This is a genomic window from Streptomyces sp. NPDC049585 (assembly GCF_040675615.1).
Classification (GTDB): domain Bacteria; phylum Actinomycetota; class Actinomycetes; order Streptomycetales; family Streptomycetaceae; genus Streptomyces; species Streptomyces luteosporeus.
Genome location: NZ_JBFAPE010000044.1, coordinates 1 through 42,190, shown reverse-complemented (window position 1 = coordinate 42,190; position 42,190 = coordinate 1). Strand labels below are relative to the sequence as shown.

General features: G+C 73.5%; 35 protein-coding genes and 1 riboswitch. Of the genes, 21 read left to right on the top strand and 14 right to left on the bottom strand.

The window, feature by feature from the left end; all coding sequences use genetic code 11:
- Positions 1 to 161 precede the first annotated feature (161 nt).
- Complete coding sequence (locus AB0K17_RS28285; RefSeq protein WP_365984712.1) at positions 162 to 1,406, bottom strand: cytochrome P450; 1,245 nt, start codon at positions 1,404 to 1,406, stop codon at positions 162 to 164.
- Positions 1,407 to 1,544: 138 nt separating this feature from the next.
- On the opposite strand from AB0K17_RS28285, the gene AB0K17_RS28280 reads away from it, so the two are divergent.
- The 5 genes from AB0K17_RS28280 (at position 1,545) to AB0K17_RS28260 (ending at position 13,645) form a co-directional block, all read left to right on the top strand.
- Positions 1,545 to 3,725, top strand: a complete 2,181-nt coding sequence (locus AB0K17_RS28280; RefSeq protein ID WP_365984711.1) for a hypothetical protein — start codon at positions 1,545 to 1,547, stop codon at positions 3,723 to 3,725.
- Between the two features lie 110 nt (positions 3,726 to 3,835).
- Positions 3,836 to 7,621 (top strand): helix-turn-helix domain-containing protein, encoded by a 3,786-nt coding sequence (locus AB0K17_RS28275; RefSeq protein WP_365984710.1) that lies wholly within the window; start codon positions 3,836 to 3,838, stop codon positions 7,619 to 7,621.
- A gap of 421 nt (positions 7,622 to 8,042) precedes the next feature.
- A complete protein-coding gene (locus AB0K17_RS28270; protein WP_365966332.1) occupies positions 8,043 to 8,528 on the top strand; it encodes a hypothetical protein in 486 nt (161 codons plus the stop codon).
- 56 nt (positions 8,529 to 8,584) lie between these two features.
- The gene (locus AB0K17_RS28265; protein ID WP_365984709.1) at positions 8,585 to 10,189 is read left to right on the top strand and encodes a trypsin-like serine protease; all 1,605 of its coding nucleotides are present in this window, start codon (positions 8,585 to 8,587) and stop codon (positions 10,187 to 10,189) included.
- Between the two features lie 216 nt (positions 10,190 to 10,405).
- A complete protein-coding gene (locus AB0K17_RS28260) occupies positions 10,406 to 13,645 on the top strand; it encodes a hypothetical protein (protein ID WP_365984708.1) in 3,240 nt (1,079 codons plus the stop codon).
- On the opposite strand, the gene AB0K17_RS28255 is transcribed toward AB0K17_RS28260, so the two are convergent.
- Both AB0K17_RS28255 and AB0K17_RS28250 read right to left on the bottom strand, forming a co-directional pair.
- Complete coding sequence (locus AB0K17_RS28255; RefSeq protein ID WP_365966335.1) at positions 13,623 to 14,648, bottom strand: hypothetical protein; 1,026 nt, start codon at positions 14,646 to 14,648, stop codon at positions 13,623 to 13,625. The genes AB0K17_RS28260 and AB0K17_RS28255 overlap by 23 nt on opposite strands.
- Before the next feature lie 51 nt (positions 14,649 to 14,699).
- On the bottom strand, positions 14,700 to 15,179 hold the full coding sequence (locus tag AB0K17_RS28250; protein WP_365984707.1) for a hypothetical protein: 480 nt from the start codon (positions 15,177 to 15,179) through the stop codon (positions 14,700 to 14,702).
- A gap of 189 nt (positions 15,180 to 15,368) precedes the next feature.
- Between AB0K17_RS28250 and AB0K17_RS28245 the strand changes: the two genes are divergently transcribed.
- Positions 15,369 to 15,791, top strand: a complete 423-nt coding sequence (locus AB0K17_RS28245) for a YchJ family metal-binding protein (RefSeq protein ID WP_365984706.1) — start codon at positions 15,369 to 15,371, stop codon at positions 15,789 to 15,791.
- On the opposite strand, the gene AB0K17_RS28240 is transcribed toward AB0K17_RS28245, so the two are convergent.
- Positions 15,736 to 17,013, bottom strand: coding sequence for a hypothetical protein (locus tag AB0K17_RS28240; RefSeq protein WP_365984705.1), 1,278 nt, complete (start codon positions 17,011 to 17,013; stop codon positions 15,736 to 15,738). The two genes, AB0K17_RS28245 and AB0K17_RS28240, sit on opposite strands and share 56 nt — an antisense overlap.
- Before the next feature lie 117 nt (positions 17,014 to 17,130).
- The gene (locus AB0K17_RS28235) at positions 17,131 to 17,580 is read right to left on the bottom strand and encodes a GNAT family N-acetyltransferase (RefSeq protein ID WP_365984704.1); all 450 of its coding nucleotides are present in this window, start codon (positions 17,578 to 17,580) and stop codon (positions 17,131 to 17,133) included.
- A 125-nt stretch (positions 17,581 to 17,705) separates the two neighbouring features.
- Between AB0K17_RS28235 and AB0K17_RS28230 the strand changes: the two genes are divergently transcribed.
- Positions 17,706 to 18,071, top strand: coding sequence for a DUF6355 family natural product biosynthesis protein (locus tag AB0K17_RS28230; protein WP_365966340.1), 366 nt, complete (start codon positions 17,706 to 17,708; stop codon positions 18,069 to 18,071).
- A 68-nt stretch (positions 18,072 to 18,139) separates the two neighbouring features.
- Here the strand turns inward: AB0K17_RS28230 and AB0K17_RS28225 are convergent, their stop codons facing one another.
- A complete protein-coding gene (locus AB0K17_RS28225) occupies positions 18,140 to 19,048 on the bottom strand; it encodes a carbohydrate-binding protein (protein ID WP_365984703.1) in 909 nt (302 codons plus the stop codon).
- A gap of 917 nt (positions 19,049 to 19,965) precedes the next feature.
- On the opposite strand from AB0K17_RS28225, the gene AB0K17_RS28220 reads away from it, so the two are divergent.
- The 9 genes from AB0K17_RS28220 to AB0K17_RS28180 all read left to right on the top strand — a co-directional run bounded on the left by AB0K17_RS28220 (position 19,966) and on the right by AB0K17_RS28180 (position 30,345).
- Positions 19,966 to 22,128, top strand: a complete 2,163-nt coding sequence (locus tag AB0K17_RS28220) for a hypothetical protein (protein ID WP_365984702.1) — start codon at positions 19,966 to 19,968, stop codon at positions 22,126 to 22,128.
- Positions 22,129 to 22,196: 68 nt separating this feature from the next.
- Entirely contained in the window at positions 22,197 to 23,714 is a 1,518-nt protein-coding gene (pelF, locus tag AB0K17_RS28215) for a GT4 family glycosyltransferase PelF (protein ID WP_365984701.1), read from the top strand.
- Positions 23,711 to 25,162, top strand: coding sequence for a hypothetical protein (locus AB0K17_RS28210; protein ID WP_365984700.1), 1,452 nt, complete (start codon positions 23,711 to 23,713; stop codon positions 25,160 to 25,162). Before pelF ends, AB0K17_RS28210 begins: the two co-directional genes overlap by 4 nt.
- Before the next feature lie 42 nt (positions 25,163 to 25,204).
- A complete protein-coding gene (locus AB0K17_RS28205) occupies positions 25,205 to 26,206 on the top strand; it encodes a GDP-mannose 4,6-dehydratase (protein ID WP_365984699.1) in 1,002 nt (333 codons plus the stop codon).
- Positions 26,207 to 26,281: 75 nt separating this feature from the next.
- Positions 26,282 to 26,995: a sugar phosphate nucleotidyltransferase gene (locus AB0K17_RS28200; RefSeq protein ID WP_365984698.1), complete on the top strand. Its 714-nt coding sequence runs from the start codon at positions 26,282 to 26,284 to the stop codon at positions 26,993 to 26,995.
- A gap of 8 nt (positions 26,996 to 27,003) precedes the next feature.
- The gene (locus AB0K17_RS28195; protein ID WP_365984697.1) at positions 27,004 to 27,921 is read left to right on the top strand and encodes an NAD(P)-dependent oxidoreductase; all 918 of its coding nucleotides are present in this window, start codon (positions 27,004 to 27,006) and stop codon (positions 27,919 to 27,921) included.
- On the top strand, positions 27,909 to 28,613 hold the full coding sequence (locus AB0K17_RS28190; protein ID WP_365984696.1) for a spherulation-specific family 4 protein: 705 nt from the start codon (positions 27,909 to 27,911) through the stop codon (positions 28,611 to 28,613). Before AB0K17_RS28195 ends, AB0K17_RS28190 begins: the two co-directional genes overlap by 13 nt.
- Entirely contained in the window at positions 28,610 to 29,494 is an 885-nt protein-coding gene (locus AB0K17_RS28185; protein WP_365984695.1) for an endo alpha-1,4 polygalactosaminidase, read from the top strand. Before AB0K17_RS28190 ends, AB0K17_RS28185 begins: the two co-directional genes overlap by 4 nt.
- Positions 29,495 to 29,717: 223 nt before the next feature.
- Positions 29,718 to 29,868, top strand: a riboswitch (cyclic di-AMP (ydaO/yuaA leader).
- Positions 29,869 to 29,871: 3 nt separating this feature from the next.
- Positions 29,872 to 30,345, top strand: coding sequence for a C40 family peptidase (locus tag AB0K17_RS28180; RefSeq protein ID WP_365969325.1), 474 nt, complete (start codon positions 29,872 to 29,874; stop codon positions 30,343 to 30,345).
- A gap of 31 nt (positions 30,346 to 30,376) precedes the next feature.
- Here the strand turns inward: AB0K17_RS28180 and AB0K17_RS28175 are convergent, their stop codons facing one another.
- Both AB0K17_RS28175 and AB0K17_RS28170 read right to left on the bottom strand, forming a co-directional pair.
- Positions 30,377 to 31,303 carry an NADP-dependent oxidoreductase gene (locus tag AB0K17_RS28175; protein WP_365984713.1) on the bottom strand — a complete coding sequence of 309 codons (927 nt, stop codon included), beginning with the start codon at positions 31,301 to 31,303 and terminating at the stop codon, positions 30,377 to 30,379.
- A 92-nt stretch (positions 31,304 to 31,395) separates the two neighbouring features.
- On the bottom strand, positions 31,396 to 31,935 hold the full coding sequence (locus AB0K17_RS28170; protein ID WP_365984694.1) for an SRPBCC family protein: 540 nt from the start codon (positions 31,933 to 31,935) through the stop codon (positions 31,396 to 31,398).
- Positions 31,936 to 32,071: 136 nt separating this feature from the next.
- Between AB0K17_RS28170 and AB0K17_RS28165 the strand changes: the two genes are divergently transcribed.
- Entirely contained in the window at positions 32,072 to 32,818 is a 747-nt protein-coding gene (locus tag AB0K17_RS28165) for a polysaccharide deacetylase family protein (RefSeq protein ID WP_365984693.1), read from the top strand.
- On the top strand, positions 32,815 to 33,930 hold the full coding sequence (locus tag AB0K17_RS28160; RefSeq protein ID WP_365984692.1) for a glycosyltransferase: 1,116 nt from the start codon (positions 32,815 to 32,817) through the stop codon (positions 33,928 to 33,930). The genes AB0K17_RS28165 and AB0K17_RS28160 overlap by 4 nt, the downstream gene beginning before the upstream one ends.
- Here the strand turns inward: AB0K17_RS28160 and AB0K17_RS28155 are convergent.
- The gene (locus AB0K17_RS28155) at positions 33,921 to 34,304 is read right to left on the bottom strand and encodes a DUF6083 domain-containing protein (protein WP_365984691.1); all 384 of its coding nucleotides are present in this window, start codon (positions 34,302 to 34,304) and stop codon (positions 33,921 to 33,923) included. The two genes, AB0K17_RS28160 and AB0K17_RS28155, sit on opposite strands and share 10 nt — an antisense overlap.
- Positions 34,305 to 34,483: 179 nt before the next feature.
- The gene (locus AB0K17_RS28150) at positions 34,484 to 34,843 is read right to left on the bottom strand and encodes a hypothetical protein (protein WP_365984690.1); all 360 of its coding nucleotides are present in this window, start codon (positions 34,841 to 34,843) and stop codon (positions 34,484 to 34,486) included.
- 191 nt (positions 34,844 to 35,034) lie between these two features.
- Between AB0K17_RS28150 and AB0K17_RS28145 the strand changes: the two genes are divergently transcribed.
- Both AB0K17_RS28145 and AB0K17_RS28140 read left to right on the top strand, forming a co-directional pair.
- Positions 35,035 to 36,330: a serine/threonine-protein kinase gene (locus tag AB0K17_RS28145; RefSeq protein ID WP_365984689.1), complete on the top strand. Its 1,296-nt coding sequence runs from the start codon at positions 35,035 to 35,037 to the stop codon at positions 36,328 to 36,330.
- Positions 36,331 to 36,361: 31 nt separating this feature from the next.
- Positions 36,362 to 37,564, top strand: a complete 1,203-nt coding sequence (locus AB0K17_RS28140; RefSeq protein WP_365984688.1) for a DUF6777 domain-containing protein — start codon at positions 36,362 to 36,364, stop codon at positions 37,562 to 37,564.
- Here AB0K17_RS28140 and AB0K17_RS28135 read toward each other — a convergent pair.
- The 4 genes from AB0K17_RS28135 to AB0K17_RS28120 form a co-directional block, all read right to left on the bottom strand.
- Positions 37,515 to 37,805, bottom strand: coding sequence for a hypothetical protein (locus AB0K17_RS28135; RefSeq protein WP_365969332.1), 291 nt, complete (start codon positions 37,803 to 37,805; stop codon positions 37,515 to 37,517). The genes AB0K17_RS28140 and AB0K17_RS28135 overlap by 50 nt on opposite strands.
- A gap of 76 nt (positions 37,806 to 37,881) precedes the next feature.
- Positions 37,882 to 38,814 carry a serine/threonine dehydratase gene (locus AB0K17_RS28130; RefSeq protein ID WP_365984687.1) on the bottom strand — a complete coding sequence of 311 codons (933 nt, stop codon included), beginning with the start codon at positions 38,812 to 38,814 and terminating at the stop codon, positions 37,882 to 37,884.
- 54 nt (positions 38,815 to 38,868) lie between these two features.
- Positions 38,869 to 39,414: a cupin domain-containing protein gene (locus AB0K17_RS28125; RefSeq protein ID WP_365984686.1), complete on the bottom strand. Its 546-nt coding sequence runs from the start codon at positions 39,412 to 39,414 to the stop codon at positions 38,869 to 38,871.
- A 47-nt stretch (positions 39,415 to 39,461) separates the two neighbouring features.
- Positions 39,462 to 40,679, bottom strand: coding sequence for a cytochrome P450 (locus tag AB0K17_RS28120; protein WP_365984685.1), 1,218 nt, complete (start codon positions 40,677 to 40,679; stop codon positions 39,462 to 39,464).
- Between the two features lie 193 nt (positions 40,680 to 40,872).
- Between AB0K17_RS28120 and AB0K17_RS28115 the strand changes: the two genes are divergently transcribed.
- Positions 40,873 to 41,886 (top strand): DUF6528 family protein, encoded by a 1,014-nt coding sequence (locus AB0K17_RS28115; protein ID WP_365984684.1) that lies wholly within the window; start codon positions 40,873 to 40,875, stop codon positions 41,884 to 41,886.
- The last annotated feature ends 304 nt before the right edge of the window (positions 41,887 to 42,190 follow it).

Sequence of the window (42,190 nt, the reverse complement as noted above, 5' to 3'; positions counted from 1 at the left end):
CCGTCAGGGGCGCGGGGAACTGCGCGATCGGCCACCGACGGCCCGCAGTCGACGCTCGGCCCCGGGGGGCGACTGCCGGGCGCGTCGTGGCTGGTCGCGCAGTTCCCCGCGCCCCTTCGGGCGCCGTGGTGACCCCGTGACGAAGACCCGCCGGGCTCGGCCTACGGCCACCGGTCCTCGTCCGCCGGGCCGGCCGTCAGCATCACCGGCAGGCGTTCCAGGCCACGGCTGATCAGGGTCGGCTTGTGACGCACCGGCTCGCCGGTGGGCACCGGGCGGCAGCGGGCCAGGGCCGTCAGCAGGGCGGCGGCCTGGACGCGTACGAGGCGGGCGCCCAGGCAGAAGTGCTCGCCCCAGCCGAGGGAGAGGTGTCCCGGGGTGCGGGTGGTGTCCAGGCGGTGCGGGTCGGTGAAGACGGCCGGGTCGCGGTTGGCGGCGCCGACGAGCAGGCCCACGACGGTGCCGGCGGGCACGGGGGTGTCGGCGACGGCGGCGTCGCGCAGGGCGACGCGGGTGATGAGCTGGATGGGCGGGTCGTAGCGCAGGAGTTCCTCGACGGCGCCCGGGACGGCCTGCGGGTGGGTGCGCAGGCGGTCGAGCTGGCGGGGGTGGGAGAACAGGGCGTGCAGGCCGTTGCCGACGAGGTTGACGGCCGGCTCGTAGCCGGCCACCACCAGCTGGCCGACGGCCGTGACGATCTGGTCGACGCTCAGCAGGGAGCCGTCGGGGCCCGGGGCGAGGAGCGAGCCGAGGACGTCGCCGGCGGGAGCGGCGCGGCGGCGTTCGATGAGGTCGCGCAGGTAGCGGGCGAAGTCCAGGCGGGCGCAGGAGATGCGGGCGTTCTCCTGCGGTGTGCGCAGTACCTCCGGGTCGAAGCCGGCCGTCATCCACTTCAGGGCCTCGATCCACTCCTGGCGTTCGCCCAGCGGCACGCCGACCAGCGCGCAGATGACGTCGAGGGCGAGGGGTTCGGCGAGGTCGGCGATGACGTCGACCTCACCGGCGCGGTCGACGGTGGCCAGCAGGGCCGCGGCGCGGTGTTCGACGGCGGGCCGCAGCCGTTCCACGGCCCGGGCGGCGAACGGCGCGGCCACCCGGTTGCGCAGCCGCCGGTGTTCGGGCGGGTCGGTCATCAGGAAGGACTGTGTGCCGGTGTCGAGCGGGCCGAAGCCGAAGCGGGCGTCGCCGAGCACGGCCAGGCAGGCGGCGTGGCCGGTCACCACCGTCGCCTTCTCGTCCAGGCGCAGCACCGGGCTGCCGCCGGCGGCGGTGCGCAGCTGTTCGTAGTGGCGGTAGGGGTCGGTGTGGAAAGCGGGGTCGCGGACGTCGAAGGGGAGCCGGTCCCACACGTCGCGGACGACGGCGGTGACCGGGGTGACCGTGGTGGTGGCGGGTCCGGTGGTCACGTCGTTCCCCCTTGATCGGTGGGGCGAGTGCTGTGGCGAATGGTGTGCCGCCTGACGCCGGAAGGGTTTCTTCCGTGCTTCTTTCCCGCAGAATTCCCGGGCACCGTCAACGAAAACGCCGCCATGAAGGGGACAGTCATGGACATACCCGGTGGGTTAAGTCGGAGAAGACTCCTGAAGGCCGGTCTGGTCGCCTCGGGCGCCGCGTGGGCGGCCGGCCGGCTGCCGTCCGGTGGCACCGGCCCGTCGCCCGCCCCGCTGCCGCTCGAACGGGCCGCCTGGGCCCGGCAGGCCGCCCAGGGCGCGCAGACGCAGGCGGCCTTCCCCGACTGGAGCCGCTTCGCGCGTATCGCGGACGGAACCTTCGACGAGGACGCCGACCCCGTGCGCGACATGAAGCCGGTGGTCGACAAGCTCAAGAGCCAGAACGTGAGCGTCATCGAGCTCGACACCATTCTCTCCCACTGGCTGACCGACGCCGAGTTCGCCGAGCACATGGCGAAGGTCAAGAGCTTCGCCCAGGTCGCCCGCGCGGCCGGGCTGCGCGTCGTCGTCTACTACCCGTCGCTGGAGGTCATCAGCCTGGGCGGGGAGAAGGGACGTTCGTTCTACAAGGACGGCGACGGCAAGAACTGGGTCCAGCGTTCCCTGGACGGCAAGCCCAACGTCTTCTACGGCAGCCTCGTGGTCTGGGTGGACCCGGGCGACGAGAGCTGCTGGGTCAGCCCCAACTCCCCCTGGCGCGACTTCTACCTCGGCCGCATCAAGCAGCTCGCCGCCACCGGCGTCGACGCCATCTGGCCGGACGTGCCCATCTACTTCGACGGCGCCCTGACCTGGTGCGACGCCTCCACCTGGGCCGCCTCCGCCTTCAAGGCCGACACCGGGCTCGCCCTGCCGCCCGCCGACAACTTCTCGGACCCGCGCTTCCGCCGCTACGTCGAGTGGCGCCACCGCAACCTCAATCAGTGGCAGCTGGACATCGCCGCCGCCGGCCGCTCCGTCAACCCCGACCTGCTGACCTTCGTCGAGACGGTGAGCATGGACTACCAGTACGCCACCCGCATCGGCCTGGACGGGGCGTACCTGCGCACCGCGGGCGGCGGTGTCAGCCACGTGTGGGAGGTCGACATCCTCGGCCTGCGCGACGGCATGCGGCACGCCACCGCCAGCGACTGGACGTGCCTGATCTCGATGTACAAGTACGCCCGCGCGGCCAGCGGCACCAAGCCGGCCTGGGCGTTCTCCTACGGGTGGAAGGCCGACGACGCCTCGCTGGTGATGGCCGAACTGCTGGCGTCCGGCTGCAACCCGTACGAGGTCAAGAGCCCGTTCAAGGACATCAGTACCGATGTCGCCATGCGTACCCGCATGTACGCCTTCGTCGCCGCCCAGCAGGAACGGCTGTACGACACCGTCTCCGCCGCCACCGTCGGCGTCTACCACTCCTCCGCCTCGCGCGACTACGTCGCCCCGACGGCCGGCACCGGCATGTACGTCAACGCCAAGGCGCCCGCGGGCGTCGCCGACTGGTGGAGCGGCGGCGCCACGGAGGAGAGCTGCACCCGGCAGGCCTGGCTCGGCGAGTTCCGCGGCACGGTCAAGGCGCTGGTCTACGGGCACATCCCCTTCACCACCGTCACCAGCCCGGACCTGACGGCGGCCGACCTCGCCGGCTACCGGGTCCTGCTGCTGCCCAACCTGCAGGCCGTCTCGGACGCCGAGGCCGCCGTGCTGCGCGGCTATGTCTCCGGCGGTGGCACGGTGGTCGTCACCGGGCCGGCGCCGACCGCCCTGGACGAGTACGGTGCGGCGCGCGGCGAGTACGCGCTGGCCGACGTCCTCGGCTTCGGCAGGGCGGACGCCGCCCCGGCCAGCAAGCGGCACGCCTTCGGGGCGGGCACCTGCCACTACGTCCGGGACCTGGCGGGGCTGAAGTACCTGACCGCCACCGACCAGGCCAGTGCGGACGCGCTGCTGGGCCCGGTGCGCGAGGCGGCGCCGCCGGCCGTGACGCTCGCCGCCGGCGACCGGCGCATCCATGTGGAGGCCGGCCGGCTCGGTACCGGCGAGACGGTGGTGCAGCTGGTGAACTTCACGGGCTTCGGGGACGCGCCGGGGACGTTCCGCACGGTGCCGGCGACGTGCACGGTGGCGGTGCGGATCCCGGAGGGGAAGCGGCCGGTCTCCGCCGCGGTCGCCTCACCGGACGCGGCGTCGCCGGTGGCGCAGCCGGTGCCGTTCTCGGTGTCCGCAGACACGGTGACGGTGGAACTGACCGTCAAGCAGTATTCCTTGGTGAGCGTCATTTTCGGCTGATTCGCTCATGTACGGCGCCCCCTGAGAGCATGGTCGATGCATCGATCATTGCGGGGGGCGCTGTGCGACGGGCCCCTGCACGGACATCCGGAAAGAGGGGCCGCGCAGCGGTGGAAGAAGAAGACCTGGGCACCGGGGAACGCACAGGGGAACTGCTGCGCCGGCTGCGGCGCGACCGGGGATTGTCGCTGGCGGAGCTGGCCCGTCGGGCGTTCTACAGCAAGGGCTACGTCAGCAAGGTCGAGAACGGCGAGAAACCGCTGACCTTGGAGCTGGGTCGCGTCTGCGACCAGGTGCTGCAAACCGGCGGCACGCTGGAAAGCGCCGTCCTGGCGACGGCCAAGGACAACGGCGGCAGGAAACGGGACACGGGCGTGTGCCCGTACCCCGGCCTGTCCCCGTTCGGTGTCCGGGACGCGCGGTGGTTCTTCGGCCGCAGGGACGCCGTGGCCGACCTCGTCGCCCAGTTGAGCGAGCGGCTGCGCACGCCGGGGCCCCTGCTGGTGACAGCCCCGTCGGGCGCGGGGAAGTCGTCGCTGCTGAGGGCGGGGCTGATACCGGCTCTGGCACGCGGGGTCCTGCCCGTCAGCGGCTCGCGGAACTGGCCCGTCACCCTGCTCACTCCCGGGGAGCGTCCTCTCGACGCGCTCGTGGAGCGGATGTCCGTGGCCACCGGGGCCTCCCGTCAGCTGCTCGACAAGGCCCGGCAGGAGGGGGCGGACGCCTTCGCCGCTGCGGTGGGCGCCGCCCTGCCGGACGAGGGCGCAGCGCTGATCGTCGTGGTGGACCAGTTCGAAGAAACCTTCATGCTCTGCCCCGACGCCCACGACCGGGCGGCTTTCGTGGACGCGCTGACGGCCCTGACGGCACCACGGGGCACCGGCGCGGGCGCCCTTCCCACCGCGCTCGTCGTCCTCGGGGTCCGGGCCGACTTCTACGACCGCTGCCTGGCCTTCCCCGGCCTGGCCGCGTCCCTGCAGCGGGGTCACATCACCCTGGGGCCGATGGGGGACGCGCAACTGCGCGACGCCGTCACCGGGCCGGCCCGCGAGGCCGGTCTGGAGGTGGAGCCCGGGCTGGTGGAGGTACTGCTGCGCGACCTCGGTCACCTGCCCGGCCGGGCGGCGCCCGGCCACGCCGCGCAGGGCGGAGCACTGCCCCTGCTCTCCCACGCCCTGCTCGGCACCTGGCAGCACCGCGAGAACTCCACGCTGACCGTCGAGGGCTACCGGTTGACGGGGGGCGTGTACGCAGCGGTGGCCGCCACCGCCGAGCGCGCCTACGCGTCCCTGCCCGCGCACCGGCAACAGGCGGCCCGGCGGGTTCTGCTGCACCTGGTCCAGGTCGGCGACGACCGGGAGACGAGCCGGCCGGGCCGCAGGGCCGACCTCGTGGAGGCGGGCGCCGACGCGGACGGTGACGCGGAGGCCGTCGTCGAGGCGTTCACCCGGGCGCGACTGCTGACCGTGGACGCCGACCACGTCGAGGTGGCCCACGAGGCCCTGCTGCACGCCTGGCCCCGCCTGCGCCAGTGGATCGAGGAGGACCGGGCCGTCCTGCGCACCCGCCAGGCCCTCGCCGAGGCGGCCGCCGCCTGGGAGCGCGAGGGCCGTGACCCGAGCCTGCTCCACCGCGGCTCCCGCCTGGCGGCGGCCCTGGAGGTCGCCGGACATCCCTCCGGCGCAGCCGCCCTTCCCGCGACGGCGCGCAGGTTCCTCGAAGCCGGTGTCGAACGGGAGCAGTCGGAGAAGCGGACGGAGCAGCGACGCCTGCGGAACCTGCGCACCCTGACCGCCGGCCTCGCCACCCTTCTCGTCCTCTCGCTCGTGGCCGGTGCCGCCGCCCTCCATCAGAGCCGCATGGCCCAGGACCAGCGCCGCGTGGCGGAGTCCCGCGAACTCGCCGCCCGGGCCACCGGCATGCTGCGCGACCAGCCCGAGGCCGCGATGCTCGTCGCGCTGAGCGCCTACCGCCGCTCTCCCACCGCGGAGGCCCGCAGCAGCCTGCTGAGCACGTACGCGGCGTTCCCCGGCAACCAGCTCACCAGTCACACGGACGACGTCTTCGCCGTGGCGTTCAGCCCCGACAGCCGCACGCTGGCCACGGCGAGCGACGACCACACGGCCAAGCTGTGGGACGCGGCCTCCCGCAGGCTGCTGGCGACCCTGACGGGGCACACCGACAGGGTCCGTGCCGTGGCGTTCTCCCCCGACGGGCGCACCGTCGCGACGGCCGGCAGGGATCGCACGGTCAAGCTGTGGGACGCGCGGACCCACCGGCCGATCGTCACCCTCACCGGCCATGCCGGCGCCGTCAACGGTGTGGCGTTCGCCCCCGACGGGCGCACCCTGGCGTCGGCGGGCGACGACGGCACCGTACGCCTGTGGGACGTGGCCGCGCGGCGTTCGGCAGGCGTGCTCGGCGAGGGCAACGGCGCGGTCTGGCGGGTCGCGTACGCGCCCGACGGCCGTACGCTGGCCGCCACGTACACCGATCAGAAGGTCAGGCTGTGGGACACGGCCTCGCGTCACGTCGCCGCCACGCTCAGCGGCCATACGGCCGCCGTCACCGCGGTGGCCTTCTCCCCCGACGGGCGCAGCCTCGCCACCGGGGGCCTGGACAGGACCGCGCGGCTGTGGGACCTCGCCTCCCGGCGCATGACCGCCACTCTGTCCGGGCACCGCGACATCGTCTGGTCGGTGGCCTTCTCCCCCGACGGCCGCACCCTCGCCACCGCGGGCTACAACGACGACACCGCGCGCATGTGGGACACGACCACGCACGAGGCGGTCGGCGCGCTGACGGGCGCGGGCACGATCCCGGCGGTGGCCTTCAGCCCGGACGGGCGGAGCATGGTCACCACCTCGACCACCGAACAACGGGGCACCACGCCCACCCTGCAGCTCTGGGACGCTTCGTCCCGGCAGAAAACCGGCACGCTCGTCGCAGGCGGCGGGACGGCGACCGCCGTGGCCCTCTCGCCGGACCGGCGCACCCTGGCCGCCGGTGACGCCCGGGGCACCGTCGTGCTGTGGGACATGGTCGCCGGCAGCGTCGTCACCACCCTCTCCGGTCCCGCCGGTGCCGTGACGAGCCTGGCGTTCTCCCCCGACGGCCGTGCCCTCGCCGGCACGAGCGACGACGGCACGGCACGGCTGTGGGAGACCACCACGTACCGGGAGGCGGCCACCCTGACCGGCCACGGCGGAGCCGTCCTCGCCGCGGCCTTCAGCCCCGACGGCCGCACGCTGGCCACCGCCGGCGCCGACCGCAGCACCCGCCTGTGGGATGTGCGCTCGCACGAGGCGATCGCCGTGCTCGACGGCGAACCCGAGGCCGTGGCCTCCCTGGCGTTCTCCCCGGACGGCCGGACCCTCGCCACCGGCAACCACGACGCATCCGTCCGCCTGTGGGACCTGCGCTCCCGCAAGGTCGTCGCCACCTTGACCCGCTCGGGCCCGATGTGCAGGACGTACTCCCTGGCCTTCGGCCCCGACGGCACCACCCTGGCCGCGACCAGCTGCGACGTCACGGTGTGGGACGTGGCGGCCCGGCAGCGCATCACGAGGCTGACCGGCCACACGGAAACCGTGAGCCACCTCGCCTACACCCCCGACGGCGCCACCTTGGCCACAGCGGGATACGACCGCACCATCCGCCTGTGGGACACCCGCACCCACCGGCCCGTCGCCACCCTGACGGGCACGGGCGGCTACGTCTCGGGGCTCGCGTCCTCCCCCTCGGGACACACCCTCGCCACGGTCAACTCCGACCGCACGGTACGCATCTGGGAACTGGACCCGGCCGCCATTGCCGACAGCGTGTGCCGGCTCGGCGCCGACCACCGCTGGAACGCAACGCTCGCGAAACTCCCGACGAAGAACCCCTGCGGCTGAACACCCCTGCGACTGAACGACGTGGTGGCGGGGATGCTCCATAAAGCATCCCCGCCGCCTTTGCAGCGCACGACATTCGCTCGCGACGAACCCCCGTGCCATCGCAGCGGCTGCATGCCTGTTCAGCGCTCACAGTTCACCGGGCGGCGCATGCAGAACGCAAGGTTTTCCCTGTTTCCTCTTGGCATCGGAAGCTGAGGAAACCCGCGCTCGCCCGCACGACGACCGCTGCGGCAAATAGCCGGCACCATCGATCGTTTGCTCAGGTCAGCGCCGGTTTCCTGCGTCCTTCGGCATCGGGAAACCGGTAAACCCATTGACCGGCGAAAAGCTTGGAACGAGTCTTCCGGCGGCGAGTGCACTCCTCATGGACGCACTCGCCTCTCCTTGCATCTACCCACAAGAGGACGGAAGCCGATCGATGAAGTTGCTTCCCCGCCTGTTCGCCACCGGGGTCATCGTTGCCGCGGCGGCGAGCGGCTACACACCCGCGGTGGCCGCGGACGCCTTTCCCAACGGCGTGGAGGATTTCGAATACCCGCAGGCCGACAAGATCTTCAAGGACCGGGGCATCAAGCTGAAGCGCGGCGACGGCCACGTGGTGCTCGCCACCTGCGACAGCCGACCCGGGCTGGTCGAGGTGTACGCGCGGGGCATGCAGACGACGGACACGGTCGGGCAGGGGAAGTTCTGCTTCCGCATCACCGGTACGTCCGGCTACCTCAGCCTGGAGCTGCCGTCGGTCTACGGCGCCAAGGGCAACGACTATGCCGTTCGACTCAACATGGTGGCGGCGAACCAGGAGAAGTCCTTCGACCTGGAGAAGAACAAGTGGACCGGCGTCGGCGAGACGAACGATCCACAGGGCCGTGAGTTCGCCCTCCTCGAGATCGTGGCCAAGAAGTAATCCGCGTTTCAACAGCTCTCCGAAACATACCGTTCTCCGAGGAATAAGGAACGTTCATGTCCGCTAACAGTCCACGCGCCGCGTGGATAGCAGGCCTGCTCACCACGTCCGTCGCAGCGGGCGTCCTGTGCGGAACCCAGGCGCAGGCCGTCGTCGGTGACGAGGCCCGCGACGGGCAGTACCAGTTCACCGCCAGGCTCGACATCGGCAGCGGTCGGCGCGCCTGCACCGGGGCGCTCGTCGAGAGCCAGTGGGTGCTCACCGCCGCCAGCTGCTTCGCGGACGACCCCTCGCAGGGGTTCCGCATCACCGGCGGGGTCCCCAAGCAGAAGACGACCGTCACGGTCGGCCGCACGGGCCTGTCCGGTACCGCCGGATCCACGATCGGAGCGGTCGAGCTCGTGCCGCGCGGCGATCGCGACCTGGTCATGGTCAAGCTCGCCAAGCCGGTGTCCGGTGTCTCTCCCCTGTCCGTGGCCACCGGCGAGCCCCGGCAGGGCGAGGACCTCCGCACGGCCGGTTACGGCCGCACCAAGGACGAATGGGCCCCCGACCGCCTGCACTCCGCGTCGTTCACCGTCTCCTCCGCCGCCGGCACCTCCCTCGATCTCGAGGGCAAGGGCGCGGACGCCGCCCTGTGCAAGGGAGACGCCGGCTCCCCCGTCTTCCGGGAGAGGGACGGCAGGGCCGAACTCGCCGCAGTCAACTCCGCCTTCCAGCAGGGCGGCTGCTGGGGCTCCGAGGCCGGTGACACGCGCAGGGACGCCAGAAGCACCCGCGTGGACGACGTCGCCGACTGGGTCCAGGCCACCGCGGCCCGCGACCTGCTCTCCCGGGCGGACTGGAAGAACGCCGCATACACCGCGTCCGGCTACTTCACCGGCCCTGCCGGCGGCAAGCGCTCCATGGACCTGTTCGTCGTCTGGAAGGACGGCTCGGCCAGCCTGTACCAGGGCTCCAGGACCGGTGACCCCAAGACGCCCTTCTCCGCCGAGATCCCGATCGCCAAGGCGGACAGCATGTGGAAGTACGCGCGGGCGATCACCGGCGGTGCATTCGTCGGTGACGGCACGGACGGTCTCTTCGTCCGCTGGAAGGACGGCGAGGTGACGGAGTACGCCCATCTCGACGAGAAGGGCGTCCACGGCGAGAAGACCCTGCAGAAGGGGGAGAAGGACAACCCCAATCCCTTCTGGAAGAACGCCCGGCTGATCACTGCCGGGCGGTTCACGGGCAACGATCAGCGCGACGACGTGCTGGTGCTGTGGGAGAACGGGTCCACGTCGATGTACACCGACGTCCACAGCAAGGGGCTCGGCGGCCACGAGCAGTTGAGCGAAGCCACGAAGTCCTGGGAGAACGCGGCGCAGATCAGCGCCGGGGACTTCACCGGCAAGAAGACGTCCGACCTGCTCATCCAGTGGCAGGACGGTGAGACGAGCCTGTTCCCCGGCGTCGACGCCAAGGGGTACCACGGTCGCACCAAGATCCGTGACGCCGGATCCGCCTGGAAGAACATGCAGACCGTCACCACCGGCTCCTTCGCCGACGACACCGGCAAGGTCAACGACATCCTGATCAGCTGGAACAACGGCAACCTGGGCATCTTCCCCGCCATCGACGCGGCCGGAACCCATGGCGGCATCGAACTCGTGAGCTGACGCGGTCCGGGGGCGCGGCGGTGGGCCGGACACCCGCCCGGCCGAAGGCGCGCCCCCGTCGTGTTCACGAGGCATTGTCCAGCCATCCATGGCGAAATGTGAGGGAACATGATCAATAAGAGACCGGAGTTACAGCAGCGCCACTCGTGGCGGCGGCACCGCAGGTTCACCGGGCTGGCGTCACTGACGCTGGCGGTGACGGTGTTCGGCACCACCGTGGCCCAGGCCGTGCCGGCCGAACCGGACGGCCCCGCGCTTGCGGCGGATGCCCGCGCCCAGGTGGTCGAAGCATGGAACCTCGGGGGAACCTCGGCCAAGGAAGCCGCGGCGAAGGCCCTGGTCGGTTCGGACGCCGACATCACGTCCTTCCTGCGGCAGGGCCTCGACCACGCCCGGGCCGAGGACGAACGGTTCGCTGTTCTGAAGATGTTGAGCTCGGCCGGAGCGGGTGTGCGCGAGGCCGCTTCGAAGGCTCTGAGCGGTTCCGATGCGGACATCCACGCATTCGTGAAGTCCGGCTACAAGGCCCCTCTGGACGACGACCGGCGCGTCCAGGTCCTGACCGCGATGAACAGCGGGGACGACGCGGTGCGCAAGGCCGGTCAGAAGGCCCTCGACGAGGGCTCCGCCACAGCGCTGCAGGAATTCCTCGACAGTGGCTGGGGCAAGGCCCAGGAGGAGGACGACCGGGTCGAGCTCCTGAAGGTCATGCAGGCCGGCGGCCCGGAGGTGAAGAAGCAGGCGCAGCGCGCGTTGAACGGCTCGGCACAGGACGTCGCGGAGTTCCTGGAGAGCGGGCAGCACCTGGCCCGGGCTCGCGACCAGGAGTCCTTGACGGTCGCGCAGCTCGCCCGGGTGGCGGGCGAGGCGGGCAAGCGGGCCAAGCGGGAGACCGACGCCGCGAAGGAGGCGTCGGCGCGGGCGGAGGAGGCCTCGAAGAAGGCCAAGGAAGCCGCTCAGAAGGCCGCCAAGGAGAGCGCGGCCGCCAAAAACGATCTCCAGCGTGTCGGGCAGGCCGCCAACCGCGCCGCCGCGGCGGCCTCGGGCGCCGCGGAAGCGGCTCGCACGGCGATCCAGGCCGCCAATACGGCCATTGCCGCTGCCCGCACGGCCGCCGAAGCCGCTCAGGCCGCTGCTGCGGCAGCGGCAGCAGCTGCCGAGGCGGCCGCACGCGCCTACTCGGCCGCCTCCAGGGCCGCGGGCGACGCGAGCGAGGCAGCAGCGGCGCGGCAGGCCGCCAGCGCCGCACGCGATGCGGCGAGCGGAGCCCGTACCGCCGCCGATGCCGCCCTGCACGCGGCCGATGCCAGCGCCGAGGCGGGCAGGGCGGGCGCCGCCGCTGCCCGGGCCGCACAGAACGCGGCGGATTCGGCGGCTGCCGCAGCGGAGGCCGGCGGCGCGGCGGGGGAAGCGACCGAGCAGTCCCGGCGGGCGCGCGAAGCCGCCGACGTCGCCCGCAATGCCGCAGGCGAGGCCACCGAGGCCGCCGGCAGGGCGCAGTCCCTCGCCGATCAGGCCGCCTCCGCCGCGCGTGATGCGCACAAGGCCGCCAACAGCGCTGCCGGGCATGCCGAGCGGGCCGCCAAGGCCGCGGACGAGGCTGCGGCCCAGGCCGGCAGGTCCCAGGACGCGGCGAACCAGGCCACGCTGCACGCCAACGCCGCCATCGAGGCCGCCACCATGGCCTCCGATGCCGTCGCACAGGCCCAGAAGGTCGAGAAGCTCGCCCGCGAAACCGAGAAGGCCGCCCTCGCAGCGGACATGAAGTCCGGTATCGAGGATGCCAAAGCGCTCGGCAAGGCCGAACAGAACACACGTGAGTGGGCGGACCGGCTGCAGAAGCGGGCGGGTGCCACCGAGGAGGCGACCAGGCAACTGCTCGCCAAGGCCGCGGCACCGGGCACCGACGCCAGGACGGCAGCCGAACTGGGCCGCAAGGCCGCTGTCAATCTCCTGGGAAACACCGGCGTGTGGACCCGGGCAGCGGCCGAGAACGCCCTTTCCGGCAGTGACGGCGCCGTCATCCGCTGGGTGACCGCGGAATACCGGCGCGCCCTGCACCTGGACGACCGGGACAAGGTCCTGCTCCTGGCACAGGTGGGCAGCCCGGCCCTGGCCGAGGCGGCTCTCAAAGTGCTGAAGAGCGGCGACCCCGGGCAGGTGGAGAAGTTCCTCGCCGAAGGCTCGTACGACGTTCAGGTCGACGACTACCGGGTCCAGGTCCTCAAACTCATGAAGGGAGCGGGCAAGAGCGTCACGGAAGCCGGCAATGCCGCATTGAGCAAGGGCACCGCCAAGGCACTCAACGCCTTCCTGGTCGACGGATACCGGGAGGCCCTGGTCGAGGACGACCGGGCCGAGACCCTGACCGTCATGAACAACGGCGGACCCAACGTGCAGGCCGCGGCCCAGATTGCGATGGCCGGACCCGCCTCGTTGCAGCACGACTTCGTCACGCGTGTCCGGTTCAAGGCGGCGCAGCAGGACCAGGACACCGCCACCCATGTGGCCTCCGTACGCGCCTTGATCGCCAACGCAGCCCGCAGTGCATCCGTCGCGAACCAGAACGCGGCGCTGGCGTACGAAGTGGCGGCAAAGGCCCGCAACAAGGCCCAGGAAGCCAGCCAGTGGGCCGACAAGGCCAGGGCTTCGGCGAAAGAGGCGAAGGGCTACGCCGACGAAGCGCAGAAGAAGGCCCGGGAGGCCGACGACTCGGCCGCCTCGGCTGCGGATTCCGCCCAGAAGGCCAGGAACGCCGCGGCCACGGCCCGGCAGGCAAGCCGGCAGGCCAACTACTCGGCCAACCAGGCTGCCGCATCCGCCGGACGGGCCGTCGACTCGGCGACCGGCGCACAGGACGCTGCTGCCGACGCGAGGGTGTCCGCCGTCAGTGCGGGCAAGAGCTTCGAGGCGGCCTCTCAAGCCGCGGACGAGGCCTGGGGCATCACGGCGACGAAGTACTTCGAGGAGCAGGTAGCCGCCGTGACCAAGGCGTTGCAGGACGCACTGGACAACGTCAAGAAGGGGATCGACCCCGCCGACGACCCCAAGAACGACGACGTGGCGGTGCCCGGCGAGGACTCCGATTCCGGCAACGGCCACTCGACCGCGAAGGAATGGGCCAAGCGCCTGCACAACCTTGGCGGAATGGCGTCGGGCGTCGCGTCCGCTGCAGGACGCGTCCCGTCGGGGATCCCTTACGTCTCCCCGGGCGCGAAGTTCATCCAGAGGACTGCTCAGGTTTCCTACTTCGGTTTGGAAACCACTGCAGGGGGCTTGGAACTCTACGCCCGCGGATACTTCGACGGTTGGAGCACCGAGGGCTTCGTCAAGGGGATGTACGACTTCATCGCGCCGGACAGCATCCTTTTCCGGCAGCCCAACAAGAAGGTACGGGTCGTCCGGCGCGTCGTAGAGGGCGCCTACTCCGGCGTCAAGAAGTTCTTCGACTGGTGAGCAGACCCTCCGGCACCGGGATCCGCCACAGGGAGGTCGGTCTGTCCTCGTCGCCCTCGTGGGATTCGAAGGCGATCCAGTGGCCGTCCGGGGACCAGCTGGGGGCGCCGTCGTAGGTGGCGTCGTTCCTGGTGATCCGGACCGGGGTGCCGGAGCCGTCGGCGCGGGCGGCGAAGATCTGGGGCTGTTCCAGTCCGCCGGCCGTCGAGGAGAACACCACCCACCGCCCGTCGGGCGACCAGCTGGGGTCGGTGTGCTCCCCGGGGGCGGAGGTGATGCGGCGCAGTCCGGTGCCGTCCGCGCCGATGGTGTACAGCGCCCATTCGCCGCCGCCCGTCGCGCGCCGCTGGAAGACCAGGCGGTCGCCGGCGGGCGACCAGTTGGGCTGGCGGTTGTCGGTGCCGGTGGCGGGTCCGTCCAGGAGCTTGACGGCGTCGGTGCCGTCGCGGCGCACCTTCCACAGGGAGCCGCGCTGGCGTTGGTCGCTCTCCTGGAAGACCAGCCAGCGGCCGTCCGGGGAGAAGCTGGGCTCCAGGTAGCCGGAGGAGCCCTCGTGGGCGGTGATGCGGGTGGGGCGGCCGCCGGGGCGCAGGACCCACACCTCGTCCGGGCCACCGGCGCGGTCGGAGGCGAAGGCGACCTCACCGGAGCGGTTCCAGCTGGTGCCGGGCAGGTTGACGGCGGCCCGGTCGTCCTCGTCGATCAGGGTGCCCGGCTTCTTCGTGCTCCTGGTCGCACCGGGGGCGTCGAGCGGCAGGACGCGCAGGGCGGCGGCGCCCTCGTTGTAGCCGCCGTGGAAGACGGTGAACAGCAGGGAGCGGCCGTCCGGGGAGAAGGCGGGGTTCTGGGCGCTGGCCCCGGCACCGCCGCGGAAGAGCAGGCGGGCGCCGTCGTCGCGCGGCGCGGGTGCGGGACCGGGCCCGGAACCGGAGTCGGAGCAGGCGGTGGGCAGGAGGGCGAGGGCCAGGCCGAGCACGGCCACGGCCAGGGGTCGTCTGCGCACCGGCCCGACCGTAGCCGAGCCGGGCGCAGCGGAACAGAGGTACGGGAGGTACTACACCGGCACCGGCAGGGGCAGGGGTGCCGCGCCGGTGAGGAGTTTGGGCACGGAGGCCGCCAGGGCCTGCAGGTCGGCGACCACCTTGGGGACCAGTGCGGTGATCTTGGCGACGTCCTTGGCCTGGACGGCCGCGAGCAGGTCGGTGAGGTCCTTGATGAGAGTGACGGCCTGCGCCTTGACGTCGGAGACCGTGTCGCCGGCGGCGTGCCGCGCCGTGTGGGTGCGGACGTCGGCGAGGAGCCGGCCGGCGGATGCGCCCAGCTGCCGGTGCAGGTCGCGCAGGAGGGCGAGGTCGGGGTCGGCGGTGCGGCACTCGTCGACGATGCGCCGGCCGAGCCGGAGCGTGTCGTCGAGGTGGCCGGTGGCATCGGCCGGGGTGGCGGGCTGCGGTGCCTCTTCCCGCAGGACGGGGCGGGGGCGCCCGCCGGCGGCGAGGGCGGGGCCGGTGAGCCCCAGGGCCAGCGAGCCGCACACGACGGCCGCGGATATGGAGGTGAGCAGGGACCGTCCGCCGCAGGCCCGGCGGGCGCAACCGCTCGGCCGTGTGGGCGAACGCGGCGCGGCGGGCGCCGGCACACCTGATGAACTGGGAATTCACCGGAAAGGACCGGGCCGGTCGGGGCCGGATGGCCCTGCGTCCGAAAGGGTAGGCAGAATCGGGGGGTGTCCAGAAGAAAAGCACGCAACCGCCCGCAGCCGCCGGTGCTCGCCACCTCGCCCTGCCCCTGCGGCAGGCAGCAGACGTACGCGCAGTGCTGCGGGGCGTTCCACAGCGGGAGTGCGGCGGCGCCCACCGCCGAGCGCCTGATGCGCTCGCGCTACAGCGCTTTCGTCGCCCTCGACGGCGCGTACCTGTTGCGCACGTGGCACTCCACGACGCGGCCGCGCACCCTCGACTTCGATCCCGACATCCGCTGGACGGGGCTGGAGATCCTCTCCACCACCGGTGGCAGCGCCTTCCACCAGGACGGGACGGTGGAGTTCCGCGCCCACTACGAGCTGCACGGCGAGGCCGGGTCGCAGCACGAGCTCAGCCGCTTCGTGCGCCAGGACGGTGCATGGGTGTACGTGGACGCGGTGGAGTGAGCGCGCCGAGCAGCGCGAGTTCGCGGCTGCCGTGCTCGACCATGAGCCGCAGTGTCCGGTCCGCGCCGGGGGCCAGCGGCTCCAGGCTGCGGCCGTCGGGGGCGAGCCGCCGCAGGGTGGTGGCGATGCGCCGGCGGGCCTCGGCGAAGGGCAGGTGGCGCTGGGCCGCGGTGAGTTCGCCGAGCTCCGTCCAGGCGCCCAGGGCGGCCAGGACGGTGCGCACGGCCCGCATCTCGGTGCGCAGCTGCGGCAGCAGGAGGCTGTCGTGGGCGAGGGGGCCGGCGGCGACGCCGGCGGCTTCGCGCACGTAGCGGTCCAGCAGCAGGTGCAGCACGGCGCCGGGCGGGGGCGGGGGGTGGCCGGTGGCGGCGAGCACCCGGCCGAGCCGGGCCACGAGCAGCCGCCCGGCGGGGGTCAGACCGTCGCGGCCGGTGGTGGTGAGCTGTTCGCCGAGGTGGTGGGCGCGCTCGTACGCCGTGCGGCCGTCGCCGCCGCGCAGGGTGTGCAGGACGGCGAGGTGGACGTACCCGTGGAGGGCCGTCACCGCGCGGGCGGTGTCCCAGGCGTCGGCGTCGCACAGCCCGGGCGGCTCCCAGGGGGCGCCGACGGTGGCGTGCGCGGCGTGGGGCACGGTGAGGGGGCGGGCCTCGGCCACGTCGGCCAGTTTCTGCCGCAGGGCCTCGTACAGCAGTCGTCCGGCGGCGGCCGCCGGGTCGCCGAGCGCGGCCCGTTCGACGAAGGCGGCGCCGGGCACGTACGGCCCGTCGTGCTCGTCGGCGACCGCGACCAGGCGGACGTGGCGCACGGCGCCGTCCCATACGCGCGGCAGGGTCGTCCGCAACGTCCGCGCGGCGGCCCGCAGTGCGGCGTGTTCGCGGGGCCCGGGCACGTACAGGGTGCGCTCGGCCAGGGCGGGCAGGTGCTCGTCGGGGCCGCGCCGCAGGCCCCACACGCGGGGTCCGGCCGCCGGCGTCGTCACCGCCATGGTGTGCAGCACCTGCGGGGGCAGCGCGCCGCGCAGGGCGGCGCGCACGAGGGGGTCGGCGAGGACGCGCCAGCGTTCCTCGGCGTCCAGGGGCGCGACCGCGGCCAGCAGCATGCGGCCCTCGGGCGCGCCGGCGAGGGAGCGCTCGATCCCTTCCCGCACGTGGTCGCGCGCCTGTCCACTGTCCCCGAAGGGCCGTCCCCGTGCGAGAACGGCGTCGAACCCCTGCTCGTCCAAGGCAGCCTCGCTCCCGCGCATCGCCGGTTGGGGCCTGCGGTCCGCCAGGAACGTTGACACCGTGCGTCATCAGGGTCAACGCGTGGTTCCGGCCGGATCCGGGCCGGGGCGCGCTCGTCACCCGACGGCGAAGTGCAACTCCGGGCGGGCCCAGGTGACCTGGGGCGGCCTGGGCGGCACGGTGCCCGTGCGGCGGGCGCCGAGGCGACGGTAGAAGGATTCGGCGGGCGGGTGGGAGACCACGCGGACGGTGCTCAGACCGGCTGCGGCGGCCTGGGCGAGCATGTGGCGCACGAGGAGCCGGCCGATGCCCGTCCCCTGGGCGTCGTCGGCGACGAAGGCCAGGTCGAGTTCCGGCGGGTCGAGGACGAGTGCGTAGAAGCCCAGCAGGCGGTCGGTGGCGTCGACGGCGGTGAAGACCCGGTGCCGGGCTATGTACTCGGCCGTCACGCGGTAGCCGGAGATGATCGAGGAGTACGGCCCCCGGTAGGCGCCCGACTCCCGGACCAGACCGGTGAGGGCGGCGGCATCCCGTGCGGTGGCGCGCTTGATCGTTGCCTGGTGCATCCGCGGAGTATAGGCCGCGGCCAAGGCTTCGAGGGTCGTCGAACGGGGTGGCCGGGGCGGCCGGGCCGGGCGCAGCCTGGCGGGGCGGGACGGGAAACGAACTCCCCGCGGACAAGGAGCAGATCATGGGCAACGACATGTCCTCCGCCACCCGGCGCCCCCGGCGCCGGCGCCTCGGCGCCCTGGCGGGTGTGGTGCTGGCCGGCGCGCTGGCCTGTGCGGGGGTCGCGGCCCCGGCGCATGCCGGCGCCCCGGCCGCCGTGAAGCTGGCCGGTTGCGGCTGGAACAACCCCAGCGGGGAACACCCGTACTACGAGCACTGCGCGACGAACACGAACGTCTGGATCCAGGTGACGCGGTGGGCCCGCGGCAAGTACCACCGCTGTGTGGGGCCGGGCCGCACGGTCCTGGACTTCGACGCGACGGGCGCCTGGTACGACAGCAACTATCAGGGCGGGTTGTGCGCGCACCCCGGTGACACGGGGCCCTGAGCGGCCCACGGGAGGTGCAGGCGGCCGGCGCACCGCGCCGGCCGCCTGGTGGTGTCCGCCCTGCCGGACTACTGGCGGACGGTCCAGTGGTCGTTGGCGCCGGCCTTGAGGAACTTCAGCCGCGGGCAGAGGAAGTCGCGGCCGTCGGGGCGGGGTTCGCTCCAGGGGGCGTCGGCCGGGCTCGCGGCCTTCCAGGCGCCGTGGTCGCGCAGTTGGACGGCGCTGCTGTCGAAGACGGTGGTGCGCGCCTCGGTGCAGTAGTAGCCGACTCCGGTGGCGGGGTCGGTGCTGGCGTAGATCTCGAACATGTCCCAGCCGTGGTCGAGTGCGCTGAGGTCGTTGCCGGACTGCCGGTACAGCAGGCTCCAGGCGGCGGTGCGGTGGTTGTACAGGTAGGCCGACCAGCGGTTGGTCGCGGCGTCGTCCAGGACCATCTGCACGCTGTAGGCGCGGGTGCCGCCGGGGCCGGTGGTGGTGTAGGTGGCCAGGAAGTCGGCGTCGACGGGCAGGACCTTGGCGGGTCCGCCGGGGCTGCTGCACCAGTCCCAGGCCCAGATCTCGTTGCCGCTGTTCCAGTAGGCGGTGACGACCTCCATGCAGGACTTCTGGGCCTTGGTGGTGGGCGCGTAGGTGAAGTTGTCGGGGTCGGAGACCTTGTAGGCGGGGTCGACGGTGTGGGTGGCGGTGATGCCGTCGTGCGTGCCGGGCCGGGGGAAGACGCCCCACCAGTTGTGGGTGAGGTCGGCGTCGGGGGCTGCGGTGCGGGCGGCGCGGCGGCCGTCGGCGAAGGCGCGCACCGCGCGGTCGCGGCCGGGTGCGTGCCCGGGCGTGCGGGCTGCGGTGACCGTGCCGTGGTGCGGTGCGTCGGGCGAGGGGGTCCGCGCGGGGCCGGGGGTGCCGGCGGTGGCGGGGGCGGGGACGAGTGCGGCCAGTGCGGTGAGCAGGGCGGCGACGAGGGTGATGCGGTGTCTGTTCACGTCTCCTCCAGGACCGTTGCAGGTCCGCGAGTCGGGGGGGTGGGAGGACGTGCCCTCGCATCACGCGAGGGTAATGTTCATGACAATCTCGCCGGCGCCCTGGAGTGTCAAGAAACGCAGGCGACCCCCCTTCACCCCTGACGCACATCGACCCCTGACGCACACCGGCCGGTCGCCGCGGCTTTTCCGGGCGGCCAGGCAACCAAAGCCCTCGCGTTCCCGTCTGATGGACAGGCGGCACTCCACGCCCGTCGGACGGGGCCGGCATCAGGCCCGGTGAGGGCTCCGGGCGGCCGTACGGACCCGCTGCCGCACATCCCGGTCACCACCGGGCGGACGCCGCCGCAGCCCCCAAAACGGACAGCCGACTTCCGGCCGATCTGGTGACGCCGTACGGCGCCTGGGGCGAATGTTCCGACGCCCACCGCACACCCGTTCAAGGGTGTTGTATACAGGAGTTGACACAGGTCACGTCCGTCAGGGGCACCGGCCCGGCCGCCCCGGCGGCGCCGACACCCCCGCGCCCGGTGGGTGCGGTTTCGGCCAGGTGCCGCCGGGGACCGCCGGGCACCTGCTCAGTGCACCCCGCACGACCTGCGGGCATGGCGCACTATATGGCTGAGCGGTCGGGGGGCCGCGTACGCCTCCCGCGACCGGGGCACGCGCGTGCCCCGGCAGGCCGCGTCGACGCCGCACGCCCCAGGCTCAGGGCGGGTGGCGCGGAACGGGACTTCGGCGCCCGTTCCTCGGGGAGAGCACATACGGCCGGGGTGGGGAGTCCGGCCGTCCGGTGGGGGCCGATCGGTGTTCCAGTTCAAGGTGCGGGGCGTTCGAGGATTCCTCTCCCGCGCACACGTCATTCGTCCGGACGGCGGCGCACCCCACGCGCGGCTTCGTCCTTGGGGGGTAGTAAGCACATGGGGCGTACAACCCGGCGGCTCGCGGCGTGGTCCGCGGCCGCGCTGCTGGCGATGGCGCTGCCGCAGGGCAGCGCGAGCGCGGCGGAGCCGGCACCCCGCGTCGACCTGCGGTTGCTGGTCGTCGACGACGGCGGCCCGGCCGTGCAGGCGATACGTGCCGAACTGGACACGGCCGGCACGCCGTACACACCGCTCGTCCTCGACGACGCGAAGCGGGCGCGCGTCGACGCGGGCTTCCTCAGTGACACCGTCGATGGCCGGACCAGAGCGAAGTTCCAGGGCGTGGTGCTGCCCAACGACAATCCCTTCGGGGCCGGTTCGGCCGAGATGACGGCCCTGGCCGACTACGAGAAACGATTCGGCATCCGCCAGGTCGACGCCTATACCTATGCCCGCCCGGCCGTGGGTCTGAACACCCCCCAGGACGGCGGCTATGCCGGCCCGCTGGACGGGCGCACCGCCCAGGTGACCCCGGCGGGGGCCACCGGGCCCTTCGGCTACCTCAAGGGAAACGTTCCTTTCGAGGACAACGACCCGGCCGTGAACGAGAGCTACGGCTATGTCGCGACCCCCCTGGAGCACCAGGCGGACGGCGCGACCTTCACCCCGTACGTCGACGCCGCAGTGCCCGGCGGCACCGGGCGCGGCTCGCTCATCGGCCGCTACGACCACGACGGGCGCAGCGAACTGGTGGTCACCTTCGTGGCCAACCGCTACCAGACGCAGTTCCGCCTCGTCTCGCGCGGCATCGTCGAGTGGGCCACCCAGGGCGTCCACCTGGGCGCCGCCCGCAACTACTTCGGCGTCCACGTCGACGACGTCTTCGCCTCCGACGACCGCTGGGACACCAAGCTCAAGTGCACCCCCGGTGACGTCGACTGCCCCGGCAACCCCAGCCCCGAGAGCCCCTCGCTGCGGATGACGGCGGCCGACGCGCAGTACGCCCGGCAGTGGTCGCAGTCCCACGGCCTGACCCTGGACCTGGCCTACAACGGCGTCGGCAGCGAGGAGTACCGGGCCGACCACGGCGGCGCGCCCGACCCGCTGCTGCAGCAGCTGCTGACCGACCAGAAGTCGTTCCGCTGGATCAACCACACCTACACCCACGCCTTCCTCGGCTGCGTGCAGAACACCACCGTCGTGCCCTGGAAGTGCGCCACCGACCTGCTGGGCCGGGTGCGCTGGACCGACGCCGCGACGATCGGCTACCAGGTCAACCAGAACCTCGCCTGGGCCGCCGGCAACAAGCTCGCGGTCGACCGGGACGAGCTGGTCACCGGTGAGCACTCGGGCCTGAAGACCCTGCCGCAGCAGCCCGACGACAACCCCAACCTCGCCCCCGTCCTGGCCGCCTCCGGCGTCGGCTGGATCGCCAGCGACACCTCCCGCGAACCGGGCCAGCGCCCGGTCGGCAGCGCGCTGACCGTGCCCCGGTACCCGATGAACGTGTACTACAACGTGGGCACGGCCGCCGAGCAGGCGGACGAGTACAACTGGCTGTACACCAAAAAGGCCGACGGCGGCAGCGGCACCTGCGAGAAGTACCCCGAGACGACCACCTGCCTGAAGAAGCCGCTGGACGTCAAGACCGGCTTCGCCTCCTACATCGCGCCGCTGGAGGCCCGCATCGCCCTCGGCCACGTCCTCGCCAACGACCCGCGGCCGCACTTCATGCACCAGTCCAACCTCTCCGAGGAGCGCATCGGCTACACGGTGCTGGAGAAGGTGCTCGCCGACTACAACGGCCTGTTCGCCGCCGACACCCCGCTGGTGAACCTGCGGATGAAGGACATCGGCAGCGAGCTGACCCGCCGCGCCGCGTGGAACGCCGCGCTCGCCGCCGGAAAGGTCACCGCCTACCGCACCGGCACCGCCGTCACCGTCGACGCGCCCGCCGGAGTGCAGATCAACGCGACGCTGCCCGCCGGCACCACGCAGAACGGCACCGCCTTCGGCACCGCCTACGCCGGCGCCCGCTCCGGCTGGACGGCCCCCGCGACCGGTGGCCGCGCCGACTTCACGCTGCCCGCCCAGGCCGCGGCTCCCCGCCTGCAGTCCGCCAAGGCCGCCCGCGTCCAGGCCCCGGCGCCCGCCGTCGAGGTGCCCCGGGGCGTCAGCCGCCCGGTGGCGTACGGTCCGGGCGAGTCCGCCCGGCGCTGAGACCGGCCCGGAAGTTCCGTGCTGAACCACCCCACGTCCCACCGCCTACCGGAGAGATTCGACCTTTCATGCACGGACCGACAGCCGGGCCGGCCTCGGCCGCGCCCTCGGTGACCCTGCTCACCGAGGGGACCTACCCGCACAGCCACGGCGGGGTCAGCGTGTGGTGCGACCAACTCGTCCAGGGCATGCCGGACATCGACTTCCGCGTGATCGCGGTGACCGGCACCGGCCGCGAGTCGCTCGCCTGGCAGCTGCCCGGCCACGTCCGGGCGGTGCAGGCCCTCCCCCTGTGGGGGCCGCCACCGCCCGGGCGGGCGCCGCGCGGACGCGCCCTGCGCCGCTTCCTGACCGCCTACGAGCAGTTCCTGCTCGCCCTGCTGGACCCGGCCCACGCACACCACTTCTCCCGCAGCTTCCACCGGCTGGCCGAGTACGCGAGCGACGGCACGCTCTTCCCCGCCCTGCGCGGCGAGGCCGCGGCCCGCCTGCTGGCCCGCCTGTGGAACCGCCCGCACCTGGCGACGGCCGCCGCCCGCCCCACGCTCCACGACGCGCTCGCCGCCACCGACCTGCTCGAACACGCCCTGCGCCCGCTCGCCGCCGAGGTGCCGGACCAGGGCATCACCCACGCCGTCAGCGGAGGCCTCGCCACCCTGCCCGGGCTGGTCGCCCACCACCGCCACGGCACCCCCTTCCTGCTCACCGAGCACGGCATCTACCTGCGTGAGCGCTACCTGGGTTTCCGGGCCGAGCCCTACCGCTGGCCGGTCAAGGCCCTGATGCTCGGACTGTTCCGGCTGCTGGCGATCGAGGGCTACCGCTGCGCGGCCCTGGTCACCCCCGGCAACCGCTACAACCGCCGCTGGGAGGAGCACGGCGGCACCCCGCCCGAGCGCATCCGCACCGTCTACAACGGCGTGGACCCCTCCGCCTTCCCGCCCGCCGGGCCGGAGCCGGAGGTGCCCACGCTCAGCTGGGCCGGCCGGGTGGACCCCATCAAGGGCCTGGAGACCCTCATCCGCGCCTTCGCGCTGGTGCGGGCCGAGATACCCGAGGCCCGGCTGCGCCTGTTCGGCGGCACCCCGCGCGGCGGCGAGGGCTACCGCACCGCCTGCGAGGCGCTGGCCGCCGAGCTCGGGGTGGGCGAGGCCGTGGTCTTCGAGGGCCGGGTGGAGGACATCCGCGACGCCTACGCCGCCGGGAACGTGGTGATGCTCTCCAGCATCAGCGAGGGCTTCCCCTTCACCCTGATCGAGGCGATGTCCTGCGGCCGCGCCACCGTCTCCACCGACGTCGGCGGGGTGCGGGAGGCGGTGGGCGAGTGCGGCCTGGTCGTCCCGCCGCGGGACCCCGAGGCCATGGCCCGGGCGGCCCTGGACCTCCTGCGGGACCCGGCCCGGCGCGCGCACATGGGCGAGGCGGCGCGGCTGCGGGTGATCGAGCAGTTCACCCTGCGCCAGACCATCGACGCCTTCCGCGCCATCTACCACGACCTGTCCGGCCTGAACCGGCCGGTGCCCGTACGCGTCCCGGTCCACGAGCCCGTACCGGCCCTGGCCATGGCCGCCGGGGGTGCCGGATGAGCGGACTGCTGCGCCTGGTGCCCGGCGAAGGGAATCCCGCGCCGCTCGCGGCCGGCCCCCTGCCGGGCCGGTCCCGGCCGCGCTGGGCGGCCGACCCCGTGGCCGAACTGGCCCGCGAGATGGCCGAGGTGTGCGCCGCCGCCGTGCACCCCGACGAGATAGCCGCCGTCCTGGAGGCCGGCGGCCTGACGGGGGAACAGATAGCCGAGCGCTACGGCCGGCGCGACGCCTTCGAGCTGGCCACCGAGCTCTTCGCCCTCGTCCCGCGCGCCCACCCCGAACCCGAACCCCGGCCCGACCCTTGGCGGGTGACACCCGGCCGGTTCGGCCTGCGTTCGCTCGTCTTCACCCTGCCCGGCCTCGGCTACGCGCTCGGCTCGCCCCTGCCCGAGGGGCCCCACGAGCGCTTCGGGCAGCCCGCCGGCACCGCGGCCCTGGTGGCCTCCGCCCTGGTGGCCTGGGCCCTGAACCAGGCCCTGGCCCACCGCGCGTACCTGCGCCTGGCCGCCGGCGGAAAGGCCGCGGCCGCCCGCTGCCTGGCCGCCGGCGCCCCGCTCGGCGCGGCGCTGGCCACCGCCGCGGCCCCGGCCCTGGCCGCGCCCGCGCGGACGGCGGCCTTCGCCGCGGGCCAGGCGCTGTACCTGGCGGCGGCCACCGTCCTGCTCGTCCTGGGCCGCGAACGGCTGCTGCTGCTCGCGCTGCTGCCGACCGCCGCCGGCGGCGCGGCCCTGCTCGTGGGCAACCCGCCGGCCCTGGTGGGCACCTGCCTGCTGCTGGCCACCACCGGCGGGGCGCTGGCCGGCGCCGGGTGGGAGACGGTACGGGCCCTGCGCGGCGAGCGGGCACCGGCCGGTCTCCCGGCGCCGCCGCTGTACGCGTCCGTGCCCTACGGCCTGTTCGGGCTGGGCTGCGGGGTGCTGACGGCCATCGCCGCACTCGGCGGGAACGTGGCCGACAACGCGGCGAACCCGGCGAGCGGGCCGTCGGTGATCTCGCTGACCCTGAGCATGGGCGCCGCCGAGTGGCTGCTGTACCGCTGCCGGGGCCGGGCCCTTGCGGCGCTGGCCGCGGTGACCACGCCGGCCGGTCTGCTGGGGCGGGCGGCGCGGGTGCTGGCCGGGTGCGTGGGCGCCTACCTCGCCGTCCTGACCGCCCTGGTCCTGCTCGTCGGGTCGCTGTGGCCCGGCGGCGCACCGCCCACCGGGGCCGCCCTCGCCGCACTGCTCGCACTCGGTGCGGTGCTGTGGACCGGGCTGCTGCTGCAGGCGTACGGCGCCGCCTGGTTGCCGGCCCTGCTGTGTACGGGCGCGGCCGCCGCCGAGGCGGCCGCGCTCGCGCCGGGGCCGCCCTCGCCGCTCGCCGGGCGGCTGATCGCCGGCGGCTGCGCGGCGGTGGTGCTGCTGGTGGTGGCCGCCGTCCGTCTCGGCCGGATCACCACCCACCGCTAGCACGTACCGACCCTTGATCCTTCCATCCCGAGGAGACCGCTCGTGTCCGCACCGACTCCCGTCGCCGTCACCGGCGCCGAAGGCTTCATCGGCTCGCATCTGGTGGAGGCGCTCGTCGCCGACGGCCACCGGGTCCGGGCGATGGTGCAGTACAACTCCTTCTCGTCCTTCGGCTGGCTGGAGACGCTGCCGCAGGACGTCCTCGACCAGGTGGAGATCGTCCTCGGCGACGTCCGCGACCCCGGCTCCGTGCAGGGGCTGGTGGCCGGCACCGAGGTCGTCTACCACCTGGCCGCACTGATCGCCATCCCGTACTCCTACCGCGCCCCGCACAGTTACGTGGAGACCAACGTCACCGGCACCCTCAACGTCCTGGAGGCCGTACGCCACCTGGGCATCCCGCGCCTGGTGCACACCTCCACCAGCGAGACCTACGGCACCGCGCAGACCGTGCCCATCGACGAGGACCACCCGATCAACACCCAGTCGCCGTACGCCGCCTCGAAGGCCGGCGGCGACCGGCTGGCGGACAGCTACCACGCGAGCTTCGGCCTGCCGGTGGTCACACTGCGGCCGTTCAACACCTTCGGGCCGCGGCAGTCGATGCGCGCGGTGATCCCCACCGTCATCGGGCAGGTGGCCGCGGGGCAGCACACCATCACCCTCGGCGACCTGCGCCCCACGCGTGACTTCAGTTTCGTCAAGGACACCGTGGCCGCCTTCCGCGCGGTGGGCACCGCCCCCGCCGAGGCCGTGCTCGGGCGCACCTTCAACTCCGGTACCGGCGAGGAGATCTCGGTCGGCGACCTGGTCGCCCTCATCGGCAAGCTCATGGACGCCGACCTCGACGTGCGGGAGGACAGTGCCCGGGTGCGCCCGGCCGCCTCCGAGGTGATGCGCCTGGTCTGCGACTCCTCCCGGCTGCGGGCCGCCACCGGCTGGGCGCCGGCGCACACCCTGGAGCAGGGTCTCGCGCAGACCATCGCCTTCTTCCGCGACCCCGCCAACCTCTCCCGCTACAAGACCGGCATCTACAACGTCTGACGTTCTCGGCCCACCCACGCCGCACCACAACCGTGTGCCGCCCGCGGGGCGGCACAAGAGAGGAACGGCACCGACATGCACGCAGTCATCCTCGCCGGAGGCAAGGGCGTCCGGCTCCGCCCGTACACCACCGCACTGCCCAAGCCCCTGGTGCCCATCGGCGACCGGCACGCCATCCTCGAGATCGTCATGCGCCAGCTGGCGGGCGCCGGGTTCACCAGCTGCACCCTGGCCATCGGACACCTCGGGCACATCATCCGCGCCTACGTGGGCGACGGCTCGCAGTGGGGCCTGCGCGTGGACTACACCACCGAGGAGAGCCCGCTGGGCACCATGGGCCCGCTGCTGACCATGACCGACCGGCTGCCCGAGCGGTTCCTGGTGATGAACGGCGATGTCCTGACCGACCTCGACTTCGGCGACGTGCTGCGCGACCACACCGCCTCCGGCGCGCCGCTGACCATCGCCACCTATCCGCGCCGGGTCAGCATCGACTTCGGGGTGCTGACCACGGAGGCCGACCGGGTCGTGGCCTTCACCGAGAAGCCCAGCATGGACTACCGGGTCTCCATGGGCGTCTACGGTGTCAGCCGCGAGGCGCTCGGCCGCTACACGCCCGGTCTGCCGCTGGGCTTCGACGAGTTGGTGCTGGACCTGCTGGAGGCCGGCACCCCGCCGCGCGCCTATGATTTCGGCGGGTACTGGCTGGACATCGGCCGGCCCGACGACTACGACCGGGCGAACGCGGAGTTCGCCGTCCGCCGCGACATGCTGATCAAGGGAGTGTGACCGGCCCCGTGCGCATCCTTCTCCTCGGCGCGACCGGCTTCCTGGGCCAGCACGTCGCCGAGCGCCTGCGTGCCCTGCCGGGCGCGCTGGTGCTCGAGGGCGGCCGCTCCCCGCGCGCCGCCCTTCCCCTCGACCTCTCGGCCACGTACCCGGACCGGCTGATCTCCGCGCTGCGCGGCGCGGCCCCCGACGCCGTCGTCAACTGCGCGGGGGTGGTGGGCGGCAGCGCCCTGGCCCTCACCGGCGTCAACGCCCGCGGCCCCGCGCTGCTGTGCGAGGCCCTGCACGCGGCGGCTCCCGACGCGCGCCTGGTGCACCTGGGCTCGGCGGCCGAGTACGGTCCGGCGGACGGCCACCGGCCGGCGGCCGAGGCCGGCCCGGTGCGCCCGGCCGGGCTGTACGGCGCGAGCAAGCTCGCCGGCACCCTCGCGGTGACCGGATCCGGCCTGGACGCGGTGGTGCTGCGGGTGTTCAACCCCGTCGGCCCCGGCGCCCCGGCCGCCTCCCTGCCCGGCCGGCTGGCCGGCGCGCTGCGCGCGGCGGGACCCGACGGCCGGGTGAAGACGGGCGACCTGTCGGCGTACCGCGACTTCGTGGACGTACGGGACGTCGCGGAGGCCGTCGCCCGGGCCGTGACCGCCCCCCGGCCGCTGCCCGCCGTCCTCAACGTCGGCAGCGGCACGGCCCGCCTCGTGCGGGACGTCGCCGAGGGGCTGCTGCGGGCGGGCGGCTTCACCGGGCCCGTGGGCGAGCGCGTCGACGAGCAGGGCGACGGCTCGCCGCGCTCGGCCGCCGTGCCCTGGCAGCAGGCCGACACCACCGCCGTCACCCGCAGCCTGGGGTGGACGGCGCGCCGTTCGCTGGAGGAGTCCCTGGCGGATCTGTGGGCCGAGGTCCGCGACCGGCCCGAGGAATGCCTCCGGTGACGTCCGGGCGGCTGCTGGTCCCGCTGTACGTCCATCCCGGCGAGGGGCCCGAGGCCTGGGAGGCCCTGCTGCGCGAGGCCCCGCGCCTGCACGCGGTGGTGCTCAACGCGGCCGACGGTCCCGGCGACCGGCCGGATCCGGCCTTCCGTGCGGCGGCCGGACGGCTGCGCGCCGCGGGCGTCGCGCTGCTCGGGTACGTCGACACCGGGTACGGCCGGCGGCGCACCCGCGCCGTGGTCGCCGACGTGCGACGGCACCGCCGGTGGTACGAGGTGGACGGCGTCTTCCTCGACCAGGTGCCGGTGCACGCCGCCCATCTGCCCCGCTACCGCCGGCTGGTGCTGGCCGCGAAGGTGCTGGGCGCCCGCAGCGCCGTGCTCAACCCCGGCACGCACCCGGACCCCGGGTACGCGGAGCTGGCCGACGTGCTGGTGACCTTCGAGGGGACGTGGGAGGACTACCGCCGGGCGCGGGTGCCGGCCTGGACGGCCGACCACCCGCCGCAGCGGTTCTGCCACTTGGTGCACGCGGTGCCCGAGGGGCGGGCGCACGAGGTGGCGCGCACGGCCGCCCTCCGCGGCGCGGGCGTGCACTGCGCCGTACCGGGCACGGGCGCGAACCCCTGGCGCAGCGCCCCGCCGCCGGCCGGTGCGCAGGAGGTACGGGAACACGAACGGGGAGGAACGCGGTGAAGGACCGGCGCCTACGGGCCGGGCTGCTGGGCGTGCTGCTGCTGGTGCTGGCGAGCTGCTCGTCGGCGCCGGGGGACGACGAGGACGCCGAGCCGGAGGGGAAGCCGACGGCCACCGCGCCGGACGCAAGCCCCACGGCCGGTGCGCCGACCCCCTCGGGACGGCCCGGTGAGCGCTGGCAACCGCGCCCGGGCACGGCCTGGCAGTGGCAGCTGGGCGGGAAGCTCGGCGAGGCCGACACCTCCCTCGACGTGCCCGTCTACGACATCGACGGCTTCGAGAACACGGCGGCCACCGTGGCGGCGCTGCATGCCCGCGGCCGGAAGGTGATCTGTTACATCAACGCCGGTGCGTGGGAGGACTTCCGGCCGGACAAGGACGCGTTCCCCAAGGGGCTGCTGGGCCGGAAGAACAAGGGCTGGGACGGCGAGAAGTGGCTGGACATCCGCCGTCTGGACGCGCTGCGTCCGCTCATGGCGGCCCGCATGGACATGTGCCGTCAGAAGGGCTTCGACGCGGTCGAGCCGGATCTGACGGAGGGTTTCCGCAACGGCACGGGCTTTCCGCTGACGGCCGCCCACCAGCTGGCGTTCAACCGGATGCTGGCGCGGCTGGCGCACGAGCGCGGGCTCGCGGTGGGGCTGAAGAACGACCTGGAGCAGATTCCGGCACTGGTGGGCGACTTCGACTTCGCGGTGAACGAGCAGTGCGCGCAGTACAAGGAGTGCGAAAAGCTGACGCCCTTCATCAAGCAGAACAAAGCGGTCTTCCACGTCGAATACGACCTGCCGACGGAGAAGTTCTGCGGCGAGGCGAAGCGGCTGGGGCTGAGTTCGATGCGCAAGAAGCTGGAGCTGGACGCCTCGCGCGAGCCGTGCTGACGGGTGGTCGGCTACCGGCGGTAGCCCGCCTTTCGTTGCAGGACAGGCGGTATGGACAGGCGATGGTTGCACCGTTTCGCCCGAAGTGAAGAAGTTCACAGATGCCGCTGCGGGTGCGGGATCCGGGCGGGCGATGGTGCAGGATCTCTCGTCGAACACAAGATCCCGTCACCGAGGCGGGCCACCCGGGCGGAACGCCGAGTCCTGCCGCCGCACCGGGTGCGGAATCGATTCGTCGATCGGCAGGAGCGGGAGACCCAAGCGGTACGGACCACGAACGCGGTGGTCCTTGGGGTGAAGCCAGACACTGGCCGGGCAACTTCGCAGCCCGAACCCGACAGGTCATCTTTCGCAGGCGGATGCCGAAGGGCTGTGGCATGTCTGCATTGCCTCGCATACCTGCACTCGTTTCCCGGGCCGGCACCGCGTCGGCCCTGACCGCCGCCACCATCGCGGCATCGGTCCTCGTTCCCGGCCTCGCCCCCGGCGCCTCCGCGGCGACCACCGGCGAGCAGGCCCTGAGGGTCGCGGCCTCCAAGGCCGGCTCCCCCTACCAGTGGGGCGCCACCGGCCCCAACCGCTTCGACTGCTCGGGCCTGACCCTGTACTCGTTCAAGAAGGCGGGCAAGAGCCTGCCGCGCACCGCCGCCGACCAGTACAACCGCACCCGGCACATCTCCGCCGGCTCCCGCACACCGGGCGACCTGGTGTTCTTCCACTCGGGCAGCAACGTCTACCACGTCGGCATCTACGCGGGTAGCAACACGATCTGGCACGCCCCCAAGCCGGGCACCACCGTGCGCAAGGAGCGCATCTGGACCGGCAGCGTCTGGTACGGCCGCGTGGGCTAGGACCGAACACCCCCGTCCTCGCCGGCCGCCGTCAGGCGACGGCGAGGACGATCTTGCCGGTGAGGTGGCCGTGCTCGCTCTCCCGGTGGGCGTCGGCCGCCTCCTCCAGGCGGTAGATGCGGTGGACGGGCAGCTGCAGCAGTCCCGCCTCGTGCAGGGCGAGCGCCTCGTTCAGCGCGGGCACCGGCCGCACCTCCCGGCCGCCGGAACTGAAGCGGGCCCCGTGCAGCCGGGCACCCTCGGCGTCGGCGATCGACACCACCCGGTCGGCGCCGCCGGTCACCTCGACGGACACCCACACGGCATCGCCCTTGCCCACGGCGTCCAGCGCCGCGTCCACCCGGCCGGGGGCGGCCGCCTCGCGCACCCGCTCGGCGAGCCCCTGCCCGTACGTCACCGGGATCGCGCCGAGGCCGCGCAGGTAGGCGTGGTTGGACTCGCTCGCCGTGCCGATGACCCGCACCCCGCGGGCCCGGGCGAACTGCACGGCCAGGGTGCCCACGCCCCCGGCGGCGCCGTGGACGAGCAGCGTCTCGCCGTCGCCGAGGTCCAGCAGCTCCATCACCCGCCGGGCCGTCTCGGCGGCCACCGGCAGGGCGGCCGCCTCCTCCCAGGCGAGCGAGACGGGCTTGACCACGACCTGGTCCTCCCGGGCCAGCGCCTGCTCGGCGTAGGCGCCGGTCACGGTGCGGCCGAACACGGCGTCGCCCGCCCGCACCTGCGTCACGCCCTCCCCCACCGCCTCGACCAGGCCGGACGCCTCCACCCCGGGAATGTGCGGCAGCTCCAGGGGGAAGGTGCCCGCCATGGCACCGCTGCGCAGCTTGTGGTCGAGCGGGTTGACGCCGGCGCAGCGCACCGCGATGCGGACCTGCCCCGGCCCGGGGGCGGGCAGCGGCACCTCGACCGGCCGCAGGACGTCGGCCGGTCCGTACGAGCTGAAGGAGATCGCCTTGATCGTCGTCATGGGATCACCCTGATCGACGACCGGCCGATTCGCCGCCAGGCTGGCCGCACCGCCACCCGGATACCGTGCTCCGGGGCCGGCGCCTACGCCCCGTCCTCGGCGAGCCGCTTGACGCCTTCGAGGGTGGCCCGCATGCCCGCCTTGAACTCCTCCAGCCGCATGGCCACGAGCTCCTCCTCGCGGTCGGGCATCCGGGCTATGGCCACGCTGATCCCGGAGGGCGCGGGGCCTATGCGCACCGACTGGCGCAGCAGCGTGGCCGCCCCCTCCGGGCCTTCGGGCTCCAGTTCGAACTTCCAGGTGGCCATGGGGTGGGCCGGGTCGGCCTCGCCGCCGCCGTAGTGGCCGTCGGGGTCGGTGACCGCCCAGCTGAACAGCCGCTCGGTGACCAGGCCGACGACGTGGGAGACGGTCCGCCACTCCCCCGCGTACGGGTGGCGGTTGAACCCCTCGAAACGCGCGCCCGGCTGCACACCGGTGGCACCGTCCAGCCAGGCCGTGCTCTGGAGCTCGGTGCTCAGGCGGGCGGGCAGGCCGATGTCCGTCACGAGCTTCCACACGACGGCCGGAGCCGCGTCGATGCGAATCTCCTCCTGTGCACCCGGGGCGTCCGCCAGACGCATGATGTCTCCCTCCCACAACTGAACATGACAAACCGTTGGGCACAGTGTGCAACACCCCTCGGTGGCGGATGCCACGGCGGGTCCGGTTCACCGCACGTCCACCGGCCGTGCGCACCGCTGGGGGATGCTGGAGGATGTGACAGCGCAATTCGTGGTCTCGGTGCACGACGTCGCCCCCTGGAGCTTCTCGCGGACCCGCGAGTGGGTGGCCGAACTGGAGTGCCGCGACGTGCCGGCGACCCTGCTGCTCGTACCGGGCGCCTGGCGCGGGGTGCCGCTGGCGGACGACCCCGCCCTCGTCCGGTGGCTGCATGCCGCCGCGCGGCGCGGGCACGAGCTCGCCCAGCACGGCTTCACGCACCGGGCCGTGCCCGGCGGCCCCCGCCACCGGCGCCTGCTGAACCGGCTCCTGGCCCGCGGATGCGCCGAGTTCTGCGCGCTCGGCGCGCACGAGGCCGCCGACCGCCTCGCCCGGGGACGGGCGGAACTGGCCCGCGCCGGGATCCACCCGGAGGGCTTCACCCCGCCCGGCTGGCTCGCCTCCCCCGGCACCATGGCGGCCCTGCGCGCCTCGGACCTCGCCTACACCACCTCCCACCTGGCCGTGCACGACCTGCGCACCGGCCGGCGGCACCGCCTGCCCGCCCTGTGCCACCGCCCCGGCGGCCTCGGCGAGCACGCGGCAGCCCGCCTCCTGCCGTGGGCGGCCTGCAGATGGGCGCGCCGAGGCCGGTCCTTCCGTATCGCCCTGCACCCGGCCGACCTGGCCCGGCCCGGGCTGCGCGAGAGCGCACTGGAGGCGATCGACGCGGCGCTGGCCGCGGGGGCGGAGCCGCTGACGTACGCCGAGCTGGTGGCGGTACGCAGGCGGACAACGCCGTGAGGATCGTGCAGCTCGCCAACTTCTACGGCCCGCAGTCGGGCGGCACGCGCACCACGCTCGACGCGCTCGGGCGCGGCTATGCCGCGGCGGGCCACGAGCGGGTGCTCGTCGTGCCGGGAACCCGGGCCTCCTGCGAGCGCGACGCGACGGGGCTGCGGTGCACCCTGCCGGGTGTGCCCGTGAGCGGCGGCTACCGGATCGCCCTGCCGACGCCCGCCCTGCGCCGTCTGCTCGACCGCCTGGCGCCGGACGCGCTCGAGGTCTCGGACAAGCTCACCCTGCTGGGCGCGGCCGGCTGGGCCCGCAGGCGGGGCGTACGGTCGGTGCTGCTGTCCCACGAGCGGCTGGACGCGATCCTGGCCCCCTGGCTGCCGGCGTGGGTGCCGCTCCGTCCCGCCGCGGACGCCTGGAACCGCCGGCTCGTGCGGGCGTTCGACGCCGTGGTGGGTCTGTCGGCCTTCTCCTGCGCCGAGTTCGCCCGCATCGGTGCACCGGTGCTGCACCGGGTGCCGCTGGGCACCGACCTGGACGTCTTCTCCCCCTCGGCAGCGGCGCCCGGGACCCCGAACGGCGTGCGGCTGGTGTACGTGGGGCGGCTGTCACGGGAGAAACAGCCCCAGCTGCCGATCGAGACCCTCCGCGTGCTGCGGCAGCGCGGGGTCCCGGCCCGGCTGGACGTGCTGGGCGACGGCCCGGAGCGCCGCCGCCTGGAACGGCGGGCGGCAGGCCTGCCGGTCCGCTTCCACGGCTACCTCACGGACCGACACGCGCTGGCGTCCCTGACCGCGACAGCAGACGTGGCCCTCGCCCCCTGCCCGGCCGAGTCCTTCGGCCTCGCGGCACTGGAGGCCCTGGCCTGCGGCACCCCGGTGGTGACCACCGACCGCGGCGCGGCCCGGGAACTGCTGGCGCCGGGCGCGGGCACGGCCGTGCCCCCGGAGGCGGCGGCAATGGCGGACGGGGTGGAACACGTACTGGCCCACCCGACGCCCGCCCGGCGAACGGCGGCCCGGGCCCGGGCCGAGGAGTTCCCCTGGACGCGGACGGTGGCCCGGATGCTGGCGGTGCACGGTGCGCCGACGGGCGGCAATGCGAGGAGACGTCATTCGTAGGGCAGGCGGTCGCGGGCGCGGTTGCCGGCCCAGAGGACGACACGGATGTCCGACCAACGGTCGGGGCTGGGATGGCTGCTGCATACGAGCTTGTGGGCCATCTGACACTCGTTGGCCGGTGGCACGGTTCCGTGTTGTTTGACGACTCGGCCGTCGCGGGTGGTGAACCACCGGCAGTCGACGGGGACCACTGTGACAGACAGCGGCTTGGGTTCGAGGAGGATCCAGCGTCCGTCGTCAATCTGGCGGAGATCTTGTTGCCATCCGCATGCGGGGCAGGTGGGTGTGACCGGTCGGTGGTGGGTTACGCCTTCTTCGAAAGTCTGCAGATCGTCGAAGGTCGGCTCGGCGGCTTGTTCTTCGTTTCCCCCCATTCGGTGCAGTTTGCCTGGGTGCAGCGTTCCCGGTGAGTCGGATGGCGGCCGTTTGGGCTGGTGTGCTTGGGGGTTGGTGAGCTGCTGTTCGGCTTGAGGGTTGTCCGACAGCCCGGAGCTTGCACCAGTGTTGGCCGACGGGGCGGTCTTGCCGTTGAGCGCATGGGGTGGATTCGCTGCTACCAGACGATGACGCCACCGCCCTCGGCCCTGGCGCGCAGTGCGGCGGCAACGATGTTGGCGAAGCGCTCGCCGACGTACTCGGCGTAGTAACCACCTTCGCCGGCAAGGCGGTCGAGGTGGGGACGGACCATCTCGCATTCGGCGAGGAAGCCGTCGACCTCGTGCGGCTCGACGATGAGGTCGCAGTCGGCGAGTTGGGGGAAGAACCGGGCGCCCAGGGCCCGCATGCCCTCGGATCCCCACAGCTTGGTCCGGGTGTTCTCGAAGCCGGCCAGGGTCCTGGCGTCCACCAGGTCGTCCAGGAACTCGCGGTCACCGTCGGCGTCGTAGACATAGATGCTCACGAGGAGACTCATGGGGTCGATTCTCCGAGGCGGAACTCCCTCACGTCGAACACATTGCCGTCCGCCGGTCCCCGCGGTGGACCGGCAGGCGCACACAGCCTTCACGAACGGCGGGAACGCTCCGCACCGGCGGCGCGTCCCAGCCAGTGTGGCCCGAACGCGCACGGCCTCGCGGCACCGTGCGTCGGGGGAGGGAGGGGCACATGGACGAGGGGCAGCGCCGCCATCCGCTGGTGGCCGGGCGCTACCGGCTGCTGGAGGAACTGGGGCGCGGCGGCATGGGGGTCGTCTGGCTCGCGCTGGACGAGGTGCTGGACCGCGAGGTCGCGGCGAAGGAGGTGCGGGCGCCGGAGCACCTGTCCGACGACGACGTGCGCGTGCTCTACGCGCGGCTGAAGCAGGAGGCCAGGGCGGCGGCGCGGATCAGCCATCCCAATGTGATCACCGTGCACGACGTGGTCGAGCAGGAGGGCCGCCCCTGGATCGTGATGGAGCTGGTGCGCGGCGAGTCCCTCGACCATGTGCTGCATCAGGAGGGCCCGTTGCAGGCCAAGGAGGCCGCCCGGGTCGGGGGGCTGGTGCTGCAGGCACTGCGTGCCGCGCACGCCGTCGGGGTGCTGCACCGCGACGTCAAACCCGCGAACGTCCTGCTGGAGGCCGGCGGCCGGGTGGTGCTCACCGACTTCGGGATCGCCCTGGTCGAGGGGGCGGGCACGCTGACCCGTACCGGTGACCTGATCGGGTCCGCCGAGTACCTGGCCCCGGAGCGCGCCATGGGCCGGCGCCCGGGGATCCCCTCCGACCTGTGGTCCCTGGGCGCCCTGCTGTACGTGGCGGTCGAGGGGGTCTCGCCGTTCCGCCGCGGGGACCCGCTGAGCACCCTGCGGGCGGTCGTGGACGAGTCGCCCGACCCGCCGCGCCGGGCAGGGCCTCTGGCCCCGTTGCTGGAAGGGCTGTTGCGCAAGGACCCGGAGGCCCGCATGGGCTCGGCCGAGGCGGAGCGGCTGCTGGAGGCGGTGGCCAGCGGCCGGGTGACGGAGGCGCCGGGGTACGTGCGCACCACGGTGGACCGCCAGGTGCGGCCCCCGGCGCCGGACCCGACGCCCACGTACGTCCCGTACGTCCCCGCGCCGGCCGTCCTGCAGCAGGGCGCCCCTGCGGCGCCTCCGCAGCCGGTCGCGCCCGCCGGGTACGGCGCCCCGTACCCGGTGCCCGCCGCATCCCCGCGCCGCATGGCCGCCCGGGTCGTCGCGGCCGTCGTCACGCTGCTGCTCGTCGCCGGCGGCACGATCGCGCTGTTCGCCCTGCGCGGCGGCGGTTCGGGGGGCGGGCAGTCGCCGGGCGGGGGCTCGGTGTCGGCGCCCCAGCAGGTGAGCGGCTCCGACGACCAGGGCGCCACGGACTCGGCCGAGCCCACGCCCACCCCGACGTACGAAGACCCCACGCCCACGCCCACGCCGCAGGGGACGTGCAACGGCGGCTGGGTGACATCCTGTTGACAAGCCAGACCGGCCCACGGGGGTGCGTCCTGTGAAGCGCAAACGGATAGGTGTCCCGTCCCTGCTCGCCGTCTGCGCGCTGCTCGCCGGCGCGGGCGCGGCGGGCTGCTCCTCGGACTCCTCGGGGGGCGACGGGCAGCGGATCTCCCTGGAGGCCGCGGGAGTGGTCGCGGCCAACCCCTTCCTCAAGGCCCCCGAGGCCGACCTCCCGGGCACCAGGCCCCTGCCCGGGGCCCGGGCCGGGGGCGCCTTCGGCGGCACGCCGGGAAAGACGCACTGCGACAAGCTCAAGCTGATCGCCCAGATCACCGCGGACCCGGTCGAGGCCGCCGCCTGGGCGAAGGTGCGCAACGTGCCCGTGGAGCGCATCGGCGAGCACATCATGGGGATGAACGAGGATGTCGTTCCCGAGGACACCCTGGTGAAGAACCACAACTACGAGGGCAACGGCAGGACGGTGGAGTACCTTTCCGTCCTGCAGTCCGGCACCGCGATCCTGCGCGACCCCTACGACAGCCCGGCCGTCAAGTGCAACTGCGGCAACCCGCTGCTGCAGCCGGACCGGAAGGTCGACCGCGCCTCGGCCACGTACACCGGGACGCGCTGGCAGAGCTTCGAGGTCACGCAGATCACCGTCGTGGTGACCCGCACGGAGGAGCAGGGACCGCGCAGGACTGTGCCGTACGTCGACGTCCAGCACCCGGACCGGGGCTTCGACCGCCCGGCCGGCAGCAGCAACGGCGCGGACGACAGTAGGACGTACCCGGTGCCGCTGCCGAAGCCCCCGACGCCGTCGGCGTCCGGGGCATCGGGCAGGCCGACCGGTGGCGCTTCCGGCTCCTCGTCCGGTGCTCCGTCCGATTCCCCGTCCGGTTCCTCGTCCGGTTCCTCGACGGGGATGCCGTCCGGCACGCCCTCCGGTTCGCCCTCGTCCGGATTGCCTTCCTCCGCGGCGCCCTCCGACGCACCGACCGGATCGCCGTCCCACAGGCCCTCGTCGGCGCCGCCCACCAAGGTTCCTCCCACCAAGGTCCCGCCGACGACGCGCATCCCCGCGCCGGTGACGTCCGAGCCCCCGCCGCGCAGCCATGCCCCGTCGTTGGTGCCGACGGGCGGGCCCCCGACCCGGGAGCACACCACCGCCGCTCCCCCGCCGACCGTCCGTACGGCGCCGCCGCGTTCGATCACTCCGCCGGAGCACTCGGCCAACGGCCCGTCCGCCACAGGTGCGTGATGGCGTCGGCGATCCGGCGCGAGGTCTCGTCGGTGAGTCGTCGCGGGTCGCCGTCGACCGCCGCGAGGTCGGCCAGGAAGCGGCCGACCGCGGGGCGGCCGAGGCGTTGAAGGGTGGTGTCGTGGTGGGCCCCTACGAGCCCGGTGGCGCGCAGCCGGGCCTCGTCGAGGCCGGTGAGCCGTACGGACAGTTCAACGAAGCCCGGGTGGTCGTCGGGCGGTACCGCATCGTGCCGTGTCATGGTCGCCTCCCCGCGGGGAACGACTGCCCTGCGGCGCCGCCCGGTTCCCGTCAGCACTGTCCGTCAGCACTGCCCGTCAGCGCTGCACCAGGTCGGCGGGGTCGGTGTTGGCGCCGCACAGCACCACGGCGACGCGCTCGCCGCCGGTGGGGGTATAGGCGCCGCCCGTCAGGGCGGCCAGGGCGGTGGCGCCGGCGTGTTCGACGACGAGGCGGCGGTCGTCCCACAGGGCCCGGCGGGCGCGGACGATCTCGCTGTCCGGGACGAGGACGCACCGGACGCCGGGGTCGGCGGCGGCGTGCAGGGCGGCTTCGGAGACCCGGCGGGCGCCGAGGGCGTCGGCGGCGACGGAGTCGACGTCCACGTCGACGACGTGGCCCGCGCGCACGGCGGCGTGCAGGGCGCTGCTGTGCTCGGGCTCGACCGCGACGACGCGGATGCCGTGCTCGCGGGCGGCGGTGGCCACGCCGGCGAACAGGCCCCCGCCGCCGACGGCGACGACCACGGTGTCCAGGCCGGGGACGCGCTCGCGGATCTCCTCCAGGAGGGTGCCGGCGCCGGCGGCGATCAGCGGGTGGTCGTAGGCGTGGCTGGCCAGGGCGCCGGTGCTCGCGGCGAACTCCTCGCAGGCGGCCAGGGCCTCGGCGTACTCGCTGCCCACCAGGCGCACGTCGGCGCCGTAGCCGCGCAGTTTGGCGACCTTGACGTGGGGGGCGTTCTCCGGGAGGAAGACGGTGGCCGGCACGCCCTGGTGGCGGGCGGCCCAGGCGCAGGCCAGGCCGGCGTTGCCGCCGGAGGCGATGGTCACCCCCGCCGCGGGCAGGGTGCCGGCGTCGCGGTGGGCGGCGAGGAAATTGTGGGCGCCGCGCGCCTTGAAGGAGCCGGTGTACTGCAGGTGTTCGAGGGCAAGGAGGACGTCGCCGTCCCCCTCGGCGACGGTGACCGGGCGGACGTGCCCGGCCACGCGGGAGACGGCAGCGGTGACGTCGTCGTAGGTGAGGCGATACACGGGTGGACGGCTCCTAGCGCTGTGGCGGTCTGCCCTGCCAACGCCGTACTGCCGTCACCGGGTTCCCGGAGGAGCCATGCGCAACGGGGTGAGTTGTTCGATGTCGTAGCGCTTGCGCAGCTCGGCGACGGCCTCCTCGTCCACGGGGGGACCGGAGTTCAGGATCTCGAAGAGCTCGTCGAAGTAGCGCTCGTGGTCGGGCGGGGGCGCCGCCTGGAAGAACATGCGGGCGGGTTCGCCGGTGGGATTGGCGAAGGCGTGGGGGCAGCCCGGGGGGACGAGGATGACGGTGCCGGGCGTGGCCCGGACGCAGCGCTGCCCGGAGGCCGACTCCCACGCGCGCCAGCTGTCGCGGGTGCGGATCCGCGGTTCGAAGGCGAGGACGTCCAGCTCGCCCTCCAGCACGTAGAACAGCTCCTCGCTGCGCGTGTGCAGATGGGCGCCGACGTCGAAGCCCGGGGGGACGACGACCTCGAAGCTGGAGGCGGCTCTGGAGTGCTCGCCGGTGACCTTGAAGGTGACCTGTTGGGCAGGGGTGACCAGGGTGCGGCCCGATCCGGGGGGCACGACCAGGCCGTCGGGTGCGCTGAGGAGCGTCATGGTGCGGGGCCCTTTCCGGCAGGTGCTTCACCAGGCGACGGGCAGGTTCACCAGGCGACGGGCAGGTTCTCCGGGCCGCGGATCAGGGCCCGGCGCTGCCAGCGGACCTCCTCGGGCGGCACCGCGAGGCGCAGCCCGGGGAAGCGCCGCAGCAGGGTGGAGATGATGATCTCGGACTCCAGCCGGGCGAGCATCGACCCCAGGCAGAAGTGCGGTCCGTGACCGAAGGACAGGTGGGGGTTGTTCTCCCGGTCGAAGTCGAGCTCGTGGGGGCGCTCGAAGACGGACGGGTCACGGTTGGCCGTCAGGTACGAGGAGTGGACGACCTCGCCCTTGCGGATGAGGACCCCGCCGACCTCGACGTCCTCCATGGCGATGCGCCCCAGGCCCACGGCGTTGCGGTGCGGGACGAAGCGCAGCAGCTCTTCGAGGGCCTGCGGCAGCAGGCCGGGCTCGGCGCGCAGGCGGGCGAGCTGATCGGGGTGGGTGAGCAGGGCGTAGACCATCTGGGCACTGTTGTTGCGCACGGCGTGGGCGGCGCTGGCCTGGATGAGCAGGGCGACGGCGACGGCCTCGGCGAGGGTGACGTTGCCCTGGTCGACGGACTGGGCGAGCTCGCCGGCCAGGTCGTCCCGGGGCTCCGCGCGCCGGCTGTTGAGCAGGTCGGTGAGGTAGCCGGCCATGGCGTTCTTGGCATGTTCGCTGGCCTCGCGGCCGTGGCCGGCGGAGAGCTGGATCTCCGTCCACTGCGCCATCTGCGGCCGGTCGGCCGGGGGCACGCCCATCAGGTCGCTGATGACGGCGAGTGGCAGCGGGCCGTGGAGGTGCTGCACCAGGTCGGCGGGCGGGCCCTCCTGCTCCATCTCGTCCAGGAGCTCGTCGGCGGCGCGCTGGGCGGCCGGACGCAGCCGGGCGAGGCGGGGGGCGGTGAACGACCGGGCGACCGACTTGCGCAGCCGGGTGTGCTCGGGCGGGTCGGCGAAGCCCACGGCCTCGTCCAGCGGGATGAAGTGGGGCGCGAGGCGGGTGATGGGGCGGCCGAGAACGGCCTGCCGGCTGAAGCGCGGGTCGGAGGTGACGAACTTGACGTCCTCGTAGCGGGTGACGAACCAGGCGTGGCCCTCGCCGTTGGGCAGCTTGATGCGCGAGACGGGCTCGTCCCGAAGGCACGCCTCCATGAAGGGGTCGAAGGCCAGCCCGTTCAGGTCCGGTACATCCCAGAAGCGTACGGGATGCTCTTCCGATACCGATTCGGTCGTCGTCATTGGCAGCACACCCACCCGTGTATGTGAACACCTCGGTCCGAGAGTCAAATTTGCCCCGATTCGCGGGGATCAGCAGCGCCACGCCCGGGAATTCACCCGTTCGGCGCAGCCGGGGGCGCGGGGGCTCATCGATGGTGTGACGGACGGGCGTGGCGCCCCCGGCGGCGCGGGGCCCGGCAGCACGCTGTGGCGCGTGAACCTGCCCGTGAGACGGCTGTGCGCCGTGCTGCTGACGGCCTGCCTGGCCGGTGCGCTGCCCGGCACGGCCGGCACGGCCGGCGCCCGGCCCCGGGACGGGCGCGCGGCGCGCCCCTCGCCGATCGTGGCCGCCGACCAGGCGACGCGCTCGGTGTATGTCCTGGACGCCGAACGCACCCGATGGGACGCCGACGACGCCGAGGACGGCCCCGAGTCGGGCGTGCTGTGGTCGTGGACCGCGGACGGCCGCTCGGGCCTGGCCGACCTGGACCCCGCGACCACCTGGACGAACCCCAGCGAGGTGAAGTTCCGCACCCTGGACGGCAGGCGCTACCTGCTCGCCACGGCCTCGGGCGGCCTCGCGGCCGTGATCGGCTACCCCGGCCGCGGCGTGTACTGGGCGGCCGACACCGGCACCGGCAACGCGCACAGCATCGATCTGCTGCCGGACGGCAACGTGGCCGTCGCCGCCAGCACCGGCGGGTACGTGCGGCTGTACGCGGCCTCGGCCGGCCCACGCGCCACCCGGCACGCCCAGGTGCCGCTGCCCGGGGCGCACGGCGTGCACTGGGACCCGCGGACCGGGCTGCTGTGGGCACTGGGCAGCCGCCAACTGCTCGCCCTCGACGTCGACGGCCCCGCGGACGACCCCGGGCTCACCGTCGTGCGCCGGGTGCCCCTGCCCAGCGGCGGCGGGCACGACCTGGCCCCGGTGCTGACCCGGCCCGGCCGGCTGTGGGTGACCACGGCATCGGCGGTCTACCAGTACTCGACGACCGAGCGCGCCTTCGTCGCGTACGCACAGCAGTCGCGGATCAGCGGGCCCGACGTCAAGAGCATCGGCGACGACCCGCGCACGGGCCGGGTGCTCGTCGCCCGACCGGAGCGCGGCCACCCCTGCGAGTGGTGCACCTCCACCCTTGTCCTGTACCGGCCCGACGGGACACGGACGCTGCTGCACGGCGGCATGTACAAGGCCCGCTGGTGGACGACGGCCCGGGGCGGGTGAGCGTACGGCGCGCCATAGGGGCGCGAGGCAGTACCCATCTGCGGCTGCGCCGCGTGGGCGCGATCAGCCAGCAACGGCCCGCAGTCGACGCGCCGGGGCGAAACGCAGCACCCCGTCTGCGGGCACGTCCTGGCTTGTCGCGCAGTTCCCCGCGCCCCTACGGGGCGCCGTGGTGGCGCGTGACGAAGATACGCCGGACACGCCCTAGCTGTGTTGTCCCGGCAGGTTGGTGACACGGCTGGCGGGTGTTTGGCCTGCGATGCCGGTGTGGGGTCGGTGGTAGTTGTACCAGTCCAGCCAGTCG

Coding starts and splice junctions, on each gene's coding strand:
- AB0K17_RS28265 (WP_365984709.1), top strand. CDS start 8,585: ATGTCCGCTAACAGTCCACGCGCCGCGTGGATAGCAGGCCTGCTCACC.
- AB0K17_RS28230 (WP_365966340.1), top strand. CDS start 17,706: ATGGGCAACGACATGTCCTCCGCCACCCGGCGCCCCCGGCGCCGGCGC.
- AB0K17_RS28125 (WP_365984686.1), bottom strand. CDS start 39,414: ATGACGCTCCTCAGCGCACCCGACGGCCTGGTCGTGCCCCCCGGATCG.
- AB0K17_RS28210 (WP_365984700.1), top strand. CDS start 23,711: ATGAGCGGACTGCTGCGCCTGGTGCCCGGCGAAGGGAATCCCGCGCCG.
- AB0K17_RS28145 (WP_365984689.1), top strand. CDS start 35,035: ATGGACGAGGGGCAGCGCCGCCATCCGCTGGTGGCCGGGCGCTACCGG.
- AB0K17_RS28220 (WP_365984702.1), top strand. CDS start 19,966: ATGGGGCGTACAACCCGGCGGCTCGCGGCGTGGTCCGCGGCCGCGCTG.
- AB0K17_RS28280 (WP_365984711.1), top strand. CDS start 1,545: ATGGACATACCCGGTGGGTTAAGTCGGAGAAGACTCCTGAAGGCCGGT.
- AB0K17_RS28170 (WP_365984694.1), bottom strand. CDS start 31,935: ATGCGTCTGGCGGACGCCCCGGGTGCACAGGAGGAGATTCGCATCGAC.
- AB0K17_RS28150 (WP_365984690.1), bottom strand. CDS start 34,843: ATGAGTCTCCTCGTGAGCATCTATGTCTACGACGCCGACGGTGACCGC.
- AB0K17_RS28180 (WP_365969325.1), top strand. CDS start 29,872: ATGTCTGCATTGCCTCGCATACCTGCACTCGTTTCCCGGGCCGGCACC.
- AB0K17_RS28155 (WP_365984691.1), bottom strand. CDS start 34,304: ATGGGGGGAAACGAAGAACAAGCCGCCGAGCCGACCTTCGACGATCTG.
- AB0K17_RS28200 (WP_365984698.1), top strand. CDS start 26,282: ATGCACGCAGTCATCCTCGCCGGAGGCAAGGGCGTCCGGCTCCGCCCG.
- AB0K17_RS28135 (WP_365969332.1), bottom strand. CDS start 37,805: ATGACACGGCACGATGCGGTACCGCCCGACGACCACCCGGGCTTCGTT.
- AB0K17_RS28235 (WP_365984704.1), bottom strand. CDS start 17,580: ATGCACCAGGCAACGATCAAGCGCGCCACCGCACGGGATGCCGCCGCC.
- AB0K17_RS28120 (WP_365984685.1), bottom strand. CDS start 40,679: ATGACGACGACCGAATCGGTATCGGAAGAGCATCCCGTACGCTTCTGG.
- pelF (WP_365984701.1), top strand. CDS start 22,197: ATGCACGGACCGACAGCCGGGCCGGCCTCGGCCGCGCCCTCGGTGACC.
- AB0K17_RS28270 (WP_365966332.1), top strand. CDS start 8,043: ATGAAGTTGCTTCCCCGCCTGTTCGCCACCGGGGTCATCGTTGCCGCG.
- AB0K17_RS28190 (WP_365984696.1), top strand. CDS start 27,909: ATGCCTCCGGTGACGTCCGGGCGGCTGCTGGTCCCGCTGTACGTCCAT.